The 57671-nt window shown below is 41.2% G+C and carries 51 protein-coding genes and 1 pseudogene (2 of these 52 cut by a window edge); 25 read left to right on the top strand and 27 right to left on the bottom strand.

Features of this window, described 5'->3' with window-relative positions; all coding sequences use genetic code 11:
• The 3 genes in view from recB to IMPJCBKJ_RS06290 are tightly spaced (at most 44 nt apart) and all read left to right on the top strand, a layout consistent with a single transcriptional unit that may run on beyond the window.
• Nucleotides 1-1507 carry the final stretch of an exodeoxyribonuclease V subunit beta gene (gene recB / locus IMPJCBKJ_RS06300; protein ID WP_166339379.1) on the top strand. 2069 nt of this gene lie to the left of the window's left edge, so 1507 of the gene's 3576 nt are visible here — the last part of the coding sequence; its start codon lies off the left edge, out of view; the stop codon is at nucleotides 1505-1507.
• A gap of 44 nt (nucleotides 1508-1551) precedes the next feature.
• Nucleotides 1552-3561: an exodeoxyribonuclease V subunit alpha gene (gene recD / locus IMPJCBKJ_RS06295; protein ID WP_240921008.1), complete on the top strand. Its 2010-nt coding sequence runs from the start codon at nucleotides 1552-1554 to the stop codon at nucleotides 3559-3561.
• On the top strand, nucleotides 3548-4003 hold the full coding sequence (locus tag IMPJCBKJ_RS06290; RefSeq protein WP_166339375.1) for a GNAT family N-acetyltransferase: 456 nt from the start codon (nucleotides 3548-3550) through the stop codon (nucleotides 4001-4003). The genes recD and IMPJCBKJ_RS06290 overlap by 14 nt, the downstream gene beginning before the upstream one ends.
• Here the strand turns inward: IMPJCBKJ_RS06290 and IMPJCBKJ_RS06285 are convergent.
• A complete protein-coding gene (locus IMPJCBKJ_RS06285; protein ID WP_166339373.1) occupies nucleotides 4000-4629 on the bottom strand; it encodes a trimeric intracellular cation channel family protein in 630 nt (209 codons plus the stop codon). The two genes, IMPJCBKJ_RS06290 and IMPJCBKJ_RS06285, sit on opposite strands and share 4 nt — an antisense overlap.
• A 116-nt stretch (nucleotides 4630-4745) precedes the next feature.
• Nucleotides 4746-6035: an amidohydrolase gene (locus tag IMPJCBKJ_RS06280; protein WP_166339371.1), complete on the bottom strand. Its 1290-nt coding sequence runs from the start codon at nucleotides 6033-6035 to the stop codon at nucleotides 4746-4748.
• 109 nt (nucleotides 6036-6144) lie between these two features.
• Here IMPJCBKJ_RS06280 and IMPJCBKJ_RS06275 point away from each other — a divergent pair, with 109 nt between their 5' ends.
• From IMPJCBKJ_RS06275 to IMPJCBKJ_RS06250, 6 genes and pseudogenes are all read left to right on the top strand, one after another.
• On the top strand, nucleotides 6145-6807 hold the full coding sequence (locus IMPJCBKJ_RS06275; protein WP_166339369.1) for a Crp/Fnr family transcriptional regulator: 663 nt from the start codon (nucleotides 6145-6147) through the stop codon (nucleotides 6805-6807).
• 54 nt (nucleotides 6808-6861) lie between these two features.
• The gene (locus IMPJCBKJ_RS06270; RefSeq protein ID WP_166339367.1) at nucleotides 6862-7266 is read left to right on the top strand and encodes a V-type ATPase 116kDa subunit family protein; all 405 of its coding nucleotides are present in this window, start codon (nucleotides 6862-6864) and stop codon (nucleotides 7264-7266) included.
• 104 nt (nucleotides 7267-7370) lie between these two features.
• Nucleotides 7371-7874 (top strand): Mpo1-like protein, encoded by a 504-nt coding sequence (locus tag IMPJCBKJ_RS06265; protein WP_166339365.1) that lies wholly within the window; start codon nucleotides 7371-7373, stop codon nucleotides 7872-7874.
• A 21-nt stretch (nucleotides 7875-7895) separates the two neighbouring features.
• Nucleotides 7896-8684, top strand: coding sequence for an SDR family oxidoreductase (locus IMPJCBKJ_RS06260; protein ID WP_166339363.1), 789 nt, complete (start codon nucleotides 7896-7898; stop codon nucleotides 8682-8684).
• A gap of 178 nt (nucleotides 8685-8862) precedes the next feature.
• Nucleotides 8863-9864: pseudogene (locus tag IMPJCBKJ_RS06255) on the top strand (branched-chain amino acid aminotransferase); the annotation flags it as partial.
• 161 nt (nucleotides 9865-10025) lie between these two features.
• Nucleotides 10026-12179, top strand: coding sequence for a prolyl oligopeptidase family serine peptidase (locus tag IMPJCBKJ_RS06250; protein WP_166339359.1), 2154 nt, complete (start codon nucleotides 10026-10028; stop codon nucleotides 12177-12179).
• 80 nt (nucleotides 12180-12259) lie between these two features.
• Here IMPJCBKJ_RS06250 and IMPJCBKJ_RS06245 read toward each other — a convergent pair whose 3' ends face one another.
• Together IMPJCBKJ_RS06245 and IMPJCBKJ_RS06240 are read right to left on the bottom strand one after the other, a co-directional pair.
• On the bottom strand, nucleotides 12260-13351 hold the full coding sequence (locus tag IMPJCBKJ_RS06245) for a DUF481 domain-containing protein (RefSeq protein WP_138602440.1): 1092 nt from the start codon (nucleotides 13349-13351) through the stop codon (nucleotides 12260-12262).
• A 101-nt stretch (nucleotides 13352-13452) separates the two neighbouring features.
• Complete coding sequence (locus tag IMPJCBKJ_RS06240) at nucleotides 13453-14748, bottom strand: anti-phage deoxyguanosine triphosphatase (RefSeq protein WP_138602443.1); 1296 nt, start codon at nucleotides 14746-14748, stop codon at nucleotides 13453-13455.
• 214 nt (nucleotides 14749-14962) lie between these two features.
• Here IMPJCBKJ_RS06240 and IMPJCBKJ_RS06235 point away from each other — a divergent pair, with 214 nt between their 5' ends.
• The 8 genes from IMPJCBKJ_RS06235 (at nucleotide 14963) to ttcA (ending at nucleotide 20789) form a co-directional block, all read left to right on the top strand.
• Entirely contained in the window at nucleotides 14963-15781 is an 819-nt protein-coding gene (locus tag IMPJCBKJ_RS06235) for a glucosaminidase domain-containing protein (protein ID WP_054553042.1), read from the top strand.
• On the top strand, nucleotides 15774-16442 hold the full coding sequence (locus tag IMPJCBKJ_RS06230) for a DUF2987 domain-containing protein (protein ID WP_166339357.1): 669 nt from the start codon (nucleotides 15774-15776) through the stop codon (nucleotides 16440-16442). The genes IMPJCBKJ_RS06235 and IMPJCBKJ_RS06230 overlap by 8 nt, the downstream gene beginning before the upstream one ends.
• A gap of 497 nt (nucleotides 16443-16939) precedes the next feature.
• Nucleotides 16940-17833, top strand: coding sequence for a polyphosphate kinase 2 (gene ppk2, locus IMPJCBKJ_RS06225; RefSeq protein ID WP_166339355.1), 894 nt, complete (start codon nucleotides 16940-16942; stop codon nucleotides 17831-17833).
• A gap of 11 nt (nucleotides 17834-17844) precedes the next feature.
• Nucleotides 17845-18159 (top strand): hypothetical protein, encoded by a 315-nt coding sequence (locus IMPJCBKJ_RS06220; RefSeq protein WP_054553044.1) that lies wholly within the window; start codon nucleotides 17845-17847, stop codon nucleotides 18157-18159.
• A gap of 117 nt (nucleotides 18160-18276) precedes the next feature.
• Nucleotides 18277-18699 carry a hypothetical protein gene (locus IMPJCBKJ_RS06215; protein WP_166339353.1) on the top strand — a complete coding sequence of 141 codons (423 nt, stop codon included), beginning with the start codon at nucleotides 18277-18279 and terminating at the stop codon, nucleotides 18697-18699.
• A gap of 1 nt (nucleotide 18700) precedes the next feature.
• Nucleotides 18701-19216, top strand: coding sequence for a demethoxyubiquinone hydroxylase family protein (locus tag IMPJCBKJ_RS06210; protein WP_054553046.1), 516 nt, complete (start codon nucleotides 18701-18703; stop codon nucleotides 19214-19216).
• Between the two features lie 23 nt (nucleotides 19217-19239).
• A complete protein-coding gene (locus tag IMPJCBKJ_RS06205; RefSeq protein ID WP_166339351.1) occupies nucleotides 19240-19653 on the top strand; it encodes a hypothetical protein in 414 nt (137 codons plus the stop codon).
• 242 nt (nucleotides 19654-19895) lie between these two features.
• Nucleotides 19896-20789 carry a tRNA 2-thiocytidine(32) synthetase TtcA gene (ttcA, locus tag IMPJCBKJ_RS06200; protein ID WP_054553048.1) on the top strand — a complete coding sequence of 298 codons (894 nt, stop codon included), beginning with the start codon at nucleotides 19896-19898 and terminating at the stop codon, nucleotides 20787-20789.
• Between the two features lie 64 nt (nucleotides 20790-20853).
• On the opposite strand, the gene uspE is transcribed toward ttcA, so the two are convergent.
• The 10 genes from uspE to ccoN form a co-directional block, all read right to left on the bottom strand.
• Nucleotides 20854-21777, bottom strand: a complete 924-nt coding sequence (uspE, locus tag IMPJCBKJ_RS06195) for a universal stress protein UspE (RefSeq protein ID WP_054553049.1) — start codon at nucleotides 21775-21777, stop codon at nucleotides 20854-20856.
• 102 nt (nucleotides 21778-21879) lie between these two features.
• Nucleotides 21880-22614 (bottom strand): FNR family transcription factor, encoded by a 735-nt coding sequence (locus IMPJCBKJ_RS06190; RefSeq protein ID WP_054553050.1) that lies wholly within the window; start codon nucleotides 22612-22614, stop codon nucleotides 21880-21882.
• 36 nt (nucleotides 22615-22650) lie between these two features.
• On the bottom strand, nucleotides 22651-23322 hold the full coding sequence (locus IMPJCBKJ_RS06185; protein WP_138600032.1) for a sulfite exporter TauE/SafE family protein: 672 nt from the start codon (nucleotides 23320-23322) through the stop codon (nucleotides 22651-22653).
• A complete protein-coding gene (ccoS, locus tag IMPJCBKJ_RS06180) occupies nucleotides 23315-23482 on the bottom strand; it encodes a cbb3-type cytochrome oxidase assembly protein CcoS (protein ID WP_054553052.1) in 168 nt (55 codons plus the stop codon). The genes IMPJCBKJ_RS06185 and ccoS overlap by 8 nt, the downstream gene beginning before the upstream one ends.
• On the bottom strand, nucleotides 23479-25854 hold the full coding sequence (locus IMPJCBKJ_RS06175) for a heavy metal translocating P-type ATPase (RefSeq protein WP_166339349.1): 2376 nt from the start codon (nucleotides 25852-25854) through the stop codon (nucleotides 23479-23481). Before IMPJCBKJ_RS06175 ends, ccoS begins: the two co-directional genes overlap by 4 nt.
• Before the next feature lie 9 nt (nucleotides 25855-25863).
• Nucleotides 25864-26355, bottom strand: coding sequence for a FixH family protein (locus IMPJCBKJ_RS06170; protein WP_166339347.1), 492 nt, complete (start codon nucleotides 26353-26355; stop codon nucleotides 25864-25866).
• A 149-nt stretch (nucleotides 26356-26504) separates the two neighbouring features.
• On the bottom strand, nucleotides 26505-27470 hold the full coding sequence (gene ccoP, locus IMPJCBKJ_RS06165; RefSeq protein WP_054553055.1) for a cytochrome-c oxidase, cbb3-type subunit III: 966 nt from the start codon (nucleotides 27468-27470) through the stop codon (nucleotides 26505-26507).
• A complete protein-coding gene (locus IMPJCBKJ_RS06160) occupies nucleotides 27467-27652 on the bottom strand; it encodes a cbb3-type cytochrome c oxidase subunit 3 (protein ID WP_010373992.1) in 186 nt (61 codons plus the stop codon). The genes ccoP and IMPJCBKJ_RS06160 overlap by 4 nt, the downstream gene beginning before the upstream one ends.
• A gap of 5 nt (nucleotides 27653-27657) precedes the next feature.
• Entirely contained in the window at nucleotides 27658-28332 is a 675-nt protein-coding gene (gene ccoO / locus IMPJCBKJ_RS06155) for a cytochrome-c oxidase, cbb3-type subunit II (protein WP_054553056.1), read from the bottom strand.
• 12 nt (nucleotides 28333-28344) lie between these two features.
• Entirely contained in the window at nucleotides 28345-29778 is a 1434-nt protein-coding gene (gene ccoN / locus IMPJCBKJ_RS06150; RefSeq protein WP_036967883.1) for a cytochrome-c oxidase, cbb3-type subunit I, read from the bottom strand.
• A 367-nt stretch (nucleotides 29779-30145) separates the two neighbouring features.
• On the opposite strand from ccoN, the gene IMPJCBKJ_RS06145 reads away from it, so the two are divergent.
• The 3 genes from IMPJCBKJ_RS06145 to IMPJCBKJ_RS06135 all read left to right on the top strand — a co-directional run bounded on the left by IMPJCBKJ_RS06145 (nucleotide 30146) and on the right by IMPJCBKJ_RS06135 (nucleotide 35210).
• On the top strand, nucleotides 30146-30544 hold the full coding sequence (locus IMPJCBKJ_RS06145; protein ID WP_138600035.1) for a hypothetical protein: 399 nt from the start codon (nucleotides 30146-30148) through the stop codon (nucleotides 30542-30544).
• Between the two features lie 589 nt (nucleotides 30545-31133).
• Nucleotides 31134-33725, top strand: a complete 2592-nt coding sequence (locus IMPJCBKJ_RS06140; protein WP_166339345.1) for a TonB-dependent receptor — start codon at nucleotides 31134-31136, stop codon at nucleotides 33723-33725.
• Nucleotides 33726-33833: 108 nt separating this feature from the next.
• Nucleotides 33834-35210, top strand: coding sequence for a hypothetical protein (locus IMPJCBKJ_RS06135; RefSeq protein ID WP_166339343.1), 1377 nt, complete (start codon nucleotides 33834-33836; stop codon nucleotides 35208-35210).
• Between the two features lie 35 nt (nucleotides 35211-35245).
• Here the strand turns inward: IMPJCBKJ_RS06135 and IMPJCBKJ_RS06130 are convergent, their stop codons facing one another.
• The 10 genes from IMPJCBKJ_RS06130 to IMPJCBKJ_RS06085 form a co-directional block, all read right to left on the bottom strand.
• Nucleotides 35246-35509, bottom strand: a complete 264-nt coding sequence (locus tag IMPJCBKJ_RS06130; RefSeq protein WP_054553091.1) for a hypothetical protein — start codon at nucleotides 35507-35509, stop codon at nucleotides 35246-35248.
• Between the two features lie 11 nt (nucleotides 35510-35520).
• The gene (locus IMPJCBKJ_RS06125) at nucleotides 35521-36354 is read right to left on the bottom strand and encodes a peptidoglycan binding protein CsiV (protein ID WP_054553059.1); all 834 of its coding nucleotides are present in this window, start codon (nucleotides 36352-36354) and stop codon (nucleotides 35521-35523) included.
• A complete protein-coding gene (gene mfd / locus IMPJCBKJ_RS06120) occupies nucleotides 36354-39827 on the bottom strand; it encodes a transcription-repair coupling factor (protein WP_166339341.1) in 3474 nt (1157 codons plus the stop codon). The genes IMPJCBKJ_RS06125 and mfd overlap by 1 nt, the downstream gene beginning before the upstream one ends.
• Nucleotides 39828-39856: 29 nt before the next feature.
• Complete coding sequence (locus tag IMPJCBKJ_RS06115; protein WP_055198676.1) at nucleotides 39857-40750, bottom strand: carbon-nitrogen hydrolase; 894 nt, start codon at nucleotides 40748-40750, stop codon at nucleotides 39857-39859.
• Nucleotides 40743-41801, bottom strand: coding sequence for an agmatine deiminase family protein (locus tag IMPJCBKJ_RS06110; RefSeq protein WP_166339339.1), 1059 nt, complete (start codon nucleotides 41799-41801; stop codon nucleotides 40743-40745). Before IMPJCBKJ_RS06110 ends, IMPJCBKJ_RS06115 begins: the two co-directional genes overlap by 8 nt.
• A gap of 84 nt (nucleotides 41802-41885) precedes the next feature.
• Nucleotides 41886-42479: a PilZ domain-containing protein gene (locus IMPJCBKJ_RS06105; RefSeq protein ID WP_058584935.1), complete on the bottom strand. Its 594-nt coding sequence runs from the start codon at nucleotides 42477-42479 to the stop codon at nucleotides 41886-41888.
• Nucleotides 42480-42584: 105 nt separating this feature from the next.
• Nucleotides 42585-45758 carry a multidrug efflux RND transporter permease subunit gene (locus IMPJCBKJ_RS06100; RefSeq protein WP_138618207.1) on the bottom strand — a complete coding sequence of 1058 codons (3174 nt, stop codon included), beginning with the start codon at nucleotides 45756-45758 and terminating at the stop codon, nucleotides 42585-42587.
• Between the two features lie 14 nt (nucleotides 45759-45772).
• Nucleotides 45773-46978, bottom strand: a complete 1206-nt coding sequence (locus tag IMPJCBKJ_RS06095; RefSeq protein WP_166339337.1) for an efflux RND transporter periplasmic adaptor subunit — start codon at nucleotides 46976-46978, stop codon at nucleotides 45773-45775.
• Nucleotides 46979-47180: 202 nt separating this feature from the next.
• The gene (locus tag IMPJCBKJ_RS06090) at nucleotides 47181-47873 is read right to left on the bottom strand and encodes a haloacid dehalogenase type II (protein WP_166339335.1); all 693 of its coding nucleotides are present in this window, start codon (nucleotides 47871-47873) and stop codon (nucleotides 47181-47183) included.
• A gap of 55 nt (nucleotides 47874-47928) precedes the next feature.
• Nucleotides 47929-48582, bottom strand: coding sequence for a peroxiredoxin-like family protein (locus tag IMPJCBKJ_RS06085; protein ID WP_166339333.1), 654 nt, complete (start codon nucleotides 48580-48582; stop codon nucleotides 47929-47931).
• A 106-nt stretch (nucleotides 48583-48688) separates the two neighbouring features.
• Here IMPJCBKJ_RS06085 and IMPJCBKJ_RS06080 point away from each other — a divergent pair, with 106 nt between their 5' ends.
• The 5 genes from IMPJCBKJ_RS06080 (at nucleotide 48689) to phnW (ending at nucleotide 55546) form a co-directional block, all read left to right on the top strand.
• Nucleotides 48689-49564, top strand: coding sequence for a LysR family transcriptional regulator (locus IMPJCBKJ_RS06080; RefSeq protein WP_166339331.1), 876 nt, complete (start codon nucleotides 48689-48691; stop codon nucleotides 49562-49564).
• An 85-nt stretch (nucleotides 49565-49649) separates the two neighbouring features.
• Complete coding sequence (locus IMPJCBKJ_RS06075; protein ID WP_166339329.1) at nucleotides 49650-50210, top strand: RNA polymerase sigma factor; 561 nt, start codon at nucleotides 49650-49652, stop codon at nucleotides 50208-50210.
• On the top strand, nucleotides 50207-51277 hold the full coding sequence (locus tag IMPJCBKJ_RS06070; RefSeq protein WP_138618222.1) for a FecR domain-containing protein: 1071 nt from the start codon (nucleotides 50207-50209) through the stop codon (nucleotides 51275-51277). The genes IMPJCBKJ_RS06075 and IMPJCBKJ_RS06070 overlap by 4 nt, the downstream gene beginning before the upstream one ends.
• An 8-nt stretch (nucleotides 51278-51285) precedes the next feature.
• Complete coding sequence (locus IMPJCBKJ_RS06065; RefSeq protein WP_166339327.1) at nucleotides 51286-54309, top strand: TonB-dependent receptor; 3024 nt, start codon at nucleotides 51286-51288, stop codon at nucleotides 54307-54309.
• A 142-nt stretch (nucleotides 54310-54451) separates the two neighbouring features.
• Complete coding sequence (phnW, locus tag IMPJCBKJ_RS06060) at nucleotides 54452-55546, top strand: 2-aminoethylphosphonate--pyruvate transaminase (protein ID WP_166339325.1); 1095 nt, start codon at nucleotides 54452-54454, stop codon at nucleotides 55544-55546.
• A 56-nt stretch (nucleotides 55547-55602) separates the two neighbouring features.
• Here phnW and IMPJCBKJ_RS06055 read toward each other — a convergent pair whose 3' ends face one another.
• From IMPJCBKJ_RS06055 to IMPJCBKJ_RS06045, 3 genes are all read right to left on the bottom strand, one after another.
• Nucleotides 55603-56289 (bottom strand): UTRA domain-containing protein, encoded by a 687-nt coding sequence (locus tag IMPJCBKJ_RS06055; protein ID WP_166339323.1) that lies wholly within the window; start codon nucleotides 56287-56289, stop codon nucleotides 55603-55605.
• Between the two features lie 64 nt (nucleotides 56290-56353).
• Nucleotides 56354-56914 (bottom strand): HD domain-containing protein, encoded by a 561-nt coding sequence (locus IMPJCBKJ_RS06050; RefSeq protein WP_166339321.1) that lies wholly within the window; start codon nucleotides 56912-56914, stop codon nucleotides 56354-56356.
• Nucleotides 56915-56926: 12 nt separating this feature from the next.
• On the bottom strand, nucleotides 56927-57671 hold the 3' portion of the coding sequence (locus IMPJCBKJ_RS06045) for an FAD-dependent oxidoreductase (RefSeq protein ID WP_166339319.1). 650 nt of this gene lie beyond the right edge of the window; 745 of the gene's 1395 nt are visible here — the last part of the coding sequence; its start codon lies beyond the right edge, outside the window; its stop codon occupies nucleotides 56927-56929.

The raw sequence follows: 57671 nt of genomic DNA, 5'->3' as shown, positions 1-57671 counted from the left end.
ACGCTGGCTCACCGATTTCCGTCATTTAGGGGAAATCTTGCAGCAAAAGCAAATTGAGCTTGAGGGAACCCATCGATTGCTGCGTTGGTTTGCGCAAAAAGTTAGTCAACAAGATGGTGAAGCGGTGCAAGTACGCCTAGAAAGCGATGCTAATTTGGTGAAAATTGTCACCATGCACGCTTCAAAAGGCTTAGAGTACCCGATTGTATTCATGCCGTTTGCCTGTGGCTATCGCGAAAGCAAAGAAGCCCTTTACCACAAAGACGGTAAGTTGATTTATGACCTTGCTAAAAGTGACGACGCAATGCAAAAAGCAGAGCAAGAGCGCTTGGCTGAAGATTTACGTTTACTTTATGTGGCACTGACTCGTGCCGTGCATTTTTGTTCTGTGGGTATGTATAACATTGCGCAAGGTCGCAGTGCTCGCCCTGGAATTCAAAGTACCAGCATTGGCCACGTATTATTTGCAGGGTTAGAGATTAAATCGGGCGATGAATGGCGCGCGTTGTTACAACAATTTTGTGAAGGCTCTGCGCACATGCACTATGAAGCGTTTAGCCAAGCGGATGAACTAGAAAAGTTAACATTTGCTGGTGCTGACAGTGAGCAAGCCTACCAAGTTAATACTGTTAAAGCAGACATTCAGCGTGATTGGCGCTCAACCAGCTTTAGTAGCTTAACGCTGAAAAAGCATACTGATCATATTGAACTTGGCCGCAGTGATGAAGACCACGAAAAAGATGAGTTTTTAGCCCAAAATGCCAATGCTCTAACACCTTACAGCTTCCCTAAAGGGGCAAAGCCGGGTAGTTGTTTGCATGAAATATTTGAGCAATTAGACTTTACCGACCCTTATGCGTTAACGCGCCCAGCCAGCGAGCAAGATGACCACGCCCTTGATAAAGTGATCAAAACGTTATTCGAAAAATACCATATTGACGATAGCTGGCAGGAAATGACCGAGCAGTGGATCCTTGCTGCACTGAATTGCCCACTAAACGATAAAGGGCTTAGTTTATCAGTACTTGAGCCCGATACCTGTTTGGTCGAAATGGAATTTAACTTACCGCTGTTATCACTCTCAAGTGATAAGCTTAACCAAGTGTTGGTAAAGCACTTTAATTTACCAGGGCAGCTTGATTTTAGTGAGGTGCAAGGCTTACTAAAAGGCTTTATAGATTTAATATTTTGCTGGCAGGGTAAGTATTATATTCTTGATTATAAATCGAACTTTTTAGGTAATAATGCGGCTGATTACCAACATGAGCAACTAGAGCAAGCCATGACCAGTCATCAGTATCATTTGCAGTATTTAATTTATACCGTGGCACTGCACCGTTTATTAAAACAACGTATTCAAGATTACGATAGCGATACGCATTTAGGGGGTGTTTACTACACCTTCTTACGTGGTATGAGCGAAGGACAAGGGGTGTATTTTAATCAGTTAACAAAACAGCAGATAACTGAGCTGGATAGCTTATTCGCACAAGGAGCCATGCTATGAGTCAACTGACATTCGGCTTTGATGACCATGAGCCAAACGAGCCAATGAATAAGCAGCCAGAACAACATGCCCAAAGCGATTTAGTGTTGCCTGCCACAGAACTTAAAACACAGCCGTTACTGAGTTATTTACTTGAGGCAAAACGTATTCGCTTAGTTGATGTTAAACTCGCAGAGCTATTGACTGGCACAGAAACACTGGTAGAGAATAACGAAGCAGCGCACAACGAAGTGTTTTACCTGATTTTATTACTTGCGGCCGCGCAGCAAAGTCAGCACAGCTGCTTAGAGCTCGTGAATATAAACTGGCAAAATCCGTTTGAAATTAGAGAGCAAAGCTTTGCTGATGCCAGCATTGCAGCCCCTGAGGTTTTAACCCCGTTTGCTATGGAATTTAGCCTTAATGAGGTTGTTAATAAACTAATGAATGCTGAGTGCGTAGGGGACGACAAGCCACTACTGTTGTTTGCGAATAAACTTTATTTTGCCCGCTTGGCAGAGTACGAAACCACACTGGCTTCGCGTTTACATCATTTAGCAACGAAAGAACTCACCCTTGATGAAGCCGAATTAACGGCATTACTTGAGGTGTATTTTCCTAGCAGTGACCATACAACCAACCTAAGCGATCCTATTAAAACATTAAACTGGCAAAAAGTAGCCTGTGCGATTGCTGCAACAAAAGGCTTTAGTGTGATCACTGGGGGCCCAGGTACAGGTAAAACTACCACAGTAACTAAGCTACTGGCCATTTTACAATCTTTGTATGCCAGTGCACCGCTAACAATAAAGCTGGTTGCACCGACAGGTAAAGCGGCAGCGCGTTTAACCGAGTCGATTTTAGGGGCAAAGCAAAAGCTTAATATGATCCCTGATAATATCGCGCCACTTATTCCTGACAGTGCGCAAACGATTCACCGTTTACTGGGCGTTATTCCTCATACCAATAAGTTTCGCCATAACAAGCGTAACCCACTGCATTTAGATGTACTGATCATTGATGAAGCATCGATGGTTGATTTGTCACTAATGGCAAAACTAATCGAGGCATTACCGAGCCATGCAAGGCTTATTTTACTGGGTGATAAAGACCAATTAGCCTCGGTTGATACGGGCAGTATTCTTAGCGACCTATGCCAAGGGTTAGAGCTTGGCAAAATGCCTGATTACAGCAGTGAAAGAGCAGCGCAGCTTAATCGCGTTTGTTTTAATAATCAGAGCGAAATACCCCCGGCGAGCAGTCATTTTGTACTTAACGATTGTATTGCGTTTTTACAGCAAAGTTATCGTTTTGATGGTAGCAGCGGCATTGGTCAATTAGCACAAGCTGTAAATACCAATAACAGTGGCTTACTGGGCTATGTTGAGCAAACGATTAATCAAGGTGGCTTTAAAGACCTTAAACTTAATTACAGCGTGATCAGTAAACCGATTGAGCAATTTGTGCAACAAGCGGCGTTGCAATATCACGATTATTTGCAGCTTATCCAGCAAGGGGCAAGTGTTGCCAGTGTGCATAAAGCCTTTGCGCATTATCAGTTGTTAGCTGCAGTCAGAGAGGGTGATTACGGTGTAAATAGCCTTAATCAGCGTATTGAAAAAGCACTGGCTCAACAAGGTTTAATCTCGCCATATCAAAGGCATTACGTGGGTATGCCAATTATGATCAGCCAAAACGACTACCAACTAAAACTGTTTAATGGCGACATAGGTATTTTAATGCACGATGAGCAAGGTCAGTTAAAAGCCATGTTTGTTGATGAACAAGAAAATATTCGTGCCTTTTCGCCCGCACGCTTACCTGCTCACGACAAAGTGTATGCCATGACAATTCATAAGTCGCAAGGCTCTGAATTTGCTTACACAGCGATGATTTTACCGCCAATAAAACAGGCTAATCAGGGCATTAACAGACAATTGGTTTACACGGGGATCACCCGCGCGAAAACCACATTTGAGCTGGTGGCCGATAAAAATGTATTGCTCATGGCAATGAATAAGTCTGTTACTCGTGCATCGGGTTTATACGATAGGTTAAAACATGAAGCTAGTTAAAGTAACGAGTGACCAACTCAACGAGTTAATGGGTTGGTTTAACTCAGAGGCTGAACTGCGTATTTGGTCTGGGCCATTTTTTAATTATCCATTTGATACGCAAAGCTTTAAGAATGATTTAAACCTAGATGCGCTGAATTCCTTCGCGTTGGTTAATGACGAAGGCTGCATGTTAGGGTTTGGTCAATACTATTTACGTGAAGGTCGTTGCCATTTAGGACGGCTAGTTATCGCGCCAAGTGAGCGAGGCAAAGGTCTTGCGAAAGTGTTGATAAATTTACTAGGAGAGCAGGGCAAACAGCAGTTGCAGTGTGATAGCTTGTCGTTGTTTGTATATACCCATAATACCCTTGCTAAAACAGCTTATGAAAAAATGGGGTTTATTCAAACCCAATACCCCGCTGACATGCCACTGGATGGCTGTATTTATATGACCTGCTAAGAACGTTTAAAGCTGCTTTTACGAAACAGGTTAGGTTGCCAGCCAAAGTGTAAGGCGCCTAATCTTAAACAGACCGTCACAGCAAATGCGCCAAGAATGCACCAAATATAACTCACCTCTAGGGTGAATAAAGCCGCGTAAGTTAACCCGCCAGATAAGCAAGCGGTTGAATAGAGTTCTTCACCCATTACTAAAGGCACTTCTCGGCAGATCACATCACGCATCAGGCCACCAAAAATACCTGTGGTCATACCCATGGTGATGGCAACAATCATATCTGCGCCGCCGATCAGCGCCTTTTCGATACCAATAATGTTGAAAATTGCCATCCCTACGGCATCCATTAATAGCATGGTGGTGTTACTTAAATCGGGTAAGTGACGAATAGATAAAATAGAGGCGAATATGGCTATGTAAGTTGCGTACAAATAATCGGGCTGAGCTATCCAAAATACTGGTTTGTTAAGCAATATGTCTCGAAGTGTGCCACCACCTAGAGCTGTGACTGTGGCAACAACCACCACACCAAAACCACCAACACTTTTTTCATGGCCCAGCAAGGTGCCAGAAATAGCAAAAAACGCTACACCGATAATGCTTAAAAAATGAAAGTATTCTGATGTCATGGGGCTTCCTTACCTGTTTATAGTAATCTAACCCTAGCAAAATGAACTTTATTGATGCTGAACAGCTAAGAAAATAGGGCGGGTAGTGATGTCACCCGCCGGTAAGAAAATAATTATTATTTTAGATAATCAACCACTAATTGCGTCATTGCATTTACGCCAAGCTGTAAAGCTTTTTCGTCTGCAAAAAAGTGTGGTGAATGGTTACTAGGTGCTGTAACTGCATCTTGACCTTTTGGTGTGACACCTAAGAAAAAGAACATGCCTGGTGTTTCTAAGGCGTAGTAACTAAAGTCTTCGGCACCTGTGATAAGTGGCGTTGTGATCAGGTTTTCTTTGCCAACCACACCAGCAAGAGTTGGTGTCATTTTCTTGGTTAATTCAACATCGTTTACTGTTACTGGGTAACCATGATCAATGTGAACATGGGCTTCTGCGCCACCTGATTCAGCTACCATCTCAGCGGTTTTAGCTAAACGTTTTTTAATGTCAGCACGCATTTCTTGGTCAAAGGTACGGATTGTGCCAACCATTTCAACTTGATCAGGGATGATGTTGTTACGCACACCGCCATTAATGGCACCAAATGAAACCACCGAAGGCGCTTTGGTCACATCAACTTGGCGAGAAGCGATGGTTTGTGTTGCCATAATAATTTGTGATGACGCCACAATTGGGTCAACACCATTCCAAGGGCGAGAACCGTGAGTTTGGCGACCTTTTACTGTGATAGTAAATTTGTCGGCGCTGGCCATTAGCGGCCCTTCACGAAAACCAATTTGTCCGGTATTAAGTGAGCTGGTTACGTGTAAACCAAATACGGCTTCTGGTTTTTCTTTAAATAAGCCTTCTTTAAGCATCAGCTCAGCACCACCTTCTTCGCCATCAGGAGCACCTTCTTCAGCAGGTTGGAAGACAAACAGAATATCACCCGCGAGCTCTTCTTTAATTTTTACTAAAGACTCAGCGGCTGCCATTAAAATAGCCACATGGTTATCATGACCACAGGCATGCATTACGCCAACGGTATTACCTTTGTACTCTGTTGTTTGAGTTGACGCGAAAGGTAAGTCTACTTGCTCTTTTACTGGGAGTGCATCCATATCAGCACGCAGCGCAATAAGCGGGCCTTTTTTGCCCCCTTTAAGTTTGGCAACCACACCGGTATGAGCCACACCTGTTTGAACCTCAAGGCCTAGAGAACGTAAATGCTTAGCCACGTATTTAGCTGTTTCAAACTCACGGTTACTAAGCTCTGGGTATTGGTGTAAATGACGGCGCCATTTAATGACTTTTTCGCTGACGCTTTTATTTGCAGATTTAAGTTCAGTATTAACATCACTCGCAAATGCAGGGGTAGAAATAGCACTGAGAAGTAGGCTGGTCGAAAGTAGTTTGTTTAACATCCCGTTTCCTTTTATTATTTAGATATCCAAACAATCTGTGAAACGCTGAATTCTGCATTTTGAGGTGGCTTGGATATATGCACACTACACCAATGTAAAGGATAAACACTTGAATGAACAAGACCTTTCGGTAATTAACCAAGACAAATGGTTTAAAAATCGCACACAATTATTTAGGGACAAGCTAGTAAAAAATGCTAAATTAATCACCTTAAATGCGGGTGATGCATTGTTTTTGCGTGGTGATGAAAATACCGGTCTGTATTGTGTTATTAATGGTGTGCTTAGAGTTTCTGGGGTCAATAGCCAAGGCAAAGAAGCCGTGCTCAGTTTTGTAACCGGTGCTATGTGGTTTGGTGAAGTGGCTTTGTTTGATGGTGGTAAACGCACCCACGATGTGTATGCTCAAACTGCGGTACGACTTTTACACGTACCTGAGCGGGCATTAACTCAGTTATTACAAGAGCATCCTGCTTATTGGCATGATTTTGGTCTGCTGCTTACCAATAAAGTGCGAAACCTGTTTGACTCATTAGAAGATCACGCACTCCTTACAGCAAAGCAAAAGGTGAGTAAGCGGTTGTGCATGCTTTTTCAATCGTCACACCAAAGCTGTTTGCCGCTTACCCAGCAACAACTTGCCGATATGACCTATTTAACACGGCAAACCATTAACCAAATATTACAATCCCTGCAAGCTGATTCAATTATTAACCTTAAATATCAAACGATTGAAATTATTGATATCGATAAATTGCAATCTCAATGCTAGCTTGGAACTAAAATTGCTACAAAGTCGTAATCAAGCTTAAATGGAAGACAACTTGTGGCAATTACATTTCATAATCAATATAACCCTTATCACGCTTCGGCTGCTGCTAAGCTGTCGCAAACGGCTCGCACTGAGGGTGTGAAAGCCATGCATACGCCAGCATCTTCAGCACAACAACTTTTACAAAGGCAGCCTGAGCCCAGCTCTTTTTTAGCACAAGCTCAAGAAGCTTTGGTTTATCAGCGGCTCGGGGTTGATAAAGAGAAAATTGATGAAATAAAAGCGCAAATAGAGAAGCTTGCTGAACAAATGCAACAACAAGGTGCCGATACTAAAGCACTGCAAGAAAAAATGAATGAGCTGCAAGCGATGCTCGATGAAGAGTATCAAAAAGGTCGCGAACGCATGGATATGCGACCAGAAGCTGAAAAAGGCAAAGTTATTGATGCGCTGGTTTAATGTGTGATTTTAAGCTAGCAACTTTAAATGTCGGCTAGTTGACATTCTTGTTGGTGAATTTTCTGCTAATCTGAATTTTGAACACAGTTTTGGCAGGAAAAACAATGAAAACATTAAAACAACAACTGACAAATTACGCCCTATATCACCGTTCTAAACGCAATATTGTCACTCACTTTATTGGCATTCCATTAATTGTGTTTGCAATTATTTGTTTATTACAACGCGTCACGCTTATCTCAGAGCCTGCCGTTATCTCCTTGGCAACCGTGGTGATTGCACTCACCTGTCTTTATTACTTAATGCTTAGCTTATCTATGGGGTTAATTATGGCTGTATGCTTAAGTTTGTTAAGCATTGCTGCTGAGCCTGTGGTGTCGCTTTCAACAGAGTTATGGCTAGCTGTGAGCATTGGCAGTTTCATTGTTGGTTGGGTGTTTCAGTTTATTGGTCACTATTTTGAAGGTAAAAAGCCTGCCTTTGTTGATGATTTAATTGGTTTGGTCATAGGCCCGTTATTTGTATTAGCAGAGTTCTTGATTATGCTTGGTTTTTATAAAGATATTGCTGATCATATCGAACAAAATGCAGGGCCTAACAAAGCATAACAACAATAATAAGGAACACACATGCAATTAAATGGTAAAACAGTTTGGGTAACTGGGGCATCATCTGGAATTGGTGAGGCACTTTGTGAGCAACTGGCAGCAAAAGGGGCAACGCTAGTATTGTCTGCCCGCAATGAGGAAAAACTCAACGCTCTTAATACAAGACTCGGCGGTAATCATCATGTGGTCGCTCTTGATTTGGCAAAGCCCGAAGCCTTACTTGAAGATATACCAGCAGTGATCGAGCGAATTGGCCGCATTGATGTGCTTATCAATAACGGTGGGGTGTCGCAGCGTAGTCTATTTTTAGAAAACGAATTTACGGTCTATCGCCAACTGATGGAAGTAAACTATTTTGGTTTAATTGCTTTAACTAAGGCGGTCGTACCACAGATGGTGAAGCAAGGTATGGGCATGGTGGTATCAATTAGCAGTGTAGCGGGTAAAGTCGGTTCAAAATTCAGAACTGGTTATTCGGGCTCTAAGTATGCAGTTGTGGGATTTATGGATTGCTTAAGAGCAGAACTAGCCGACAAAAATGTGAATTGCCTGACTATTTGCCCAGGTTCAATTAAAACAGCCATTGCGCATAATTCGTTAGATGGCCAAGGTAAACCGCAAAATAAACCAGAACAATCAATCGAAAACGGCATGGATGTGGCAAAAGCGGCTGCAAAAATGATTAAAGCCATTGAAGCAGAGAAAGATGAAGTTGTTATTGGTGAGGGAATAAGTGGTTTAGCACCGACTATCAAGCGTTTTTTCCCGGGCTTTTTTAATCGCCTCACAGCAAAAATGAATTACCGATAATCCATTGTCATTTGTTAGCGAATGATTCTCAGTAAACAATGCGCAACTTGGGTTGCGCATTTTTTGTACCAAATGGTCGGATTATTATCACTTTAATCGATAAAAGGCACTAGTTTGCTATGGTTAAACGGGGATGGATTAGCATACAATGGGGTAAAAGTAGTCCAAACAAGAGAGAACAACAATGGCCGCATTTGGTACTGTATTTATGCCACAAATGATCCAAGCACGTTTTGCTGATAACTCATGGAGTGAAAGCGCGCTGGTCCCATCTGATAAAATCGAATTACATGCGGGTGCTCACGTATTACATTATTCAAGCACCTGTTTTGAAGGATTAAAAGCATTTCGTCACGAAGATGGCTCGGTCTATATCTTTCGTATGGATGCTAACATTGCTCGTATGAAACAAAGCTCTAAGTTACTAAACTTACCTGACTTTGACGAAAGCATGCTTGAGCAAATGATCAAAGACATTGTAAAAGAGTACGCAGACGAAACACCAACACCGCCGGGTTCAATGTATATTCGCCCAACTCACATTGGTACAGAAGCGGCAATCGGTAAAGCGGCTGCACCGTCAATGAGTTCCTTGCTTTATGTATTGCTTTCGCCAGTAGGTGATTATTTCTCAGGCGGTGCTACAGCATTACGTGTATTACTTGAAGAAGACGGCATGCGCTGTGCACCACACATGGGTATGGTTAAAAGTGGTGGTAACTATGCAAGTGCATTAGGTCCAATCTTAGAAGCTCGCTCAGAGCATCAAGCAGACCAAATTTTATTCTGCCCTGGTGGTGATGTACAAGAAACGGGTGCTGCAAACTTCATTCTAATTGATGGTGATGAAATCATCACAAAAGCACTTGATAGCACATTCTTACACGGTGTAACACGTAATAGTATTTTAACGATTGCTAAAGATTTAGGTATGACAGTATCTGAGCGTAACTTTACTGTGTCTGAGTTACTAGAAAGAGCCGCTAAACCAGGTACTGAAGCTGCGTTATCAGGTACTGCTGCGGTACTTACTTCGGTTGGCACACTTATTCATAACAACCAAGAGTTTAAAGTGGGGTCGGGTGAGCCGGGTGAAAAAGTCGCAAAATTACGCCAAGCATTGAATGATATTCAATGGGGTAAATCAGCAGATACTCATGGCTGGTTAACAAAAGTATAATCGCTGAGCAAATACATGCTTTGAAGAGCCACGTTACTACGTGGCTTTTTTGTTTTTACATTGGTTTACAGCACTTCCGGTGTTTAACCGCAAATTACTAGACATTCTAATGCTTTAATTTTACTTTCATTTTATTAACAATAACTAAAAGTAAATTTATTATGATCAAGAAAACACTAGCATGTGCGATTGTTGTTGCATTGGCGGGCTGCGGTGAATCTACCCCAACAAAAACAGAACAAACAGTGAAAACTGCAGAGGTTAAAGCTGCTGTGAAATATCCAGAAACTAAAAAAGGCAATGTTGTTGACGAGTACTTCGGTGAAAAAGTAGCCGATCCATACCGTTGGTTAGAAGACGATATGAGCGACGAAACAGCCCAGTGGGTGAAAGCCGAAAATGACGTTACCTTTTCTTATCTAAAAAATATTCCGTATCGCGATGAGCTAAAAACTACGCTTGAAAAGTTGATGAACTACGAAAAAGTCACAGCGCCATTTAAAGAGGGTGAGTACACCTACTTTTATAAAAACGATGGTCTGCAAAATCAGTACGTAGTTTATCGTAAAAAAGGCGACTCTGAAGCTGAGGTATTCTTAGATCCAAATACTTTCAGTAGCGACGGCACAACCTCAATGTCGGGCTTAACATTCACAGAGGACGGCACGCTAGCGGCTTATCAAATCTCTGAAGGCGGCAGTGACTGGCGTAAAATTATCATTATTGATACTGCGACTAAACAACCAATTGAAGAAGCATTAGTCGATGTAAAATTCAGTGGTATCTCTTGGCTTGGCAACGAAGGTTTCTATTATTCGAGCTACGATAAGCCTAAGGGTAGTGAGCTGTCTGCAAAAACAGATCAACATAAAGTTTACTACCATAAGTTAGGTACATCACAAGCGGACGACCAATTAATTTATGGCGGCACAGAGGCACAGAAACATCGTTATATTGGTGCGGAAGTGACCCGTGATAATCGTTATTTAATTATTGCTGCAAGTACTTCAACTTCAGGTAATAAACTGTTTATCAAAGATTTAACTAAGCCTGACAGCGAGCTAGTGACGATTTTAGATAACACTGACTCAGATACCTCAATTATTGATAATGACGGCTCAAAACTGTATTTGGTGACTAACTTAAACGCACCCAATATGCGTGTAGTGACTGTTGATGCAACTGATCCAAGCCCTGAAAATTGGCAAGATTTAATCCCTGAAACTGACAATGTACTTAGCATTTCGAAAGGCGGTGACTACTTCTTTGCTAAGTATATGGTTGATGCGATTTCGCAAGTAAAACAATACGATAAATCAGGTAAATTGGTGCGTGACATTAGCCTGCCAGGTGTAGGTACTGCATATGGCTTTAGTGGCAAGCACGATGCACAAACACTGTATTACTCATTTACGAATTACACTACACCAGGCAATACCTATTCGTTTGATGTTGAATCAGGTAAGTCTGAAGTGTACCGCAAGTCGGGCGCTAAATTTAATAGCGAAGAATATATCTCTGAACAAGTGTTCTATACATCAAAAGATGGCACCAAAGTTCCGATGATTATTTCGTACAAAAAAGGCACTGAGCTTAACGGTAAAAATCCGACTATTTTATATGGCTATGGTGGCTTTAACGTAAGTCTAACACCAAGTTATAGCCCTACAGTAGCGGCGTGGCTTGAGCACGGTGGCATCTATGCTGTTGCTAATATTCGTGGTGGTGGCGAATACGGTAAAGAATGGCATGTAAATGGTACACAGCTTAAGAAACAAAATGTATTTGATGACTTTATTGCTGCGGCTGAGTACTTAAACAAAAAACAATACAGCTCACCTGATTACTTAGCGGTACGTGGTGGCTCAAATGGTGGCTTATTAGTTGGTGCGGTTATGACACAGCGCCCTGAGCTATTTAAAGTTGCGCTTCCTGCTGTAGGTGTTTTAGATATGCTGCGTTACCACACCTTTACAGCCGGTGCTGGTTGGGCGTATGACTACGGTACGAGTGAACAAAGTAAAGAAATGTTTGATTACTTAAAAGGCTACTCACCAGTTCACAATGTAAAAGAAGGTGTTAGCTACCCTGCAACCTTAGTGACAACAGGGGATCATGATGACCGTGTTGTGCCTGCGCATTCATTTAAGTTTGCAGCAGAGCTACAAGAAAAAGGTGCGAAACAAAATCCGTATCTTATTCGCATTGAAACAAATGCAGGTCATGGTGCAGGAACACCAACAAGTAAGATCATCGATCAATACGCTGATATTTATGGTTTTACCCTATACAACATGGGTGTTAAATCGCTATAAGGTAATGTATATATTACTTAACTAAAATTAAAAACGCCGAGCTTAGCTCGGCGTTTTTGTATCGATCAAGCGAATTGATATTATAAATCGATACCCAATGCGAAAATCATTTTGTAATCTTCTTTTTCTGGTACTACACCGTTTTCATCGGCAATCGGGTCGGCAAGGTAATCCCAAACTAATGACACATCAAAATCGATATCATCTGTGATTTCAAATTCAAACGCAGCCAAAGCATATTGTGAGTCACCGCCAGCATCACTGCTTGCAGTTAGGTAGCGATAATTTAATGAAAAATCGATTTTCTTAGTGATTTCTAACTCATAATTTGTAGAAATAAACCAAGACATTGATGAGTTACTCTTATCTTCTCCAGCTGCTACAGTGTCAAATTGGGTTTTTTGATAAGCAGGCCCCGCTGTAAAATCCCATTCTGTTTTGTCGGTATCTATCACATAATAACCAACACCGGCGCCGACAGTGTATTTATTGGCGATATTTTGGAACGGGTCACGATAGTATTCGAAGAAAATAGGGCGATAATACATTTTTTGTGTGTAAAACCAGTCAAATGTACCGTTAGCACGAATATTGTTTTTAGTAATTTGATCATCACTGGTAGTGCGATAGCCTAAAATCTCAGATAAAAATCGACTTGAAGCAGTACGGCGCTTTATGTCAGCTTTAATAGAATATTCAGTTTGGTCAGTATTTCCACGGGCCAAATCTGCACCCATGGATAACTTTACAGTCCATGCACTAAGTTCGCTTTCAACTGAGGGAGCAATTGAGACTAAATCGCGATAACGGTATTTAGCTTCTTGTTCGCCAACTTTTACATAACCGCCCGATATATTAAGTGTACCACTGAGCTCGTTGCCATCGTTAAAGCGAACCGTATGATGGCGATCTGAAATAATCATATAAATATCTTCGCGATCAATCATTAATGTATCAAGAATGTCGCTGTCAAACTCAACTTCTTTGTCGTACAAAGAGACAAGCTCGCCTTTGAGCCATTCGCCAGAATTAAGTCGCACCCAATCAAAGTGGGTTGCATCTTTAATTATTATGCCGCGCTCTTCGAGAAGCGGATCTGGAAGTGTTTCTGTGCTATAGCAAGCAAATGAACTTGCAACAGCTGCACTAATGAGCAGGTATTTTTTGAGCATTATTTCAATCCATGTTAAATAGAATGCATCTAAAGAAGTGCGATTATTTATTAATAACCTGCTTGATTTTAGAACACTATCAAATAGTGTTCAAAAATTACTTAAGCAGAGGGCAAAAACAAACGCTGATAGGTTTTGTAGGCGTATTCGTCACTCATTCCTGACAAATAATCACAGATTATGCGCATCGCATTATCGCCTTGTTGGTGCGCATTTAGCCACATTTCTTGCGTTGTTTCTGGTAATAAGCGCATTGGGTCGCTGGCAAAAGCACTAAATAATTCAATCAGCAGGTTTTGCCCTTTAAACTCCACTTGCTGCATCTTTGGCTCACGAATTAAGCGTTTAAAAACAAAATGTTTTAGCACGTTAAGAATTTCGGCAAATTCATCTGGAAGACTCACCGTGTATTGTAATATTTCAGATTCGAAATCTGCGTTTTGTACAACTAACTGAGCGTTAATAATAAAGGTGTTTACCAACTCACCAATGGCGTCTTTACGCTCATACTCGTGATGAGAAAAGAGTCTGGCGGTTATCGAGCTTAAATGAGTGGTTAGCCACGCAGAGTCAAGCTCTTGTAGTTGTACAAGGGCATGATTTTGCCAATCAGCCAACGTTAAAACCTCTGTTGCTATAGCGTCTTCTAAATCGTGAACGGCATACGCAATATCGTCAGCTAATTCCATAATTGCTGAGTCTATCGATTTATAGTGGGTTTTGGCTCTAAATTCATCAACCTTATAATGACTGCTCAGCAGTGCTTTATCGTTATTAGACAGTGGCTCCATGATCCAGTCGAAAATATCTTTATCGTCGGTGTATAACCCCTTAGCTGGTCGCCAATGGTCAGCTTTAATAAAGCTACGCTGCTCGCTCAAAGGTGGAATGCTGTGCCACAAATCATCAATGAAGGCTGGATATTTAATAAAACCTAACAAGGTGCGCCTGGTTAAGTTCATGCCATAGCCATTTGAATAGGGCTCAAGCTTAGAGACAATTCTAAGTGTTTGCGCGTTACCTTCAAAGCCACCATGATCGCGCATCATGTAATTTAATGCTATTTCACCACCATGACCAAAAGGAGGGTGGCCAATATCATGAGCAAGGCATAAGGTTTCGAGTAAACTACCGCTAGGAAAATTCGTAAATTCAGGGTGCTGCTTTTTCAAATGGCGTAATAAACCACTGCCAATTTGGGCAACTTCTAAAGAATGAGTAAGACGAGTTCTATAAAAATCATTTAAGCCAATACCCATAATCTGAGTTTTGGCCTGCAAACGCCTAAATGCTGCGGCGTGTATGATTCTAGAGCGGTCAACCTGCCAAGCTGAGCGGTTATCGTTTGGACGATATTTTTGTTGATTAATAATGCGAGCTTGCCAAGATTGGCACATAAAAATAACCTACCTATTCCTTGTTTGCTTACTTTTCAGTATACGCAAGCGCTTGAAAATTGCGAGCAAACTACACTGTTACGTCAATAGTTTGTCCCTTTTATGGGTGGTTTTATAGTGCTGAATTCGCTAAAAATCATCTGCTTTGGTATACTTCGCCTTTGTGTGTGCGTGAGTTAACCGCACATGAGTAGTAGTTTATTTGAGAGAATACATGCTTAAGTACGTTTTTCGAGCTTTATTAACCGCTTTTTTTGCATGGGCGTTATTTTCGCCATTTATCGAAAAAGAAGTGACAGTTGAAGAATCTGAACAAACTCAGAGCACGCCTACCGGAACCCAGCGCGTAATCAAAAAAGAAAAACCATTACATAATGTAAAACTGCCTGACTTTGCAGCATTTACTGATGTAAAAGAAAAGAAACATGCTTTTTTTGATTTTATTCGCCCACATGTTGAGGCCGAAAATAAAAAAATTTTACAGCAGCGAGCTAAACTAGAAATTGCGCGCATGATGCTTGAGTACAATGAGCCGCTTACGAGCAAGCAAAAGTCAGATATTAAAAAAATTCTTACCAGCTACAAGTTGCCTAATACTATTGATACTTTATCGCTAACCCAAGCACTACGTCGAGTTGATATCATTCCTAAAGAGCTTGCGCTAATGCAAGCAGCAAATGAATCAGCATGGGGCACGTCACGCTTTGCACGCATTGGTTTAAACTTTTTCGGTCAATGGTGTTACAAAAAGGGTTGTGGCATGGTTCCTCGTCGCCGTGCTAACGAAGCGGCCCATGAAGTGACAGCATTTAAATCGGTACGTGCTGCTGTAAGCTCATATTTTAAAAATATTAATACCCATGCTGCGTATAAAGATTTACGATTAATTCGTGCCGATTTACGTCGCCAGCAAAAACCTATAGAAGCAACCAAGTTAACACAAGGTTTGTTATCATACTCTGAGCGCCGTGAAGCATATATTGATGAATTAAACACTATGATAAATCAAAATAGAGCTTACTTTGATGAATAAACTCCTTCCATGGTTAAAAGTTGCAACTATTGCGGTTGCGCTAAGCGCGGTTTCCTCTAAAGCCGCAGCAACTGAATTTGTTATTGCTTATGATGGCTTTTATGATCGTTTAAAAGTCGTGAATAAAGGTGAGTTTCAATACGCTCAAGTTAACTTTTATTTGTCTGATATTGCTAGTAGCGAAGTATGCACTATTAAATCAGGTAAAATAATTACAGAAAAACAAGAGTTTGACCTAACTTATACAGATAAAGCTCAGTTACTTTTACCTTTTGATAAGCAATTAGATACAGATAAAGCTGTTATTGTTGTGCAACCAGAAAACCCTAAACATGAATGCCAATTAAAGTTACAGATTGAAGCGACTGATTTGGCAGATTTTGAACTCAGTAAAGCGAACTTATATACGTTAAATGAAGAATTTGACGAGCTGTTATCTGATTTGTCGGGCTTTTTTGTCAGCAAATTAATGTGGTTTTTGCTGCCTGAACAACAAGGTGTTGTACTTAAATTTAATGGCCAAGACGCTATCTCGGCAAATGGCGTTAGCTGTAAAGAGCTGCGTTGTTCAATAAAAGTAACAGACGACTGGAAAGACGATAACACAGTGTTAAGCAGTCATGCTGAGCTTATCAGCGCCACACCTTGGATTGTTAAATAGCGACTATATTTTGGCTAAAAGCGTTTAAACTTCGACAAAATGGACCTTAATTAGGTCCTTTTTTCGTTGTGAAGCAGATAGTTCTTATGTTTCTTTTTTCAAAAGTTTATCTCAGCATTTAGACGTATGAGCAAAATTGAAAATTCATCGTAGTTAGTACAATTACTATGACTGTTTCTTTGCTCTAAATTATTCCCTTGATTCATATTTTTCCTAACTATTTGTATTGCTGTGTATTTAAGGTTCAGTGTGTTTTGAAACATAGAAATAGTCGGAATGTATTAGTTTTCTCTGATTGTTTTTTATTATAGAAAAAAGACTTGATTGTATATTGCTAGCCTGATCTTTACTTAATTATTAAGTGCTAACTTTCTATTTTTAAATGAATTTTTAAGGAATGAAAATATAGATTTAGATCAAGTTACTTAGCTATAACTGGCTTAAAGTAAAACTATAAAGTTCTCAATATAGGTAGTTATAGTTTAATAGGAGTCGTTATGCAGACAGTCAATGTCGAACCTGTATCAGTAAAACAGCAGAATTTATCCGAACACAATGCTAAACAGGATGTGGTTTTTGATCTAGATGTTAAAAACCCAAGCTTAAAGTGGAATGCTGACGGTAAATACCCATATAAACGCAAAATGGACGTAGTTGAATACGAGCGCCATAAACACGAATTGCAAATCGAGCTTTTAAAAATGCAAGGCTGGGTAAAAGAGACCGAACAACAAATTGTGATTTTATTTGAAGGTCGAGATGCGGCAGCTAAAGGTGGCACTATAAAGCGTTTTATGGAGCATTTAAATCCTCGCGGGGCACACGTGGTAGCCTTAGAAAAGCCAACTACTAGAGAGCGAGATCAGTGGTACTTCCAGCGTTACATTAACCACTTACCTACTAAGGGTGAAATCATACTTTTCGATCGTTCTTGGTATAACCGAGCCGGTGTTGAGAAGGTAATGGGGTTTTGCGATGATCACGAATATTTGGAGTTTATGCGTCAAACACCTCAACTTGAGCGTATGTTGGTGAATAGCGGTATTAAGCTATTTAAATATTGGTTTTCGGTCAGTAGAGAAGAGCAATTTAGACGTTTTAAATCGCGCCAAAACGACCCACTCAAACAATGGAAGCTAAGCCCAGTTGATATGGCATCACTGGCTAAATGGCATGATTATAGTGATGCTAAAGATGCCATGATGTTCCATACCCACACTAAGGATGCACCTTGGACACAAATTCGTTCTGATGATAAAAAGCGCGGGCGTATCAACTGTATGCGCCACTTCTTAAGTTGTTTAGATTACCCGGAGAAAGATCACGATGTAGTAAATTGTGTCGACTCGCTTATTGTTACCGAACCTACCCGCATGTCTATACGCCAGTGAAGGAGAATACTATGCAAAATTCACAGTCAGTATTTGAGAAACGTCTTGCTAAGCTCGAAAAAATTCTTGAAAAGAGTAAAAAAGAAGTGGCAAGAACCACTGAACTTGCAAAAGATGCAGCACTAAAAGCACAAGCAGCTGTAGAGTGTGCCAGCGAAGCTGAGAACCTAGCTGAAAATGCTAAAAAGCGCTTTAAAGCAGCAAAAAAGCAATTAAAAGAGGCTAAAGTGTTAAAAATTGCGCAGAAAAATGCGTCGAAAAAATCGGCTATAAAACGTGCCAAACGATTGGCAAAGAATAAAAAAGCTAAAACTAAAAGCGCTTAAAGTTAACAAAGGGCACATGGCTATTGTGCCCTTTGTTTTTATTAAGCGTATCGCTGGACATTTTTACGATTCTCGATATGCTAAATGTCAATTTTTCAGGGACTTAAAAGCATCTTAATGAAACCTTTAGCGTCTATTTTTGTTATTTTACTGCTATGTTCAGCGTGTAGTAGTCATTCACTTATCAACCAAGAAATGCAAACTAAGTTGCAAGGCTCATGGCAGTCTACAAATAGCCCAGTTTGTGAAGCTAATTTTCATACCGTAGCTTTCAAAAACAACACATTAGAAATCTCATATGACGAACAGGGCTATATTTCTGAGTCTGAAGCGAGAAAAACCTTCGTTTATAATATTCTCTCAGCAGAGAAAAATTTAGTCCGTGTGCAGCTTGAAAATGAAACTCGTTTAGATAATAAGGGCAAGCCAGTAGTTTGGCATCTAAAACCACTTAGAAATGATAAGTATTGCTGGGGTAGAGATGACTGGCCTGATCTTGCTTGTACAGCTTCCCGTAATAAATGCACAGTAAGCAATTAAGATGATCTCAAAAGAAGTCGCTAGAATTGTGCGTGTTGATCATGCAGGTGAATTTGGGGCGATAAGCATTTATAAGGCTCAGTTATTTGTCGCTAAGTTTTTATATCAAGATATCTCTGTACAGCTTAAAGAAATGCTAAATCATGAAATCGAGCATTTCAAAACTTTTGATTGTTGGTTAAAGGAACATAAAGTACGGCATTGCCACGCAATCTGGTTTTGGTCTTTGGGTGGTTATTGTTTAGGTTTGATTACTGCTTTATTTGGCCGTAAAGCAATTTGGGTGTGTACAGAAGCCGTTGAATCAACGGTTCTTCATCATCTAGAATGGCAATTAAGCTATTTAGAGAAAAATAATAAAAGCGCATATCAAACGGTACTAAGCATTCAACAAGATGAAATTGAACACCAGAACCTAGGCAAAGTGAATGGTTCAAGTTCACTTTATTATTCACCAATCAGATTAGTCGTTAAGCACTCCACTAAATTTGCTATTTGGCTTTCGACTAAGTTGTAAAACTAAAAAATAAGGATAATTAAATGAGAGTTTGTTTGCTGATTTTGTTTTCGTTGCCATTTATCGTGTGTTCGGCTCAGTCTGAGCCAAATGCAGAATTAGAATTTGAACGGTTCTATAATGCATTGAAAATGGATGAAATCTTCAATGGCCTTGGTGGTATTATAGAGGTCGATACAAAGCAAATATTAGCAGATACACTAAAAGATTTACCTGAAAGTCAAAAGCAATTGTTGATAAATGCGATGGGGACATCGGTATTGGCAGAGCCAACAGACATGAGTGCCGCCAAGATGGCTTTTAAGCTTAAAATTCTTAGTTTATTATCACCACAAGAGCTTAAAATAGCAGCAGATTTTTATTCAACAAATATTGGTTTAAAAGCGCATAGAGCCATAATCGAGGCGGAAGTAGCTGCTTCGAACGTTTTAGATTAATTGTTGTTTCATATAAATTATTTAGTAAATCCAGAAAACACCACTTAACCTGTTTTAAATATAAATAACCTGAATCCTTAACCTTCATTCCGAAAGCGCTGTGCTGTACGTGGTATCTCAACGAGAGAAGCGTTTTAATTATCCCACGCTAATCATTTCAACTCGCTCAAAAAGTCCGTATAATCCACGCCGAACTTTTTACTATGAAACATGGCTTAGTAAAGCCTGTATGAGCAGAGCAAATGAATCAAACTGATACTAGAAAAGAAACTCTTGAATTTAATAAACTTCAAAAGCGTCTAAGAAGGCATGTTGGTACCGCAATTACTGATTATAACATGATCGAAGACGGTGATGTTGTTATGGCATGTATCAGTGGTGGTAAAGATTCTTTTGCAATGCTAGATATTTTGCTTAATTTACAAAAAGCAGCGCCAATTAAATTTGAAGTGATTGCGGTAAACCTTGATCAGAAGCAACCTGGTTTTCCTGAGCACATTTTGCCTGATTACTTTGAAACGCTAAATATTCCATATTACATCGTCGATAAAGATACTTACTCAGTAGTAAAAGAAAAAGTACCAGAGGGAAAAACTACCTGTGGTCTGTGTTCACGACTTCGTCGCGGCACACTTTATTCATTTGCAGAAAAAATTGGTGCAACCAAACTAGCGCTTGGTCATCACATGGATGATATCGTTGAGACAATGTTCTTAAATATGTTCCATGGTTCACGACTAAAAGCGATGCCACCAAAATTGCGCTCTGATGATGAACGTAACGTGGTAATCCGTCCGTTGTCATATTGCCGTGAAAAAGATTTAATTAAATACGCTGAGCACAAAGACTTCCCGATCATTCCTTGTAATCTATGTGGCTCACAAGAAAACTTGCAGCGTCAATCAATCAAAGCGATGCTGACAGAGTGGGATAAGAAAACTCCAGGTCGTGTTGAGAGTATCTTTAAGTCTTTACAAAATGTTAGCCCAAGCCAGCTTGCAGACAGAAACTTATTTGATTTTGAAAATTTACCACTTGATAGAGAAGGCAATCGTGAAAGCTATGACTTTAGCGAGGCGGTGGTCTCATCAACAAACATTGATGAATCATTATTTATTGATGTAACAAATATATAAAACTCTTAAACTGTATATATAAAAAAGCCCCAAACAGGGGCTTTTTTAATATCTATTCAATAGCTTATTTAGCAAGTGGGCTTACATAGCCGTCTGGTTTTAGGGCTAATACATCGCAGTCAAGGCTATCAATAACATGCTCTGCTGTGTTACCGACAAGCGCTGCACTTAAGCCAGTACGTCCAACTGTACCAATCACTACTAATTCGCTGTTGAGGCGTGCAGCCACATCAGGAATAACATCTTCAGGTAAACCTTCTTCAATATGGCAATGAGCTTGGTCAATATCAAAGCCTTCAGCTAATGAAAGCGTTGATTCAAAGTGATGTTTTTTAACTGATTCGTTGTAAACACCAGGGTTAAACTCAGGAATTTCAATAGCGATATTAACTGGCGTTGCTGGGTAGGCATTCACAAGGTTAAGCGTTGCGTTGGCTAAATCACAAATGAAACGAGCGTCATTAATAATACGTTTATTAAGTTCAAGGTGTTGTTCATTCTCACTCACGGCGTTTACAGCAGCTAAAATATTGCCTTTTGCCGGCCACTCTTTTTCTTTAACAAGCAATACTGGAGCAGGGCACTTACGAATGAGGTGCCAGTCAGTTGGGGTGAAAATAACAGACTTAAGTGTGTCGTGTTGATGGGTGCCTTTGACAACAAGGTCAAAACCATCGTTGATCACGGTATTGATAATGGCTTCGTAAGGGCGGTTATGCCAAACCACACAGCTATCAATGGTAAGCTCTGGGTAAAGGGCAATCTGCTCGTTTAACCATTCTTGGCGGTCTTTTATTACGGCTTCGCGCATTGCTTCACGCTCATCAGCAGAAAGCATAGTGGTCATTTCATAAGAGAAGTCGTAGATACTGAGGAAAGCGGTGATGGTCGCGCCAGATTTTTTGGCTAGATCAATTGAGCGGCTTAAACTATGTTGCTGCTCTTTGGTTGGGTCTATAACTGCTAAAATTCGTTTAATTGCGTCCATGTGCTGCTCCTTAACTGTTCCGCAAAAAGTAGTACTTTGAGTGTAACCTAAATTTAGAACAGTTAAAGGGGCAAACAATATAAAGTTGCGTTAAATCAAACTCTATTTACATTTAATCGCTGCTGTTGCTGCAAGCGCTTGCTGGTCCAAAATGGTGATAAATTTGCCTTCAACTTTAATAAAGCCCGCTTTTTGGAAGCGGCTTAAAAGGCGGCTAATTGTTTCAACAGTAAGGCCTAAATAATTACCGATTTCACCACGTGTCATGGTTAAACGGAATTCTTTACGTGAGAAACCACGTTCACCAAAACGCTCTGCAAGATTATAAATAAAACTTGCTAGACGCTCTTCAGCTGACTTTTTATTGAGTAACAATAACATTTCTTGGTCGTAGTTAATCTCATTACTCATTAAACGCATAATTTGTTGGCGTAGCTTAGGTAATTTACCTGCTAATTCGTCTAGAGTATCGAATGGAATTTCACATACCATTGAAGTTTCAAGGGCTTGCGAAAAGCTTTGATGAGCCATTTTGTTGATTGCATCGAAACCGACTAAATCACCAGCCAAGTGAAAGCCAGTAATTTGCTCATCACCTTGCTCAGACAAGGTATACGATTTAAATGAACCAGAGCGTACCGCATAAATAGCATTTAAGCTTTCGCCAGACTCAAATAAATAATCACCTTTGTGTAGAGGCTTTTTACGTTCGATGATTTCATCGAGACGATCCATTTCTTGACCGTTTAATGAAAATGGCAAACATAGCTGGCTGATACTGCAATTATTACAGCTAATTGTGCATAAGCCTTTTGACTTGTTTTGTGAGAAGTCCATACATCAAATCCATTCAAATAGGTTAACAACTTTAGGTTAATGAACTAACTTATCGGTTGCTATAATTAATAAGTATATACCGTACCATATTATTACGCTGCCTAGAATAACCCTTATCCAAACATGGTTAAAAAGAGTATTTATTTTTTGACTAACAAGACCAACACTGATCATTGCTGGAAAAGTTCCCAAAGCAAAAAATAACATTACGCCTGCACCGTGAAGAGCTGATGGGCTTGTGAGTGCCCAGGTTAACGCAGAATAAACTAGGCCACAGGGTAACCAACCCCACAAAGCGCCATAAAGCAAGGCTTTAGGGGTTGTATCGACCGGTAATAAAAAACGATTGAGTTTAGCTAAATGCTGCCATATTAGCGCCTTGCCTAGTTTTTCTAGCCACTGTAGGGTTGCCGCTAAGCGCATTATGTAAACCCCAACTAGTAGCATAAAAATACCACTCAAAAACGACAACGCTATCGATATAGAAGTATTTTGCGCTGCAAAGCGACTACTAATTCCTGCTACAAGAGCACCGGCAAGCATATAACTGAGTGCGCGGCCTAGGTTATAAGCAACCGAAAAGCTCACTGCACGGTTTTTGTTGGCAGCAAGTTGTAAACTACTGGCAATGCCGCCACACATAGCTAGGCAGTGACCACTGCCTAACAAGCCCATTATAAATGCACTAATAAACAGCGGATCAATCATTACTTTTGTTATGCTGCTCTTTATCGTCTTCGAACAGAATACTGTGACCCTGTTTATTTAAATCAGAAAACTGCTCGCTTTTTACAGCCCAAAAGAATACCCCAATTGCAATTAGCACAAATAAAATGGCAATTGGGATAAGCATATAGATGATACTCATAGTTTTAATAACCTTAATGAGTTGGTAATAACCAAAATGGAGCTTGCAGACATACCGATGACGGCCATCCAAGGAGCTACGAGCCCAAGGGCTGCCAATGGTAAAACCGAACCATTGTAAATAAGTGATAATGCCAAGTTTTGCTTAACAATACGGCGCGTCTTTTTCGAGACAGTAAGCAAATGTTCTATAGCCGTTAGATCACTATTGAGTAATACCACATCAGCACTATTTTTGGAAATATCAGCGCCGGTTTCCATTGCGATAGATAAATGGGCACTGGCAAATACCGGGCTGTCATTCACGCCATCACCCACCATAGCAACAATGGCACCTTTAGCTGCCAATGTTTCAACATGGGCTTGTTTATCGCGAGGGCTGCATGCTGCATGCACGGTATCTAAATTTAGCTGTTTTGCAATTCGCTCACCACTGTTAGAGGCATCGCCCGTTAACATATGGCATTTGAGCTGTTGTGAATGAAGTGTAGTAACCAGTTTTTCTGCGTTATCACGTAAGCTGTCTGCTAAGTAAAAGCGCGCAATGACTTGTTTATCGATATACAAGGTTGCTTGAGCATCAGCTTTTTCGGTATCAAACCAACCGCTTTTACCTATCGCAAGGTGTTGATCATTGAGTAAAGCGGTAATGCCTTTACCCGGTTCGATAGTCACATTCTCAATTGGGTTTATTGAGTCGTTGAAACCAGCAAATGCATTAGCTATAGGGTGCTCAGAGAAGCTTTCAAGTTGGGCAGATAAGCGTAATGCATCAGCTTCACTGTACTGGCTGTTTACTAGCTCAACGCGTTCAATGGTAAAGCGACCTTGCGTTAAGGTACCTGTTTTATCAAAGGCGATATCAGTTAATTGTGGTAGCGTTTCTAATACGTGGGCTTGCTTAATTAAAATCCCACGCTTTGTTAAGCTTGCAACTGCACAAGTTAGGGCTGTTGGAATCGCTAAACTAAGCGCACAAGGGCAGGTTGCAACAAGTACAGAAATAGTCACCCAAAAGGCATGCTCGGGGTCTATTTGATACCAACCAATCGCTGTTATTGAGGCAAATACTAATAAGCAGGCAACAAACCACTGTGCTACTTTATCTGTGATCTCAACTAATCGCGGGCGTTTGGTTAACGCTGTGTGTTGCAACTTAATAATTTGATTAAGCAAGGTATTTTGACCGATTTTGTTGATCTCAATACTGATCACGCCATCGTGGTTAATCGTTCCTGCGTAAACTTGATGGCTGACAAACTTATTAACGGGTTGATGCTCGCCCGTCATCATGGCTTCATCAACGGTTGTTTGACCTTTTGTAACAATACCATCAGCAGGAATAGTCTCGCCTGCTTTGATTAATACAACATCACCCAGTTTTAGTTTTTTGGCCGCAATTATCGATTCTTGGTTATTCTCATCGATGATACGAGCTGTAAGAGGCAGTAACTTTTGCAAGTTAGCGGTAAATTCACTGGCTTTTAAACGGGCTCTAAATTCTAAATATTTACCTAATAATAATAAGAAGGTAAACATACAGATAGATTCAAAATAAACTTCGCCAACCGACATTAATGTGGCATAACAGCTTGCCCCATAAGCACCAAAAATAGCTAATGAGACTGGTAAGTCCATATTCAGCTGTTTGGCTTTTAAACCATTAATGGCATTGGTTAAGAATGGTAGGGCACTGTAAAGAATAACTGGAGATGCAAGTACTAAGCTTATCCAGCGAAAATACTGCTCGAAGTTCTCTTCCATACCAGAGAACATGCCAAAATACATGGCAAAAGCAAACATCATTACTTGCATGGTCATCAGACCGGCAACCCCTAAACGGCGGATATAAGCTTTCGCGGCTTGCTGTTTTTGGCTTGCTTCAAGGTCTGCCTGAAACGGATAGGCTTTATAGCCGATTTCATGTAATGAGGTGATAATTTGGCTAAGCGGTGTAACCGATTTATCCCATTGGATCATGGCACGGTTGGTCGAAGTATTTACATCAACACGTTTGATTGCTTTTAAGTTAAGTAGTTGTTTTTCGATTAACCAAGCACAGGCAGCACAGGTGATGCCTTCAACCGTTAATAGTACTTCTGATAAATCATTAGTGGCTGAAATAAACTCGTCTTGAATATCTTCGTTATCGTAACTTTTAATCAACTCGAGTTGCTCTGGAACAAGCTGTTCAACTTTACCAGAGCGTACAGTTCTAAATTTATAATAATCGGTCATGCCTTGGGCGACGATATTCTCAGCAACCGTTTGGCAACCAATACAACACATAGGTTGTGCCTTACCGTCTATTTCGACAGTCGCATTAAAGCCTTTTGGCACACTTTCAAGACAATGAAAGCAATTATCGGACATTAGAGTTTACTACTTATATTCAGGGCTAATCGAAATCGTTTTATCAGTTGGCAAAATGACATCTTCTTTAAGTTTCCAACTGTTATCGATTGGTTCAATAAACACTGTGTATGCACCGTCAACATGGGTGTCGAGTAGGGCAGTAAAATCGCCATGGGCGTTTTTCATTAAGCTTACATCAAAGTCATTGGCTTTAATGGTGCGATGATAAAAAGACATTTTTAAAGAGTGAACATTGCTTGCATCACCCTTGGTGAAAGTGAATGTTACTTTGTCGTCTGCAACATTTAAATTGCCATGTAAGTAAAGTGCTTTTGCTTTATTAAATTTGCTGAGTTCAAGGTTAATTGCCTTGCCTTTTTTATAATAATCGTCAACAACCATATCTGGGCCGTTGCCAATTGCCATATAAATAAGACCAGCACAGCCGATGATAGCTGCAAGAGGAAAAGAGATTAAAAACCATGGCCAAAAGTTTTTATACCAAGGAGTGGGTTTCATAGTACTTATACCTTTAAAAACGTTGTACGCATTTTATCGGATTTAAAAGCAAAAGACTAAAAAAAAGCCTCCAGATGGAGGCTTTTTTGATCTTAATTAATCTATTGAATTAAAAGATTAATTGTTTATACATTTTATTAACCGCGTGGTTATTTATCTTGCGATAAGCTGTAAACGTACGCTGTTAATAAGTGAACTTTATCTTCACCTAAAATGTCTTTCCATGCTGGCATTACACCGGCGCGGCCATTGATTAGTGTTTCTTCAACAGCACGTTTAGAACCACCGTATAACCAGATGTTATCTGTTAGGTTAGGTGCACCAAATGGTAAATTGTGTGCAACTGAACCTTTACCGTCAGCACCGTGACACGCAGCACACATTGCAAACTTAGCAGCACCTGCAGCAGCGTCTTTTTGGTTAACAGTACGGCCAGAAAGGCTAAGTACGTGAGCAGTCATTTCTTTAATGCCTTGCTCGCCAAGCGCATCACCCCAAGGTGGCATCGCAGCAACACGACCGTAAAGAAGTGTTTCTTTGATCTTGTCTGGTGAACCGCCGTATAACCAATCGTTATCTGTTAGGTTAGGGAAGCCTTGACCACCACGTGCATCTGAACCATGACATTGTGCACAGTTTTGAGAGAATAAACGTTGACCAATCTCAAGCGCTTTTTCGTCTTTAACTAGTGTTTCAATATCTTGTTTTGCGAATGACTCAAAGATTGGGCCAAAACGCTCATCAGCAGCGATAAATTCTTGGTCTAATTGAACGTTCTCACCGTTAGCTAATGCTTGTTCAGTCGCTTCTTTAGACTCAGCTAAAGAGGTAATACCTTGGTTAGAACTTGTCCATTTACCTAAACCTTCCCAGTTACCTAAACCTGGGTAAGCAGCAAGGTAGTATACAGACCAAATAAATGTCGCGAAGAACATATAAGTCCACCATTTTGGTAGTGGGTTGTTAAGTTCTTCAATGCCGTCAAATTCGTGACCACAGCTTTCGCCTTCTTTCACACCTGCGTAGTTTTTTAAGTTCCACAGAAGTAGGCCGAAGATGATAGCAAGACACGCTAGGGTTAATACAATAACCCATATACTCCAAAAGCTAGTCATTTCTCAGACTCCTTTTCCTCATTAGAGATTGTGTTGTTGTGTTTTTTTTCATCTTCAAATATGGCATTAGCAGCATCGTCAAAACGGCGTTTGCTACGCTTGCTGTATGCCCATACAACAATCACAATAAACAGTACTAAAATTACCAGAGTCAAAATGCCTCTGTATGTTCCGTAATCCATAATAATTACTTCAAGTGTGTGCCAAGCTGTTGTAAGTAAGCGATTAGAGCTTGCATTTCAGTTGCACCTTGACCACCGTTCATGGCTTCGATTTTCGCAATGTCAGCTTGTAGCTCTTCGTCACTTCCGTAACCTTTACCGTCGTAACGGTCGCTCGCTTTATCAATTCCGAAGCTATCACGGAATATTTGAAGCTTTTTAAGTGTATGGGTCGTATCGACTCTGTTTTCGTCTAACCAAGGAAACGCTGGCATGTTTGACTCAGGAACCACTGCACGTGGATCCATTAAGTGAGCATGGTGCCAATCGTCTGAGTAACGCTCACCAACACGCGCTAAGTCAGGACCAGTACGCTTAGAACCCCATTGGAATGGGTGATCCCATACTGACTCACCAGCTACAGAGTAGTGACCGTAACGCTCAACCTCGTCACGGAAAGGACGAATCATTTGTGAGTGACAGTTGTAACAACCTTCACGCACGTAGATATCACGGCCTTCCATTTCTAACGCTGTAAGAGGGCGTAAGCCATCAACAGGTTTAGTCGTATCGTCTTGGAACATGAGTGGAGTAATCTCAACTAATGCACCAAAGCTGATTGCAAAGACAGTCAAGATAGCCATTAGGCCAACGTTCTTTTCGACTATTTCGTGTTTGTTTTGTGAATTATTATTGCTCATCGTGCTACTCCATTATGCCAATTGTGCGTCAGCGTCTAGTTGAAGCGAATCTTTCTTCGCTGCAATAGTACGATAAACGTTGTAAGCCATAATTAGCATACCTGTTACGATGAATACACCGCCTAGGAAACGCATGATATAGAACGGATACGAAGCTTCTAATGACTGTACAAAGCTGTACATTAACGTACCGTCTGAGTTTACTGCACGCCACATTAGACCTTGCATTACACCAGAGATCCACATTGCTACGATGTATAGAACAACACCCACAGTGTGTAACCAGAAGTGCGTGTTAACTAGTTTAACACTGTACATACGGCCTTGTGAGAATAGTGCAGGGATTAGGTGATAGATAGCACCGATAGAAATCATTGCAACCCAACCTAGTGCACCTGAGTGTACGTGACCTACAGTCCAGTCAGTGTAGTGAGAAAGCGCGTTAACTGACTTAATAGCCATCATTGGGCCTTCGAACGTAGACATACCGTAGAAAGATAGAGAAACAACTAAGAAACGAAGTACTGGGTCAGTACGTAGTTTATGCCATGCACCTGATAACGTCATGATACCGTTGATCATACCACCCCAAGATGGAACGAATAGGATAACTGACATAACCATACCTAAGCTTTGCGTCCAGTCTGGAAGCGCAGTGTAATGTAGGTGGTGAGGACCTGCCCAGATGTATAAAGAAACAAGAGCCCAGAAGTGAACAACCGATAAACGGTAAGAATAAACAGGGCGGCCTGCTTGTTTTGGTACGAAATAGTACATCATACCTAAGAAACCAGCAGTTAATAAGAAACCAACAGCGTTGTGACCGTACCACCACTGAACCATTGCATCTACAGCACCTGCGTAGATAGAGTATGATTTAGTAAGTGAAACTGGAATTGCCATGCTGTTTACGATGTGTAAAACGGCAACAGTAATGATGAAACCAGCGTAGAACCAGTTCGCAACATAGATGTGCGATACTTTACGCTTGATTAACGTACCAAAGAATACCACTGCGTAAGTTACCCAAACAACGGCGATAAGAATATCGATTGGCCATTCAAGTTCTGCGTATTCTTTTGAGCTTGTGATACCTAATGGTAAGGTAATCGCTGCTAGTACGATAACAAGTTGCCAACCCCAGAAGGTGAAGGCTGCTAATTTATCTGAGAAAAGGCGCGTTTGACATGTACGTTGTACGACGTAATAAGACGTCGCAAAAAGTGCACTTGTACCAAATGCGAAAATTACTGCGTTCGTGTGTAACGGACGTAGTCGAGAGTAAGTTAACCATGGTGTATCAAAGTTAAGTGCTGGCCAAGCTAATTGGGCAGCAATCAGAACCCCAACACTCATGCCAACGATGCCCCAAATCACTGTCATAATAGCGAATTGGCGTACAACTTTATAATTGTACTCAGTTTGTGATGCTACTGTTTGGCTCATTTTCTGGCTTCCGCTGCAATAAATGCGTTTTAGAAATGAATTACCCACTTTTATTCAAAGTGGGGCCTACTATTACTTCACAAGCATGTTACCTAAAGCCAACTTAGCGGTGCTAGCTTCAGAAAACAAACTCGAGAAACCCTTATTTTTGCGATGGAAATGATAAAATTTTTGACCTTAAAAAGATAGGTCAATTGCATAAAATTATGACATCAATCAAATTTTAGCGCTTTGTTGGTTATTTTTTGTCAGAGATTGTATTTTTATTGACTTATTATTAGGTGCCTGTTGTCTTTTTTGGGCATTCTAATTAGTATCTGACTTTATTTTTATACAGGCAAATAGAGTGCGAATAAGCTTATTTCCCGTGTTCCTTTTTAGTCTTTTTTTAGCTGCATGTGATAGCCAAAGTATAGATAAGGGCAGCACAAGTACAAGTTGTCAGAACAATAGTCATTGCAATTACCCTAATAATGTAGAAGTTTGGCTAAGTAACCCAGATATCAGTCCAGAAACACCGTTTACGATTAACCTAAAGTTACCAAAGGAGGCTAAAAACCTTTCAGCAAAACTCGAAGGTGTCACCATGTATATGGGTTTTATTCCACTGCAGTTTAAACAGACAGGGCAAGTTTGGGTTGCTGATACTATGGTTGGCGCATGCTCTGAACCTGTTATGACTTGGAAAATGATGCTCACTTATACTTCTGGCGATAATCAACCTCAAACATTGCTTTATTATTTCGATTCACTTCAAACTCGATAACATCTTCCTTCATTATTGTTGATCGCAGTTTTTAATTATCTAAAAGCTGTGATTAGCGCAATTTCTGCTTCACCTTTTTTTACTTGATGTTCTTTATTAGTCGTATTTTTATACGGTATTACAAACTGACGGAACAAAAACAAAAAATCATCCTCTAATACACTGTTTATCAGACTAACTTTGTCTATTTAGTTAATTTAAGTGAATAACTATGGTTAGCAGTCTTACCAAGCTTTTACGGTTTTTATAACGTTGTGTGATCAACTTGTAAAAATTTCATTTGTAGCATTAATTGGGCTCTGATTACACTTGATTACAAAGTGCGTGCAATTGATTTCAATCGTGTTTTTTTTGCTACTTAATAATGTTATTTTCCTGATGTGTAAGTGTTTTTTTCTATTAACATTGATACATCGTGAAACCTTATTACCTAAAGTTGGTACGTCATTTTTGGGTTGTTTTTTATTTGGTCTTTCATTCAGTTTTCGTTCAGTTAACTGCGCCTAAGTTGCCCTCCGCTGACTCGTGATTCTAATAATAACGAGCGCTACCTGACTAAAGGTAAATTTCCAACAAGTAGGGTTTTCACATGAAAAAATCAATTCTTGGTTTAGCTGTTGTTTCAGCAATCCCAATGTTCTCAAGCATGCAAGTTTTAGCTGCTGATGATGCAGCAGAGTCTATTGAAAAAATTCAAGTTACAGGTTCTCGCATTAAGCGTACCGATATGGAGACGTCTAGTCCTGTAACTTTAATCGGCGCAGATGACATCAAAGCAATGGGTGCATCAAGCATCGATGGCGTTCTACAAAAAATGACTGCAGCAAGTGGTGCGATGACTAACCCTGCTGTTAACAATGGTTCAGGCGGTAACGCACGTGTTGACCTACGTGGTTTAGGCGCGCAACGTACTTTAGTACTAGTAAATGGTCGTCGTATGATCAACTCTGGTACTGGCGCAGCATCTACTGTTGACTTAAACACAATCCCAGTATCAATGATCAAGCAAGTTGAAGTACTAAAAGACGGCGCATCTGCTGTATATGGTACTGACGCGGTAGCTGGTGTTGTTAACATTATCTTAAAAGACGACTTCGAAGGTCTAGACATGAACCTTAACGGTGCTATCACTGGTGAAGGCGATGCAGACGAAACGTCTTTCGATATCACAATGGGTTCAAGCTTTGACCGTGGTAACGTTGTAATTGGTTTACAATACACAGACCGTGGCGACGCTTCTCAAGCAGACCGTGACTTCTCTGATTGTCCAATCGAAGAAGATTACGAAAACGGTAGCTTCTACTGTGGTGGATCTTCTTACACACCTTTCGGCCACGTTTGGGCTGAAAATGCAGACCTTCAAGGTCAAGCAGATGGTGAATGGCACGATTACACTGCTGCTGGAGATGCATATAACTATTCAGCAACAAGCTACCTTTACACGCCAATGCGCCGTTTAAACCTTACAGGTATCGGCCACTTTGACGTAACTGATGAAACGCGTTTAGTTTCTGAGTTCACTTACTCTAAGCGTTGGTCAACTCAACAAATGGCTCCACAGCCTGTATGGTTCGACTTCACGTACGATGCAGCAACTATGGGTGATTCACTTCTTTCTCACGGTGTAGCTGACGGTGAAGACATCTCTTACGGTCGTCGTATGACAGATGTAGGCCCTCGAGGTTACGAGCAAGTTGTTGATACTGTTCGTGCCGTAATCGGTCTTGATGGTGCATTTGACAACGGTTGGGGATGGGATACTTCAGTAGTATTCGGTCGTAACGACTCAGTTGACCGCGCAACTAACCTACTTAACATGGGTTCAATCCAAGATGCAATTGAAGAGGGTAATTTCAACCCACTTAACCAAGCAGATTGGTCAGGTAGCAACCTTGCACAGTACAACTACACTGAAAACAACTCAGGTGGTAGCCAATTATTAGTTCTTTCTGCTGGCCTTAACGGTGAAGTAATGGAACTTCCTGCAGGTTACGTTGGTTTCGCAGCAGGTATCGAGCGTCGTGAAGAAAAAGCATGGTACGTTCCAGATTCACTAACTTCACAAGGTCTTGCAAATGACCCACGTGTTGAACCAACTGGTGGTCGTTTTGACGTAAACGAAGCTTACGTAGAATTCGCTGTTCCACTTCTAGCTGACGCACCATTTGCACAAATGGTTGACTTAAGCGCTGCTGTTCGTGCATTCGACTACAGCACATTTGGTTCTGATGAGACTTGGAAACTAGGTCTAACTTGGCGTGTAAACGACGAACTAATGCTACGTGCTGTTCGTTCAACTGCATTCCGTGCTCCTACAGTTTCTGAGCTTTACCAAGGTAAATCACCTTCATTCGAACAAGTTAACTTCCCTGGTGCACAAGACCAAGCTGAAGTAACTGTTGGTGGTAACGACCAATTAACGCCAGAGCTTGCTGATACAGTAACTGCTGGTTTCGTATACGCTCCAGAATGGTTCGACGGTTTCTCAATGACTGTTGACTACTACGAAATCGAAATTGAAAACTCAATTTCAAGCGTAAACAACCAGTACATCGTTGAAAACTGTCTTGATGCTTCTACTGGCGCATACAAGAACCAAGATACTGCACTATGTCAGTCTTCTGCAATCAATTTCAATCAAAGCACTGGCCGTATTAGCTTCAACAACCAATTACAAAACATTGGTAATGAATCTACTAAAGGTTACGACGTAAACTTCAAGTACGCATTTGAAGCTGCAGGTCTTAACTGGCGCACAGGTCTTGATGTAACTATCCTTGATGAGTACATCGTTGATTCAGGCACAAGCACAATCGATTACACAGGTCTTGTAACTTCAGGTATCGGTAGCTACGCAAAAGTTAAGTCTAACTTCACTCTTAACGCGTCTGGCGACAACTGGGATGCACAATACCAAGCACGTATGATCGACGGCCTAGACAGCTACGCATGTCTTGCTGACGACAGCGAGTGTCTAGTACCAAGCGTTGGTACTGTTGTATACCACGACATCAGTGGTTCATACATCCTGAACGACACAGTGTCATTCTCTGCAGGTGTTAACAACTTATTCGATAAGCAAGCACCTTACTACTCAGGTAACAATGACTCAAACACTGACCCGTACACATACGATGTACTAGGTCGTCGTTTCTTCGCTGGTATGAACATCAAGTTCTAATCTAGTTTGAAATGATTACTAAGGCCCCGTTTTTACTGGGCCTTTTTTATTGTCTGAAAGCCTATCAACGCGTAAACTAAGGGAGCATTATTAAAAAACGAGGTGATATTGCTTAAACAAGACGAAAACTTATCTTTTATTATTGAGCCTGAGCTTAAACCACGCACAGAGCAACGACTCGACCTGTATTTCTCCATTCCGAATGAAATGAGTGTTAACCCGCAAACACTGAGCGAAGAATCATTCTTTAATAATAACTTTAAATCGCACCTTGCGTATAACGCTAACAACATTCACTTACCCTTAGTGAGAAGCCGCTTTGTTAGTAAAAACAAAGGTGAACAACAGGATTATCGACAAAACTTAAACTTATATTGTTATCAAGTTCGACTCGCGCTGAATGCAGATATTAAAGACACCCTAAAACACCAAGAAGCCGAAGAGTTTTACCCTGCAGCCATTGAGTTGTGCCAGCAAACCAAAGGCTTGTTGAAAAAGCTAAGACGCTATACCCCAGATGATGAAAAGCTGCTGCCATTTTATAAAAACGCTGATAACTACTTAAGTTGGCATGTAGAGCAGTCATTTTTGAAACTATTGGATGAAGGGCCGCGCAGTAGTGATTTTGCAAAAGAGCGCAGTGATTTATTAGAGTTCTGCAAAGCTGAAAACAGTTATCGTGATGAGCAAGAATATAATTCGCAATCAACACTCGAAGATGCCAACCGTATCACTAATAAAATGCGCCTATTACAACGTTTGATTGAGCATGGAGTGGTGCTTACACGTAGCACGCGTCACTTAAACAGTTATTTAAAACGCATGGTAAAGGGCACGGTGACCGCAGTGATCATGGCCTTTGTGATGTTGGTTGTGTTAAATGCTCGCTCAAACTTTACCGAAGTAACAGCAACCTTGATTTTGATCTTGGGTGTTATTTATGGTCTTCGCGAAATATTTAAAGAAGACATCACACGGGTGATCTGGCGAGCTATCGTAAGAGGGCGACCAAAATGGCGGTTTCAATTTAAAAACAGCATTACTAAAGACAAAATTGCCAGCCAATACATTTGGCTTGAATACACCAGTTTTAAACGCCTGCCGAAAACGGTAAGAAGAATTTTTTCGAAGCGACGTCATCAAAATAAACAGGCTGCTCAGTGGCTGCATTTTGCAAGCGAAACACAAGTTAACGCTAAAGAGTTTTTACCTGGCTACGATACCTTGCAACAAACCATGCAATTTAGCTTGGCACCGTTTGCTCGCTATTTAAAGCGGGGTGAAGGTAAGCTCTATCATCTAGATAGTAATAAAATCTCTAAGAAAGCCGTAGAGAGGCGTTATCAGTTAAATGTGGTATTAGTCTTTACACAAAGCGAAGATGAAACTTTGTATCAGCGCTACAAGATTACGTTAAATCGCAGCAAAATTGTTAATATTGAGCGTATTTACTCACAAACTGACATTCTGAAAGATGAAAGATGAAAGATGAAAGGGTGGCCTTGGCCACCCAATTGGGTTTATTTAGCGTCTAAACCAGTTTTGCTATAAAGCGATACTTTGTCTGACACTAGGGTAATTTCGATATTTTTATCTTTGTTACCCCAAATGCAGTTAGTGTGTAGTGTCTTTTCTTCACACTTATCTGCTGAACCTAAGATAGCTTCAACCTCAGTTTTATCCATGCCAATTTTAATTTTTTCGTAGTTCTCTAAGTTTACTTTTGAGCAACCCGCTAAAGTAAGTGTTGCAGCCGCTGCTGCAATTGCCATATATTTTTTCATAATTGTATCCATTAATGGTTGTAGCGTCTTATTTGCACGATCATACCCATACGTGGGTGATCAAAATAATGTATCTCGTTACTTATCACACGTTTAAATTGTGAAAAACGTGCTTTTTCGTAATCACCGTTTTCTAGGCGCTGACTAATATCAAAATCTGCGTTTATAAATAGGTAGTGACGAACATAAATTTTCATTAAACCATCAAATTCCCACTTTGGCACATTTTGCAACTGGTCGGGAATATAGCGCTCAGTAGGGCCCACTAGGCTTATAAAGTCGTTATTTTCATTCTCTACTGGGGTTGAGTGTTTTGCTAAGTGTTCACCGGAAAATAAACGGATACTGGGTGCGTTTCTTTCACTCATTTCAGGAAAACGCCAGCCAGTGTGCAAAATAGGGGTTAAGCCTTTTCTATCAAGCTGATTTTTTTGCTCAACAAATTGTAATTGTTCTGGCGCCATTAAGTAAATGTCGTCAGTGTCTTCACGGGGCTCAACAACGGGTGTAACAGGCAGTTGATTATAGCTTGCTAAAAAATCAACACTGTCGTCACATACATTAGAGTGAGGGTTGCTATTCACTAAAGAGTCGGTAAACGAATTTGAGCGAAAGCGGCTATCACCTTCAATACACGCTTGCTTCGCTTGTGCTGTGTATGCAGGAGATAATAAATCTTTGCTACGCTTTGCCTTGATCTCATCGTGTTTTAAACTGAAATCTTCCTGTAAATAAGGGGCTGGGCGCTGTTTATAAATAAGAACTTCTATTTCGAACCAACGTGCTGCAAATGACGAGCTTGTATATAAGCAACAAAGCAGTAGTAAACTATTTCTAAACAACATTAATGGCTAACCTTTTTTTCGAAATCTGCAATCATTGCAGTGACCATTTTTAAGCGTTCGCGAGCGTTGGCTTCGCTAATTGCAAAGCGCAGTTTATTTGCGCCATCCATTTTATACACCTGCGGTGCACTTTGTATCAAACCTATAATGAAGCTAGGGTTAACCTTTGTATGCTGGCTAAACTCAAAATAGCCGCCTTTCGGGTTTGCTTCAATCTTCTTAATGCCGATATTACTTGCTTGCAGTTTTAATTGCTGCAAACTGAATAAGTTTTTAGTGGCGTCAGGCAGCAGACCAAAACGGTCAATCAGCTCTACCTGTAACTCGTCCATATCATTGAGGTTAGCACAGCTTGCAATGCGTTTATAGATTCCTAAACGTACGTTTACATCATGAATATAATCATCAGGTAATAACGCTGGCAGCTTTAAGTCAACCTCAGTTTGTTGACCTAATAAGTTCTCAAGGGTTGGCTCTTTACCTTCTTTGAGGGAGTTAACCGCTTGCTCAAGCATTTCCATATACAAACTAAAACCAATGGTTTGCATTTGACCCGATTGATCATCACCAAGCAGCTCACCAGCACCACGAATTTCTAAGTCATGGGTTGCGAGCGCAAAGCCTGCACCCAGGTCTTCCAGTGATTCAATCGCTTCGAGGCGTTTAACCGCATCTTTACTCAGTGATTTAGGGTTACCAGTCAGTAGGTAGGCATACGCTTGGTGATGGCTTCGGCCTACACGACCACGCAACTGATGCAGTTGTGCCAGACCCAGCTTATCTGCTCTATCCATAATAATGGTGTTGGCAGTGGGTACATCGATACCGGTTTCGATAATAGTGGTACACACAATCACGTTATATTTTTGGTGATAAAAATCACTCATGATTTGTTCAAGCTCGCGTTCTCGCATTTGACCATGTGCGGTTGTTACGCTGGCTTCAGGTACCCATTCACTGATTTCTTCTGCAACTCGGTCTATGGTTTCAACATTATTATGTAAGAAATACACCTGACCACCGCGTTTAATCTCACGCAGAATTGCTTCGCGAATTAGTTCTGCATCTCTTTGTCTAACAAAGGTTTTAACTGCTAAACGTTTCGCAGGTGGTGTGGCTATGATTGATAAGTCACGCATGCCACTCATTGCCATGTTTAATGTACGTGGGATAGGGGTCGCAGTGAGCGTTAAAATATCGACATCGGCACGTAATGCTTTGATTTTTTCTTTTTGGCGCACCCCAAAACGGTGCTCTTCATCAACAATCAATAAGCCCAAATCTTTAAATTGAATATCTTGTTGAATAAGCTTGTGAGTACCAATCACGATATCTAATTTACCCTCAGCCATTTTATCGAGGGTGTCTTTTTGTTCTTTGGTTGAGTTAAAGCGCGATAAAACACCCACCTCAATTGGTAAATCGGCAAAACGGTCTTTAAAGTTTTCATAATGCTGCTGTGCAAGCAGTGTGGTTGGTACCAGTACCGCAACTTGCTTGTTATCATTTACGGCTACAAAGGCTGCGCGCATTGCCACTTCAGTTTTACCAAAGCCAACGTCACCACATACTAAACGATCCATCGCTTGCTTACTTTGCATATCACCGAGCACAGACTCAATGGCGTTGCGTTGATCATCAGTTTCTTCAAATGGGAAGCTGTCGCTAAACTGACGATAAGCACTGCCATCAAGCTTAAATTTATTGCCAGGCTTTGCTTGGCGTTTAGCGTAAATATCTAAAAGCTCAGCAGCCACATCACGAACTTTTTCGGCGGCACGTTTTTTTGCTTTTTCCCACGCATCGGAGCCTAACTTATGAAGCGGGGCAGAGGCTTCTTCACCACCTGAATAGCGGCTCAGCATATGTAACGCAGAAACGGGCACGTAAAGCTTTGCCTCGTTGGCGTAGATGATTGTAACAAACTCAGTGATCACACCAGCAGCATCAATGGTTTCAAGGCCTTGATAGCGGCCTACACCGTGATCAAGGTGCACAATCGGTTGACCTTCACGTAGCTCAGCAAGGTTACGAATAAGCGCATCTTGGCTGGCTTCGTATTTGTGTTTACGGCGTCGACGTTGCGAGACCTTAATGCCTAGTAATTCTTGCTCTGTGATAATGGTTAAACGCAGCTTACCGTCTAACACCACACTTTGCTGAAGTGGCGAAACAATTAGGCCAACATCACTCGAACTATTGGTAAAATCGCTAAACGATTCAAATTCTTTAAGCTTTAAACCACTTGGCTTTAATAAGGTGAGTAATGATTCGCGGCGGCCATCAGATTCAACCGAGAGCAGCACGCGGCCTTTTTGTTTTTTCTCACTGGCAACATAGTCAATTAAACCTTGATACGGTTCATGTAACTTATGATCAATACGAACATTTGGCAGCTCTTTACTAGCAAGGTTGGTGTGACCCGCTTTGGTACCTAATTTTGCTTGCGATAAACGAATACGCGCGTATTTACCAAATTCACCAAACAGCTCATTAACGCTTTGATACAGTTTTACAGGTTCAAGTAAAGGTCTGAGCGGATCAACACGGCGGTTTTCATAGCGTACATTCACATCATGCCAAAATTGATCAGCAGCATGCTCAATATCGCCAAAATGCATAAATGTTGTATTGCTTGGTAAGTAATCGAAGATAGTTGCCAATCCATCAAAAAACAGTGGCATATAATATTCGATACCGGCAGGCCAGGTTCCTTTAGTCACCTGCATATAAATTGAGTCTTGTTCAGAGCTTGCGCCAAATTGTTCACGATAGTTGATACGAAAACGCTCAATGTCTGAGTCGTTAGTTGGGAATTCGTGGGCTGGCAGTAACTCAATTTTGTCGACCTTTTCATCTGAGCGCTGGCTTTCAACATCAAATAAGCGAATGCTGTCGAGCTCATCATCAAAAAAGTCTAAACGGAATGGGTGTGGGCTACCCATAGGGTATAAGTCAACGATAGAGCCACGAATCGCGTATTCACCATGCTCCATCACTTGTTGTACATGTAAATAGCCCGCTTGTTCTAAGTTTTCACGCAGTGTGTGGGTATCTAGGGTATCACCCACTTTAAAGTTAAGAGTTGAACCATAAATAAACGAAGCAGGGGCAGTACGCAGCATCAAGGTCGACACTGGCACGATTAATACGCTTTGTTGTTCTTTTTTTAAGGTATTTAACGTGGCTAAGCGCGCTGAAATAATATCTTGATGCGGCGAAAAATGATCATAAGGGAGTGTTTCCCAGTCAGGGAAGACCATGACTGGGTTTTCAGGCAACAGAAATTCGAGTTCAGTTTCAAGGCGTAGGGCGCTTGGCGTATCTGGGGTGACAATCACAACCAGCTCGTTGTGTTGTTTTACACCTTCTGCGATGGCGATGCTAAGCCCGCTACCGGTAAGTTGTCCCCATTGAATTTTATCTTTTTCAGATTTTACCCAAGGCAATGCTGCCCATTGCGCAAACGCCATTTACTACTCCTTTAAACTGTTTTTACTGCTTAGTCTCGATAAATCTTGGTTAAGTCCTGATAGTGATCGATACGACGATCACGAAGGTAAGGCCAAATTCGACGTATGTTTTCACTACGTGCTTGGTCTAATTCAACAACTAATAATTGCTCATCGCTGTTGTTCGCTTCGGCTAAAATTTCACCTTGAGGGCCCGCGATAAATGAGTTACCCCAGAACTGAATACCTTCACTTTGGCCGCTTGGATCACTTTCGTGGCCAACACGGTTACAGCTGATCACAGGTACGCCGTTGGCAACAGCATGAGCACGTTGTGAAATAACCCAGGCGTCTTTTTGACGTGTTTGCTCGTCTTTTTCATCACGTGGGTCCCAGCCAATGGCTGTTGGGTAAATTAAAATTTCAGCACCGGCCATTGCCATTAAGCGTGCAGCCTCTGGGAACCATTGATCCCAACACACTAATACGCCTAATTTACCGACAGAGGTTTGAATAGGCTCAAAACCTAAATCACCCGGTGTGAAGTAAAACTTCTCGTAAAAACCTGGGTCATCAGGAATATGCATTTTACGGTATTTACCGGCAATGCTGCCGTCAGTTTCAAGTACCACAGCAGTATTGTGATAAAGACCCGTAGCGCGCTTTTCGAATAATGATGACACGATCACCACATTGAGTTCTTTGGCAAGTGCACCTAAGGCGTCTGTACTTGGGCCCGGAATGGTTTCTGCTAAATCAAAAACGTCTACATCTTCGGTTTGGCAAAAATACAAGCTACGGTGTAGCTCTTGAAGAACAATAAGCTTAGCGCCTTGGCTTGCTGCATCACGAATACCGGCAATTGATTTTGCCATATTGTCCTGAGCATTATCGGTGTTTGATTGCTGAACAAGAGCAACCTTTAAATGCGTTGGTTTAGTCATTGTTTGTTCCTGCTAAAAAGCCGCGCGGTAATTGCATTGTAATACAGTGTAAGCTGCCAAATTGGTGAATAATTGGCACACAATTAATACCCACCACAGTGTGCTCTGGGTATGCTTTGGCAACCTGACCAAGCGCCAGTTGGTCGTTTTCGTCACCATAAATTGGTACTAAAACGGTTTTATTGATAATTAAATAATTAGCGTATGTGGCAGGTAGTCTGTCACCATCTTCATCGAACACTGCTTTTGGCCAAGGTAAGGCAATCAGCGTGTAGTTTTCACCCTCTGCTGTTTTAAATGATTGCAGTTGTTTTTCCATTGCATCAAGGGCTGCAAAGTGCTCATCACTTTTATCGTCGCACTTAACATAAACAAGGGTGTTGTTCGGGGCAAAACGTACCAGCGTATCAATATGGCTGTCGGTATCATCACCTGCAAGGTAACCGTGATCAACCCAAAGAAACGACGTAGCACCTAGTTGCTCAACAAGCGTTTGTTCTATATCTGCTTTTGTGAGTTCAGGGTTACGATTTGGGTTTAATAAGCACTCGCTGGTTGTGAGTAGCACGCCGTGTTCATTGATTTCGACGCCACCGCCTTCAAGAACCAGATCACTTTGCTGATAACCATTTTTAGGGCTCGCGACTTGCTTTACAAGTACTTGATTAATTTGATTATCAAGATCACTTGCAAACTTATTGCCCCAACCATTAAAAATAAAATCCATTACTTTCAACTCTGTTGCGTCATCAATATTTGCACAGGTCAATGGGCCATGGTCACGTGCCCAAGTATCGTTACACGGTGTCACCACAAAGTGAATGCGATTAGCATCGACATCCGCATTTGCAAGTGAAGCTGCAATATGTGCTTTGAGGGTATTATCATGAGCTACAATCACAACATCTTGTTGTTGGCTTATTGCTTGGCAAAGTGCTACATACACAGGCTCAACAGCGGTTAAATTTGCTGCCCAATCTGTGTCTTGATGAGGCCAAGTGAGCATAACGGCATCTTGCTCAGCCCATTCAGGTAAAAGTCTAAATTTCATGAAGGTATTAAACAAACTAAGGTGGGGCTAGTTTAGCATTTTAGCCATAGATGTCAGCTTTTTGTGCGCGATAAAGCGTGATTTTTAACTGTCTTGCTGATTGTTTTCTTGCTGACGTTTTTTTAGTTGGCGTGTTTGTGCGTGCAGGGCTGCTCTTACGACTAAATCTTGGTCAGCATCGCGAATGGCAGTAAACAATAATGTGTATTGGTATTTATCATCATCGCATTTTTCAATGGCCACTAATTCGGTATAGCAATAAATGGCAGATGCTTCGTGCTGCAAGAACAACTTAGTACGAAATGTTTGCCCTAATTCATACACATCAGCTGAGGTAAGTTTTACACCACCACCGCCATAACTATCGCAATAGTTTGCGTTATCGTCAGGCTGCTCTGAGGCTAAGATGTGACTCATGATTAAATCAATTTTACGGGACTGTGCCTGTAAAAAGGCTGCCAGTTCTTGCGCAACATCACCCAGATTACGCAGTGGTCTTAAGCTTGTTTGTTCAAGTTCGTTTACTTCGTTGGCAAGTTTAAATAGGGCAGGGATATCTGCTTCGAGCTCAGCATTGGTTTTTGGCACAGCACTTGGTTCAACCGCATATAAATTGACACGGTTGCTCTCGTTGATTTGAAAATATTGTTCAAATTCGGCTAATTTTTGATTATTCATGCTGTACTCCACACATCTTTCCTTAATACTAGCGTTCGAAGCAGTAAATTGCTAGTAATCAAATAATCAAAAAAAAGGGCAAACTCATTGTTTGCCCTTCATTTTTTACAGGTTACCCTCTTGGGTTTTAACATGTTCTTGTTGATGATGTGCTGCTATCTCATCAGCAAGCTCTTGTCTTGAACGTTTTTCAGTTAACTTACGCGCCGTTAACCAATAAAAGAACAGCGGCACAAAGAATACAGCAAGGAATGTCGCTGCCATCATACCGCCCATGACACCGGTACCAACACTGTGACGGGCACCTGCACCTGCTCCAGAGCTAAGTACTAGAGGCACTACGCCTAAAATGAATGCAAGCGAAGTCATAATGATTGGTCGAAAACGTAAACGTGCAGCCTCAAGCGCAGCCGTACTTGCGCTCCAGCCTTGTTGATGTTTCATCAAGGCGTATTCAACAATAAGAATCGCGTTCTTACTGGCAAGACCAAGTAGTGTTACCAGACCAATTTGGAAGTACACATCGTTTGTCATGCCAACAACCCAAACTGCTATAAGCGCACCAAAGGTACCAAATGGCAGGGCAAGCATCACAGACAGTGGTAGTGACCAACGCTCATATAGCGCTGCTAGAATCAAAAATACCATGATCACAGCAAGGCCTAAGGCAATTCCTGTGGTGCCTGAACTGCGTTTCTCTTGGAATGCAGAGCCTGTCCACTCGTAGGTCATATTAGGTGGTAAAACGGCTTGTGCAATACGCTCAACTTCAGCAATAGCTTGACCCGAACTGTAACCCGGCGCTGCATTACCCATCAGTTTAACAGCAGGTAAGTTGTTATAACGATTTAGGTTTTCTGGGCCACGGCTATACTCGATAGTGGTAAAGGCTGAAAGCGGCACCATAGTACCTTGGTTGTTTTTAACATAGATACGGCCAATGTCATCAGGCTTCATTCTAAATTCAGCGTCTGCAGACATTAGTACTTGCCATGCGCGACCAAATTTATTGAAGTCGTTAACATAATAAGTCCCCAAGTTACCGGCAAGGGCAGTGAACGCATCATCAATTTCTACACCCATGGCACGGGCTTGTTCACGGTCAACATCAACACGTAGCTGTGGTGCGTCAGGGCGCCAAAGTGTTTGCAGGCCACTGATAATAGGGCTCTTTTGTGCTTCAGCTGTCATCAACTGCATTGCATGTTGAAGTTTGTCTGGGTCGCTATCACCTTTGTTTTGAATGTAAAACTCAAAACCACCTGTGTTACCTAAACCAAAAATAGCCGGAGGATTAAAGGCAAGAACGAGCGCCTCTTTAATACCTGCTGTTTTCATGAAGAGCTCTTGCACCAGCGCCTTGGTATCAACTTCGCGCTCATCCCAATGTTTTTGTGTCACGAATAAGGTTGCAGCGCTGTTTTTGTAACCACCGCCAATAAAGTCAAAACCGGTAAACGCTACCACGTTTTCGTTCGCTGGGTTTGATTGCACGGCCTCAACAACTTGCTGCGTGACTTGCTCTGTGCGTTCAAGTGATGAACCGTCAGGTAAGAAGATTGCAGAGATGTAATAACCTTGGTCTTCATCTGGCACAAGCGAACCTGGGGTGTTTTGCCAAAGGCCAATCGTTGCGGCAATCATACCTGTCATTAAGATCAGACCTAACAGACCACGGCGCACCATAAATCCAACAGCACCAACGTAACGGCCGGTGATCTTGGTAAACATGTCGTTAAACCATAAGAAGAAGCGGGCAGTTTGCTTGTGTTCTTGTTTTAAAATAAGCACACAAAGCGCTGGCGTCATCGTTAAAGCAACGACACCCGATAAACTTACAGCAATCGAAATAGTAATAGCGAACTGGCGGAATAACTCACCGGTTAAGCCACCTAAAAACGCAATTGGCACAAACACTGAGCAAAGTACTAAAACAATTGCCACCACCGGGCCGCTTACTTCGCCCATCGCTTTAACAGCGGCTTCTCTAGCACCGAGCCCTTCTTCGTGCATGATACGCTCAACGTTTTCAAGCACCACGATGGCATCATCAACAACAATACCAATCGACAGCACCATACCGAATAAGGTGAGTGAGTTAATTGAGTAACCCAGCATATACATACCGGCAAATGTGCCCAGTAGTGATACTGGCACTGCAAGAGTTGGAATAAGCGTGGCGCGCCAGTTTTGTAAAAATAAGTACACCACTAAGAATACTAATACCATGGCTTCAAGCAGTGTTTTTACAACTTCACGAATCGATACTTCAACAAAGCGGGTTGTGTCGTATGACGTTAAATGTGCAAGTCCGGTAGGGAACTGGCTTTTCATTTCTTCAATAACACTGTTTACTTCTTCAGCTACATCAAGAGCGTTAGCACCCGGTTGCAAGAAGATACCTAACAGTACTGCTTCTTTACCGTTAATCGTCCCTTTGAAGTTATAGTCTTTTGAGCCAAGCTCAACGCGGGCAACGTCTTTTAAGCGTAAGCTACTGCCGTCAGTGTTTGAACGAATAATGATATTTTCAAACTGCTCAGGCTCAGACAAACGCCCTTGTGCAGTTACACTGTAAACCAGCTCTTGTGGAGATTGTGTAGTTGGTGTTGCACCAATTTTACCTGCCGCATATTGTGAATTTTGTACGCGAATTGCCCCTGCAATTTCTTCAACAGTAACACCTAACTGGCTCATTACATCAGGGCGCAGCCAAATACGCATTGCGTAATCTTTGGCACCAAAAATTTGTACACTGGTAGTGCCTGGAATACGTTTAACACGGTCTAGCACGTTCATAGTGACATAGTTTGATGTCCATAAACTTGAACGTGTTCCATCTGGTGAGTAGAAGGCATGAACTTGTAAAAAGCTAGAAGAACCTTTTTGAACCACCACACCTTGGCGGCGTGTTTCTTCAGGTAAACGCGCTTCAACCTGCTTAACACGGTTGTTTACGTTAACGGCTGCTTGGTCAACATCAGTACCAATTTCAAAAGTAACTTCGATGGTCGTTGAACCTGCACTGGTTGACGTTGATGACATATACATCATGCCTTCAACACCGGTAATGGCATTTTCAATCGGTGTCGCTACCGTTTGCTCAAGCACATCGGCAGATGCACCGGGGTAGGCTGCGGTTACTTGTACAACCGGTGGGGCTATTTCAGGATATTGCGCCACAGGTAAGCTGCGCATCGCAGCAAGGCCCGCAAGCACAATAACAATAGAGATAACAAACGCAAAAATGGGTCTGTCTATAAAGTAACGAGAAAACATAAGACTCCCTGTGCTTATTCTGCGTGGCTTGGGTTAGCGGCTGGTTTGCCAACATTGACTGGCATACCCGGGAAGAAAATACGTGCCATGCCATCAACAATAACTTGGTCACCTTCTTTTAACCCACTGCGAATTAACCAAAAATTTTGGTATTGCTCGTTTTCTGGTTTTTTGATCCATTCACCTACAGTAACAGGGGCAGGTAAAGCGACATCCATACCTTGCTCGTTTTTACTTACTACATAAACAAACTTACCGGTGCCGTTATCAAGCACTGCACGTTGCGGAACAATGAAAGCGTTTTTGCGTACTGCACCACTTAACTCAACGCGAACGAATTGGCCCGGGCGAAGTTGAAAATCAGGGTTAGGAATAATTGCCTGAAACTCACTGGTACCTGTGTTTGGATTAATACGCACATCAGAGAAGTTAACTTCACCGGTTTGTCCGTATAACGAGCCATCTTGCAGTTTAATTTGTGTTTTCCAATGGCCTTGCTCAGGTAACGTCAGTGAGCCATTTTTAACATCTTGACGCATTTGCAGTTGTTCACGCTCAGATAAGCCAAAACGAATACGAATAGGGTCAAACTGAGTCATTTGAGTCAGTAATAAATCTGGACCAGAAACATAAGTGCCTTCAGAAACAAACTCACGTCCCATTACACCTGCAACAGGGGCTTTCACTTGCGCATATTCAAGGTTTAGTTGCGCTTCTTTTAAGGCAACTTTTGCAGCTGCTAAATCAGTTTTAGCAATATCATTGGTTGAACTAGCGTTATCGTAGTCACGTTGTGAAACGGACTTTTCGGCACGTAGTTTAGCTAATCGTTTAACATCACGATCAGCTTGAACAAGCGCTGCTTTTGCACCATCAAGTGCTGCTTGCGCACGATCAACCGCAAGTTGATAAGGTTCAAGGTCAATTGTAAACAGTGATTGGCCTTGCTCTACACGCTGACCTTCTTCAAAGTTGCGTGATTCAAGAATACCGGTGACACGGGCACGAACTTCAACTTCTTTTGAACCAGACAGCGTAGCTGGCAGCTCAATAGTAAAAGGTGCATCGTGAGTTTCCATTGTCATAGTCGCGACAGCAGCGGGGTGCATTTGACCCTGTTGTTGCTGTGGCGCTTCAGAACAACCTTGCAGTAGCAAAGGAGCAGAAACTAATAACAACGCAGATAATGATAATTTGGCAGGTGCGAAAGGCAGACGCATGTTTACTCCACAGTCCAATTGTTAAGTAGGTATACATAAAAAGTAGTCTATCAGGATGAAAGACGTCACTATGCATTTTAAATTAGCGTTTAGTTTATACCCAAAAAAGAGAAAGGTACACCCTGTAGTTTACTTTTTTATTAGGCACAAAAAAACGCAAAGCATTTTCGCTTTGCGTTAATTTAAGGGTTTAAATCGTTTTTTACTTTTTCGTTAGTAAAGAGGCTAACTCTTCAAGGTTTTTAACAATGTAATCTGGTTGCTTTGCCAGTGGGTAAAGCGCTTTACCGGGCCTTGCGATAAACGCTGTTTGCATACCCGCTTCTTTAGCGCCTGCTACATCCCAGCCGTGAGCAGCAACCATCAAGGCTTCGTGAGGCGCTACATTTAATTGTTCAAGCAACCACTTGTAAGCGCGCAGATCGGGTTTATACACTTTAATATCTTCAACACTGTAACGGTGAGTAAAGTAATCTGTTAAACCAGCATGTTGGAACTGTGCTTTTACACCGTTATTTGACGAATTTGTAAAGCTGACTAGTTTATAGTCTTGCTTTAATTTCGCTAAAGCTGGCTTAACATCGCTATGCGCAGGCAAAGAGAGAAGCGGTGGCACAATCGCTTGTTTTGCTTGCTCGTTGGTTAACGAAATTTGATTATTACTTGCCACCATCATCAGTGCTGCAACACCGATTTCACCAAAGTCATGATAATCATTCGATACCGTACTTACTAAAGAGTGGTGAAGCATTGTCGAAAACCAAAGTGGCAATAGCTGGGTATTGCCATCAAGCGCTTTAGCGACTGAGGTTTGCATTTGTTCAAGATCAAGCAAGGTTTCGTTGACATCAAACACAATTACTTTTGGTTTTGCTTGGTGTTGAGACTCTGCCATTGTGCATCCCGAGTAAGTTAGGGTTACCAATAAAACTAGACTAAAAAATACTTTTTTAAACATGATTTAGTGCCTTAACTGCGTTAAGTACATCTAAAGGCTCTGCTCTTAGAGTGTAATCTTCATGAGCAAATGCAAATTGAATCACCCCTTGGCTATCAATAACGTAAGTTGCTGGTAGTGGTAATTCGTAGCTTTCGTCACCATTGGCTTTTGGAATATCTAAACCAAGTTGATCGTAAACAGGGATCAAACGTTCATCCAAAGTGAATACCAAACCACACTTTTTAGCCAAAGAGTTAGACACATCAGAAAGCACCGTATAAGCCAGCTCGTTTTGCTGTTGGGTAGACAGTGATTCATCAGGTAACTGAGGCGAAACAGCAACTAACTGGGCATTTTGATCAGCAAATGCTTGTTGCATATTGTTAAGTGCACGTAGCTCTAAATTACAATACGGGCACCAGCCACCACGGTAAAAACTCAGCACAAGCGGGCCTTTAGTTAGCAATTCAGTCGAGCTGATTTGTTTGCCCTTGCTGTCGGGTAATTCAAATGCTGGAAACTTATCACCGACTTTTAAAGCATGCTCACTTAATTGTTCAGCAATTAGTTTTTCAGTCGTTACATCCATCAAATTTAAGATATCAGCAGGGACATTGGCTTTCTTTTGCACTTCAAAGGCGTCGATTTGGGTTTTTAAAGACATACATGCTCCAATCATTTTTTACAATTAGTAGCAAGTATAGAGTTTTAAATATTTATATATACAATACAAAACTGAAACCTAAATTCGAAAACATTGAATCAAAGCCATGTACAGTTTATGTGATTTAGAAACCTTTATTGCCATAGTTGAAAACCAAGGTGTAGTTGCCGCCGCTAAAGCTCAGGGCCTCTCACCAGCTACGGTAAGTCATCGCTTAAGTAAGTTAGAAAAAGCCTTAAGTACTGTATTGTTGTTTCGTGATAGTCGGCGAATACGCTTATCACCAGCAGGAGAGCTGTTTTATCAACGTGCTGGTGCCATTTTAGAAGCCTTGTATGATGCTGAACATCAAATTGGCGCACGGGGCTCAGCAGTGACAGGGCTTTTAAGAGTTACTATGCCGCCTTGGGTCTTCTCAAAATTTGTGATGCCTGAGCTTAGCCACTTTGAACAGCAATATCCCGACTTAAAGCTCGATTTTATGATCACAGATCAATTCGTGAATATTGTGGATGATGCCCAAGATGTGGCTATTCGAGTTGGTCAGTTAGCAGATTCAAACCTGCTTTCTCGTAAGCTGGTTAGTAACTCTCGTATTTTGTGCGCAGCACCGAGCTATATTGAAAAATATGGGCAACCTAAGTCGGTGGCTGATCTTAAAGACCATTACTGGGTGTGTTTGCCATGGCAGCGACAGCTTAAATTTAGCGAAGGCGGACAAGTCATTAATTATAATGCGAGAACGCGTTTTACTGTCTCTAATTCAGATAACATGACACAGGCTGCGATTGCAGGTCATGGCATAGCGATTAAATCTTATATTGCAATTAAAGACGATTTAGCCGAAGGGCGGTTAATTGAAGTACTCCCTAATAGCCTAGTTGATGCTGATGCACCAGTGTGGTTTTTAAAACCACAAAACAGCCTAGTGACGCGCAAAACAGAGGTTTTTTATGAGTTTATGAAATCTTTGTTTACTTAAGGTACAAAAACTTAACAAATGGCTTGTAATTAAACTGAAATCTCGTACCCTAAAGCAATAAAAATATAATAAAGGTGAGTTAAGGATGACAGAACAAACTGGGGTTATCACCGCTTTTACCGAGATATCGAGCAAGCTTAGGCGCTTTGTATCGCGAATTGTCAGCCCTGATGATGTAGAAGATATTGTACAAGAAACGTTTATAAAAAGTTATGAAGCTGATCTTAAGCAAAATATCGAATATACTCACAGTTACATGCTAAAAACAGCTAAACATTTAGCGCTGAATCACATCGCTAAATGGGACAATAAATACAAAGAATCGTTAGATGAACAAGAACAGGTTGAGCATCATATGCGTTCAATGGCACTTGAAGATGAAGTGACTTCTAAAGAACGTTTTTTGTTTTTTTGCCGAGTAACTAACGAATTAAGCCCTCAGGTTAAAAAATGTTTTATCTTAAAAAAAGTCTATGGCTTAAGCCAAAAGGAAATTGCAGCTAAAATGGATCTCAGCGAGAGTACTGTTGAAAAACATATAGCCAAAGGCTTATTACATGTTCACCGAGCAATGAAATCACACGATGTACAACCCCAGGCATTTACCCCTACCACAGAGTTCACTGCAAAAGAGGTGAGCAAATGAGTAATGTTCATCCATTTTCATCAAAAGACATGATTCAAGAGCAGGCGAGTCATTGGATCAGTGCAATTGATCGTGGCTTATCTAAAGATGAAGTAAGCCAATTACATATCTGGGCTCATCAAAGTATGGCTCATCAAGAGGCACTGTTTGAACTTGCGACCTTGTGGGATGAAATGAGTGTGCTTAATGAGTTAAGTAGCTTATTTCCTTATAAAGCACCGCAAAAACAACCTGCTGTATTTGGTATGTCAACCGCAGCCAGCTTTTTAGTGGTGATGTTGCTTGGTTGTATCATGCTTATCTATTCAAGCTATTGGCAAAGTGAAGAAAATGACTACGCCAAATTTAGCAAAATTTACCGCACTAAAGTGGGTGAGCAAGCTGAATTTGTGTTACCAGACAGCACTATTGTGCAGCTTAATACCAATACTAAACTCGAAGTTGCCTACTCAGGCGATCGTCGTCAATTAATTTTGAGTCGCGGTGAAGGGCGCTTTAATGTTGCCAAAGATCCGAGCCGTCCGTTTACGGTTATTGCTGGTGATAAATCATTTACTGCACTTGGTACGGTGTTTAATGTTCAGCGAAATACAGCTTCAGACTTAGAGCTAGTGGTGACCGAGGGCAAGGTGATGATTGCTGATCCTGGTACGCAGGTTGATGCTAGCGACTTTAATCGTTTAAAAGACGCCTCAGATAACAGTGAAGATATAAAAGCGCTTCGCGCTAATGTTGTTGTATCTGGTGAGAAAGCACTGATAAAACAAAGTAAAACAGAACCAATTAAGCAGTTATCTGTTGATGACGTACAACGTGATTTGGCATGGCAACAAGAAATGCTGATTTTTAATGGCGAGTCTTTAGACGAAGCTCTGCAAGAGGTGAGTCGTTATACCGCCACACGTTTTGAATTAAATGATCCAGAACTTGCCTCTTTAAAAGTGGCTGGCGTGTTTAAAACTGGTGACATTAAAGGTTTGCTTGATTCTTTACAGGTCAACTTAGGTGTAGAACATCAACGTTTAGGTGAACATCGTGTTAGCTTAACTATCGCTGCAAAAGGTTAGTTCTGTCTATGAGAATACGCCAATCTAATGATGTTAATTGTGCGCCACTTTCTCGTCACAAAAAATTAATTAAAAAAAAGTTAAATTTACATAGCGGATTTTTCTTCCTCACTTGTTTGTTTAAATTGCGCAGTAAGCAATTGCCGTTGTTACCTGCCTCTTTTGTTATTTATGGCCTTACAGCAGGCCAAGTAGCAATAGCGGCTGAAAAACAAATGCTGCAATTTGACATCAAAGCGCAACGAGCTGATTTGGCGTTAATCGAATTTGCAAAGCAAACCAAACAAACAGTCATTTTTTCTTTCGAATTAGCAAAGCAATATCAAGCGCAATCAGTGTTTGGTTTTTACACCAAACTTGATGCACTGAATGCGATGCTAGAAGGCACTGAGCTCGATGCGGTTGTTGATCAACAAGGCTTGCTGAGTATAAAACTCAAACAAGTAGATAGGATAGATAATAACATGATCAAAGTATCAGGGGTCAGCGCTGCAGTCGTGCCATTACTGCTTGCCGCCAATACGCAAGCGTTAGCAGAAGATCAATCAGCAGAACAAAACATCGAAAAAATTGCCGTTGTCGGTAGCCGTGTAGCAGGACGCTCGGTTGAAGATTTACCGGTTCCGGTTGATATTTTAAGTGCCGAAGCACTCGAGAATACAGGTCAAACAGAAGTTGGCCGTATGCTTCAGGCTATTGCACCGTCTTTTAACTTTTCAAGCTCGTCTATCAGTGATGGTACTGATGCACTTCGCCCTGCAACATTACGTGGCTTAGGGCCAGATCAAACCTTAGTTCTTATCAATGGTAAACGCCGCCACCAAGCGAGCCTTATTCACATTAATACGTCAGTAGGTCGTGGTACGGCGGGTACCGACATGAATGCTATTCCTGCTGCTGCAATCAAACGTATTGAAGTATTACGTGATGGTGCTGCTGCGCAATATGGTTCAGATGCCATCGCAGGCGTTATTAATATCGTATTAAAAGACGCTGAAGAGGGCGGTAAAGCGGCTATTAATTACGGTGAGTACTCAGAGGGTGATGGCGAAACTGTAACTGTTGATTTCAACAAAGGTTTTGCTTTAGGTGATGAAGGTTATTTAAATACCACAATCAACTACCGTGACCGTGCGCCGACAAACCGTGCTGGCCTTCATGGCTCATGTCAATTTTACGGCTGTACTGAACTTGATGACGGTACGCTTTTAGCAGGCGACCCTCGTGAGTTAACGGCACCTCGTGATACGTTTAGAATTGGTGATGCAGATTCACAGCAATTTGCTCTAACCGTTAACACTGGCTACGAGCTTGCCGGTGGTGAGCTATATGGCTTTATCACTTATTCAAATCGTGAAAACGAATCAGCTGCGTTTTTCCGTCATAACGCAAATGCTAATGGTAACCCTGTATTACAAGATGGTGATGCAACCATTCCTATGGGTTTTTTACCGAAAATTAATACTGTCATTGATGACGTGTCTTATAACTTTGGTTATAAAAAATCGTTCGATAATGACTCAAGCATTGATTTATCGTACACCTACGGTGAAAACAGCATTGATTACACCACAAGCGACACTATCAACGGCTCTTATGCTAACTACCTTCGTTATGACCAAGGTTTAACGGCTGATGAAATTCGTGCCACTATCCCGCGTTCAGCGTATGCATATGGGCTTGAATTATCACTGCAAACTCTAAACCTTGATTACACCAAAGATTACGACAACTTCTCATTAGCACTAGGTGCTGAGCTTCGTACCGATGAGTTCCGTATTCTTGAAGGTAGCGAATACGCATACCGTGATTACGATACATTTGATGGTGTGAGCATCTATTCTGGCTTAAATGGCGGGGTAGGTAGTGTTGACGCTGCAAGCGGTACGCAAGGTTTTGGTGGTTCAGATCCGGCATCATCAGTTGATGAGTCGCGCGATGTGATCTCATTCTATATGGATGCAGAAACCTATGTTATCGATGATGTAATCATTTCAGGTGCGGTACGTTACGATAACTACAAAGGCTTTGGTGACACAGTTAACTTTAAGTTAGCGGGTAACTGGTCTGTCACTGAAGATGTGTCTTTGCGTGGTGCATTAAGCACAGGTTTTAGAGCACCTTCTATGCAACAACTTTACTTTAATAACGTAAGTACTCAGTTTGTTGTAGGTGATGATGGCAGCTTAGTGGCTGAGCAAGTAGGTACGTTTAGAAACGACAGTACCTTAGCGCAATCAATTGGTATTCCTAAGTTAAAAGAAGAAAAATCACAAAACCGTAGTTTAGGTATTGTGTATAACGTGACCGACAATATCAATTTAACCATTGACTACTACTCGATTGATATCGACGACCGTATCGTTATTTCTAACCGTTTAGGTAAAGGTTTATCAGATACGCTCGATGCTGCACTTGAAAGTTCAGGCGCAGGTGCGGGTCAGTTCTTCTTAAATGGTGCAGACACAGAAACAGAAGGTGTTGATTTAGTTGCCACATGGAACACAGAAGGTCTTGGCGGCACGCTAGATTTCACCTTTGCTGCTAACTTTACTAAAACAGATGTAGTTGATTTATTCACGCCATCAGGCAGTGGTCTTGAAACTATTCCGGTAGAAGATGTGTTTTCTGCCCAAGAAACGTCAATTATCGAAGAATGGCAACCTGAAGACCGCATTAACTTAAGCGCGCTTTACCGCTTAGAAGATTGGACTGTAAACCTATCTCTAAACCGTTACGGCGAATACACAGTTGAAGATGGTGGCCGTCAAACATACGGTGCTGAAATCTTAACTGATGTTAAAGTTAACTACTTCTTTAACGAAAACCTGTCATTTAACATTGGTGCAAATAACTTATTTGATGTTTACCCAGATAAGAACACCATTGGTAATTCGCGCTCGGGTACGATTGTTGATGCTAGCGGCAACACAATTGTTTCAAGCCCTGGTGTATTCACTTACTCACGTCGTTCAGCACCATTTGGTTTTAACGGTGCGTACTACTACGTAGGTGCAGAGTACAAGTTCTAAACTCCCTTTAGATTCCTTTATTATTTAACTTGCAAAGGGCCGTTAGGCCCTTTTTTAATGCAGTCATAAAAACTTCACTTTTTTTATCAACATAAATCCCTAATAATATCTGGACTAGACCAGATTTTAGGCGATATTAAAAATGAATGAATATTTACTGTTAACTCCTGGCCCATTAACAACATCGGACAGTGTAAAACAAGCGATGTTAAAGGATTGGTGTACATGGGATGACGATTATAACTTAGGTGTTGTACAGGCTATTCGCAGCAAACTTGTAACTTTGGCCACTAAAAGTTCTGACTATACGTGCACATTAATGCAGGGCAGTGGCACTGCGAGTGTAGAAAGTGCTTTAGGTAGTTTAGTCGCAAATGAACATAAGTTATTAATAATAAACAATGGCGCATATGGTAAACGGATGGCAGAAATTGCCAAGTATTTAGGTGTTGACCACTGTGTTTTAAATTACACTGAAACTCAGCTACCAAGCTGTGACGAAATTGAAAAAACACTCTTGAGTGATGAAAACATTAGTCATGTTGCAATGGTGCACTGCGAAACGACGACCGGCATGCTAAACCCAGCAAAGCAAGTGGGCGAACTATTATCACGCCATAACAAAGTGTATATTTTAGACGCAATGAGCAGCTTTGGTGGCGTACCGTTTGACTTAGCAGATTGGCACATTGATGTAATGATTAGCTCATCTAATAAGTGTATTCAAGGTGTTCCAGGTTTTGGTTTTGTAATTTGCAAACGTGACTTAATTGAAGAATCACAGGGGGTTGCACGTTCGTTGTCACTTGATTTACATGCACAGTGGCAGTGTATGGAGAATAATCAAGGTAAATGGCGTTTCACATCTCCTACACATGTTGTACGCGCATTTCATCAAGCTCTAATTGAATTAGAACAAGAGGGTGGTATTGCAGCACGTCATAAGCGTTATAAAGACAATCAGCAACTTTTAGTCACTGCGATGAGAGAGTTAGGTTTTCAAACGCTCTTAGATGAGAGCTTACATTCACCGATTATCACCTCATTTTATTCTCCAACAGCGAATGGGTATGACTTTAAAGAGTTTTACTTGTTGCTTAAAAACCAAGGGTTTGTGATTTACCCAGGTAAGGTGTCAGATGCTGACTGCTTCAGAATTGGCAATATTGGTCATGTGTTCGAAAACGATATTACACGTTTAATTGAGGCAATATCAAACAGCAGATATTGGTTATAAAGAATGTTCACCCGTGTAAAGGCTTTGTTTAACAAAGCCTTTTTTCATTTATTGCCTTAGTGACCTTCTACAGTCATTTCAATGGCATTATGCAACCAATACTCAACATTGTAATCCACTAAACTGCCTAGTTCATCAAAGCGTTTACGAATAACTTTTAAACAAGGTGTGCCACTATTTTTTTGCAATACCTGTGCTACATCGTCAGGAAGGACAGTCACACTAATCGCGCACTGCTCATTGACTACATTTGTTGCGTATTGATTTGCCATTATTTGTGTTATCGAGCCATTTAGGTTGTGCTCAGCAAGTCCATCAAAACGCGCAGCATCACAAAAAATATCTTCAAACATCACTAAGCGCTCATCAAGGCTGCGGGCACGTTGCAAATGGTGCAAAGTTGATGCAGAAAATTCTGCTTTTAAATCATGATTGCTAATTTCTTGATGGCTAATCACTTGGGTATCAGCAACAAAGCCTTGTTGTTTTGCAAGTTCATAAAAGTTTACTTTAGTGGCAGGGTTCCACTTAAGTTTTGTTGGTGTTACAAACCAACCACGGCGCGTTTGGCTATAGATCAATCCTTCAGCTTCTAAACGAAGTAGTGCCTCACGGACTGTAATACGGGTCGAGTTAAATTGTTCTTGTAACAAACGCTCAGAAGGGAGTTTGTCACCCGTGTTCAGAGTCCCTTCGCTTAGTAATTGATGTATGTAATTTCTGATTTGTTGATATAAAAGCATACGGTGCCTTTTTGCTAAATACAGCTTTAGCTTAACTGATAATAAAGGGATTTATAACGTTTGATTATGAAATTAAATAGTTATCTAAGTAATCTAGCCAAAAAGAAAGTGGTTCAATATGCATATTTGGATCTTTTGCACAGTCGTCAAGTTCTCTTAATTGTAAAATTTCTTCAAAAAATGGCTGGGCTGAAAATTGATTAGCTTGTTGTAACGACAAAGGGCCACCTTGTTGTTGCAAGGTGAGTGTACTGGCAGGCGAAAGTGTTTGCTCATAACCTGCATTCTTTGCGACTAAATAGCGTTTAGCTTGAACATGTTGAGAAACCATGGCAACGACAGCATCATTAAAGTTATTTTCTTTTAAAAAAATAGCGCCAAGCTCACAGTGATTTACATATCCTTGCTTGGTCATAGTGAGATTTTGCTGCTGTGCGATTAAATGTCCAATATCATGTAAAAATGCAGCAACGACAGTATCAGCGCTTAATTTTTGCTGCAATGCAAGCCCAGCGCACTGGGCTGCATGAGAATACTGAGTACAAATTTCGTCATAGTGTTGATAGCCAAACTGCTCAAATAAATAACGGATCTGTGTAATTGTTTGTTGGTGTGTAATGGTCATCTTAAAAAAGCTCTACGATTTCATATCAACTTTTCCTGCGCTGCCTATAAAGCTGGCAAGATACGCATCTATTGGATTTACATGGGTGTTATTGTCTTCTGCTCGTTCTTTACGACGAATTGCATTACGAATTAGGTAAGCGCCGACAGTTCGAAAGGGCTCAACTACAAAGTTGTCTAATGCTTGATTTACAAGGCCACAGTGTTGCCAAACAGGTGCATTTTTTAAAATTAAAGCACACAGAATATTTGCCCCTAAAAAAGACTGTACGACGCCATTACCAGAATAACCCCCGGCGTAGATAACGTTTGCTTGATTATTCAAATGTCCAAAAAACGGAAAGCCTGTGACACTTCGGTCAGAAGGGCCTGTCCAAGTTCGATCAATTTCAAAATTATGGTTAGGGAAAAAGTGTGATAAAGAGTTATTTAATAGCATTTGATAGCGACTCGGCTGCTCAAATTTATCACTCATTCTGTTTGCGAAGCTAAAATAATTTCCGCCTTTGCCAAGCATTAATCGACCATCAGTAGTGGTTCGGTAATAGTTTACAAAAATGCGGGAATCTATTATTGCAGCGCCATGATTGAGGCTTAAATGCTTTAGCGTTTCAGGCATCGGTTTAGTAATTGCCATATCGCTTGAAACCAGCACGATATTACGTTGAAACTGCGGCTTTAGGGTAGGGAGCCACGCATTAACGGCAAATACAAGATGATTAGCACAAATATTACCTTGGTTTGTTTCAACATTTAGA

The organism is Pseudoalteromonas sp. MB47 (assembly GCF_011319765.1).
GTDB lineage: Bacteria > Pseudomonadota > Gammaproteobacteria > Enterobacterales > Alteromonadaceae > Pseudoalteromonas > Pseudoalteromonas simplex.
Note: the sequence above shows the minus strand (reverse complement) of the source record. Positions and strands in the feature narration are given on the sequence as shown.

Excerpts from the sequence above, each read along its gene's own strand:
- recD (WP_240921008.1), top strand. The coding sequence starts at position 1,552 with ATGAATAAGCAGCCAGAACAACATGCCCAAAGCGATTTAGTGTTGCCT.
- IMPJCBKJ_RS06290 (WP_166339375.1), top strand. The coding sequence starts at position 3,548 with ATGAAGCTAGTTAAAGTAACGAGTGACCAACTCAACGAGTTAATGGGT.
- IMPJCBKJ_RS06285 (WP_166339373.1), bottom strand. The coding sequence starts at position 4,629 with ATGACATCAGAATACTTTCATTTTTTAAGCATTATCGGTGTAGCGTTT.
- IMPJCBKJ_RS06280 (WP_166339371.1), bottom strand. The coding sequence starts at position 6,035 with ATGTTAAACAAACTACTTTCGACCAGCCTACTTCTCAGTGCTATTTCT.
- IMPJCBKJ_RS06265 (WP_166339365.1), top strand. The coding sequence starts at position 7,371 with ATGAAAACATTAAAACAACAACTGACAAATTACGCCCTATATCACCGT.
- IMPJCBKJ_RS06260 (WP_166339363.1), top strand. The coding sequence starts at position 7,896 with ATGCAATTAAATGGTAAAACAGTTTGGGTAACTGGGGCATCATCTGGA.
- IMPJCBKJ_RS06250 (WP_166339359.1), top strand. The coding sequence starts at position 10,026 with ATGATCAAGAAAACACTAGCATGTGCGATTGTTGTTGCATTGGCGGGC.
- IMPJCBKJ_RS06245 (WP_138602440.1), bottom strand. The coding sequence starts at position 13,351 with ATGCTCAAAAAATACCTGCTCATTAGTGCAGCTGTTGCAAGTTCATTT.
- IMPJCBKJ_RS06240 (WP_138602443.1), bottom strand. The coding sequence starts at position 14,748 with ATGTGCCAATCTTGGCAAGCTCGCATTATTAATCAACAAAAATATCGT.
- IMPJCBKJ_RS06235 (WP_054553042.1), top strand. The coding sequence starts at position 14,963 with ATGCTTAAGTACGTTTTTCGAGCTTTATTAACCGCTTTTTTTGCATGG.
- IMPJCBKJ_RS06230 (WP_166339357.1), top strand. The coding sequence starts at position 15,774 with ATGAATAAACTCCTTCCATGGTTAAAAGTTGCAACTATTGCGGTTGCG.
- ppk2 (WP_166339355.1), top strand. The coding sequence starts at position 16,940 with ATGCAGACAGTCAATGTCGAACCTGTATCAGTAAAACAGCAGAATTTA.
- IMPJCBKJ_RS06220 (WP_054553044.1), top strand. The coding sequence starts at position 17,845 with ATGCAAAATTCACAGTCAGTATTTGAGAAACGTCTTGCTAAGCTCGAA.
- IMPJCBKJ_RS06215 (WP_166339353.1), top strand. The coding sequence starts at position 18,277 with ATGAAACCTTTAGCGTCTATTTTTGTTATTTTACTGCTATGTTCAGCG.
- IMPJCBKJ_RS06210 (WP_054553046.1), top strand. The coding sequence starts at position 18,701 with ATGATCTCAAAAGAAGTCGCTAGAATTGTGCGTGTTGATCATGCAGGT.
- IMPJCBKJ_RS06205 (WP_166339351.1), top strand. The coding sequence starts at position 19,240 with ATGAGAGTTTGTTTGCTGATTTTGTTTTCGTTGCCATTTATCGTGTGT.
- ttcA (WP_054553048.1), top strand. The coding sequence starts at position 19,896 with ATGAATCAAACTGATACTAGAAAAGAAACTCTTGAATTTAATAAACTT.
- uspE (WP_054553049.1), bottom strand. The coding sequence starts at position 21,777 with ATGGACGCAATTAAACGAATTTTAGCAGTTATAGACCCAACCAAAGAG.
- IMPJCBKJ_RS06190 (WP_054553050.1), bottom strand. The coding sequence starts at position 22,614 with ATGGACTTCTCACAAAACAAGTCAAAAGGCTTATGCACAATTAGCTGT.
- IMPJCBKJ_RS06185 (WP_138600032.1), bottom strand. The coding sequence starts at position 23,322 with ATGATTGATCCGCTGTTTATTAGTGCATTTATAATGGGCTTGTTAGGC.
- ccoS (WP_054553052.1), bottom strand. The coding sequence starts at position 23,482 with ATGAGTATCATCTATATGCTTATCCCAATTGCCATTTTATTTGTGCTA.
- IMPJCBKJ_RS06175 (WP_166339349.1), bottom strand. The coding sequence starts at position 25,854 with ATGTCCGATAATTGCTTTCATTGTCTTGAAAGTGTGCCAAAAGGCTTT.
- IMPJCBKJ_RS06170 (WP_166339347.1), bottom strand. The coding sequence starts at position 26,355 with ATGAAACCCACTCCTTGGTATAAAAACTTTTGGCCATGGTTTTTAATC.
- ccoP (WP_054553055.1), bottom strand. The coding sequence starts at position 27,470 with ATGACTAGCTTTTGGAGTATATGGGTTATTGTATTAACCCTAGCGTGT.
- IMPJCBKJ_RS06160 (WP_010373992.1), bottom strand. The coding sequence starts at position 27,652 with ATGGATTACGGAACATACAGAGGCATTTTGACTCTGGTAATTTTAGTA.
- ccoO (WP_054553056.1), bottom strand. The coding sequence starts at position 28,332 with ATGAGCAATAATAATTCACAAAACAAACACGAAATAGTCGAAAAGAAC.
- ccoN (WP_036967883.1), bottom strand. The coding sequence starts at position 29,778 with ATGAGCCAAACAGTAGCATCACAAACTGAGTACAATTATAAAGTTGTA.
- IMPJCBKJ_RS06140 (WP_166339345.1), top strand. The coding sequence starts at position 31,134 with ATGAAAAAATCAATTCTTGGTTTAGCTGTTGTTTCAGCAATCCCAATG.
- IMPJCBKJ_RS06130 (WP_054553091.1), bottom strand. The coding sequence starts at position 35,509 with ATGAAAAAATATATGGCAATTGCAGCAGCGGCTGCAACACTTACTTTA.
- IMPJCBKJ_RS06125 (WP_054553059.1), bottom strand. The coding sequence starts at position 36,354 with ATGTTGTTTAGAAATAGTTTACTACTGCTTTGTTGCTTATATACAAGC.
- mfd (WP_166339341.1), bottom strand. The coding sequence starts at position 39,827 with ATGGCGTTTGCGCAATGGGCAGCATTGCCTTGGGTAAAATCTGAAAAA.
- IMPJCBKJ_RS06115 (WP_055198676.1), bottom strand. The coding sequence starts at position 40,750 with ATGACTAAACCAACGCATTTAAAGGTTGCTCTTGTTCAGCAATCAAAC.
- IMPJCBKJ_RS06110 (WP_166339339.1), bottom strand. The coding sequence starts at position 41,801 with ATGAAATTTAGACTTTTACCTGAATGGGCTGAGCAAGATGCCGTTATG.
- IMPJCBKJ_RS06105 (WP_058584935.1), bottom strand. The coding sequence starts at position 42,479 with ATGAATAATCAAAAATTAGCCGAATTTGAACAATATTTTCAAATCAAC.
- IMPJCBKJ_RS06100 (WP_138618207.1), bottom strand. The coding sequence starts at position 45,758 with ATGTTTTCTCGTTACTTTATAGACAGACCCATTTTTGCGTTTGTTATC.
- IMPJCBKJ_RS06095 (WP_166339337.1), bottom strand. The coding sequence starts at position 46,978 with ATGCGTCTGCCTTTCGCACCTGCCAAATTATCATTATCTGCGTTGTTA.
- IMPJCBKJ_RS06090 (WP_166339335.1), bottom strand. The coding sequence starts at position 47,873 with ATGGCAGAGTCTCAACACCAAGCAAAACCAAAAGTAATTGTGTTTGAT.
- IMPJCBKJ_RS06085 (WP_166339333.1), bottom strand. The coding sequence starts at position 48,582 with ATGTCTTTAAAAACCCAAATCGACGCCTTTGAAGTGCAAAAGAAAGCC.
- IMPJCBKJ_RS06080 (WP_166339331.1), top strand. The coding sequence starts at position 48,689 with ATGTACAGTTTATGTGATTTAGAAACCTTTATTGCCATAGTTGAAAAC.
- IMPJCBKJ_RS06075 (WP_166339329.1), top strand. The coding sequence starts at position 49,650 with ATGACAGAACAAACTGGGGTTATCACCGCTTTTACCGAGATATCGAGC.
- IMPJCBKJ_RS06070 (WP_138618222.1), top strand. The coding sequence starts at position 50,207 with ATGAGTAATGTTCATCCATTTTCATCAAAAGACATGATTCAAGAGCAG.
- IMPJCBKJ_RS06065 (WP_166339327.1), top strand. The coding sequence starts at position 51,286 with ATGAGAATACGCCAATCTAATGATGTTAATTGTGCGCCACTTTCTCGT.
- phnW (WP_166339325.1), top strand. The coding sequence starts at position 54,452 with ATGAATGAATATTTACTGTTAACTCCTGGCCCATTAACAACATCGGAC.
- IMPJCBKJ_RS06055 (WP_166339323.1), bottom strand. The coding sequence starts at position 56,289 with ATGCTTTTATATCAACAAATCAGAAATTACATACATCAATTACTAAGC.
- IMPJCBKJ_RS06050 (WP_166339321.1), bottom strand. The coding sequence starts at position 56,914 with ATGACCATTACACACCAACAAACAATTACACAGATCCGTTATTTATTT.